Genomic DNA, 57,671 nt, shown 5'->3' on the forward strand with positions numbered 1-57,671 from the left:
CCTCTTGATGGCTACCGCAAAGTTACTGATGTTCTAATCGAAAAATTTTCTGATGTTTGTAACTTATTGATGTTTAATAATTAAAACATTGTCGGAGAATTTTTTTCCGGACACTAGTGGACAGAAAATACTGATGCACCTTGCACTATTGCACTTTCATCTTGCCAGGATACCGTGCAATCTTCTCAAAGTGCAAAAGTGCAGAGTGCAACCACACTAAAATCAGAGGACCATGAGTGAATACAGATTCCATTTACAGAAATACCGTCCTGGAAGCAAGACTACTTGTCCGAGCTGTGGTAAAAGCCGGTGTTTTGTCAGGTATATTGATGAACAAGGCAGCATTAGTTTTCCCGGTAATGTCGGCAAGTGTGATCATGAAAACAGTTGTGGCTACCACTATACACCTAAGGAATACTTCAAGGATAATCCTGATGTATTGGAAATGGATAAGGGAAGCGGCAAGTCACTTCTTTCTGCCCCTTATAAGACGGCAGATAAAACTCCGTCTTGTATTGTCCCTTCGTATATTCCTTCATCTTATGTGTTAAGGAGTCTGTCACATTATTCAATCAACCCCTTATCTCAGTATTTCTGTCATGTATTTGGCGAAAATGAGGCAAGCAGATTGTTTGAAATGTATCGCATAGGGACATCTTCAAAATGGGGAGGCGCAACGGTTTTCTGGCAGACAGATATAAATGGACAGGTAAGAACAGGCAAGGTAATGTGCTATAATGCTGAGACAGGGCATCGGGTTAAAGAGCCTAAGGCTTTTGTCAGCTGGGCGCATTCCGAGTTGAAGTTGCAGGATTTCCATTTGAAGCAATGTCTGTTTGGAGAACATCTTCTGAAAAATTCATCGTCTCCGGTAATGCTGGTGGAAAGTGAAAAGACCGCTGTTGTAATGAGCCATTTTATCCCCGATTATATATGGCTGGCAACAGGTGGAAAGAACGGTTGTTTCAATAGTGAAGCCATGCAGGTCCTCAAAGGCAGGGAGGTTACTCTCATCCCTGATTTAGGAGCAACCGAACAATGGAAAGAAAAGTCTGCTTTGTTGTCTGGAATATGCAAACGGGTTGTTGTGTCCAATGTTTTGGAATGTACATCCGATGAAGAGCAACGCAGCCAAGGATTGGACATTGCAGACTTCTTTCTGTATTCACCATCAAAGAGACAGATACTCCATCAGATGATACAACGTAATCCAGCATTACAATTACTCATTGATGAACTGGATCTGGAACTTATTGAATAGTAAAGGAACTTGTTCCGAGGATTTATAGAAAGTCCTTAACACAATAAGGACTTTTTGCCTGGCGGCAATAAAATCCGGTCATTGTCCCGCAGAGCGGACTGGTACAAGAGCAAGCTCAAATATTAATCATTTATCAAAAGAATACCCTATATGAACACAGATATTAAACAGGCCATGCATGTTGAAGCCGGGAAGTCATTCGGCACAGCAGAGGCGAATGAAAACGAAAGGCATTGGAATGACGACAAGATTGACAGAAAGAATCAGGATCCGACCAATCACTATGACAAAACCCGAATGAAACTGAATTTTGAGATTGGGCCCGATGGGAAAGTTCATCCGTTAGGCTATCAAGAGAAATCGCTTGAAGTACGTTTGCATGAACGGTTGACTGAACTGGGCTGGAAGCCTTTCAAACCGGACAGCAAAATTCAACCAAACTGTTGTGCGAAATTTATCTTTGGAGGCAATCATGACCGTACACTTGAGATGGCATTTGGGACCCAAACCGTAAATCTGGAAAAGGGTGCAGATAACAGTCATCTCCAGCGATGTCCGGAAATCGAACAATGGGCAAAAGATGTCTATGACTGGTGCGCCAAACGGTACGGACAAGAAAACATCATCGGCTTCCAGGTTCATCTTGATGAGAGCAGCCCGCATATCCATGCCTTGATCGTTCCTGTCGGACAACGAGCCAAAAGCGGACGTGAGTGCGTCATGTGGTCGGCTAAGTTTGGCAAGAGCCGTTATGAGTATGGCCATATTCTTCGGGAAATGCACACCTCACTATACGAAGAGGTAGGGAGCAAATACGGACTGGAACGTGGTGACAGTATTGAAGGCCGGAATGTCAGTCATCTTAGTAAACGCGATTATATCCGGAAACTGGCCAAAGATGCTAAACAAGCAGAGAAAGCAGTTAAGGGGCTGCAGACTATGACACGGAGGTTGGAAGCACAGATATTCAGGTCTCAATCTCAACTTGAAGAAATTGAGAAGTCTTTGGCTTCCGGCAAAATCGCTCTTCAGGAATATGAAATTCAAAAGACCAGGATACAAAAACAGATTTCCGAATACCAGTCAAAGCTTGAAGACAAGGCAGGTAAGCTTCAAGAAAAGGAGCAGGAACTGGAGCAGATGACAAAGAATATAGACCGTGTCGGTAGAGTGGCGCAACCTTTCCGCAATCACAAGATAGATTTTGAGCCGCCACGAATCACTGGTAAACCTCCGATATTCGGTGTTGACAAATGGATTGAGGAGCAGAACAGGTCTATCGCCAGCCGATTTGTAAAGATTGTCCGTCAGATTGAAGAACTGTATCGGAAGGATACCGAACAGCAAATACAGGCAGTGCAGAATAATGCGTTGTTGGACTATCGGGAGCTTAAAAGGCTGCAACAGGAGTATGCACGACTGACGGAGCTCAACGATAATCAGACTGAGCAGATACAGACATTTCTTGACCAGCTGGCTGAGCCTTCTTTGCGGGTACGAATCTTTTCTATTGCTGATGCTTTGATTGGCGGGCAGCCTGTCGCTGTTTCATCCGGCGGAGGTGGTGGCAACGCCGACTCAGACCTTCGCTGGGATGGCCGCAGACCAGATGAGGAGGAAGAGGCGTATAGGAGAAGATGCTTACTATGTGCTACCCGAATAGTCAACACCCCATCCAAAAAGTCAATGCACAGATAAGATGAAGGCATCTATTCATTTCGAATAGATGCCTTTGCACTAGGATGTATACGGTATTATCAAATTAATAATCATTAATATTAGGCTGTAAGCCAGCCATAACCCTGTACAGCCATATCAATGAAATGATTCATCAATAAGTTCGTCTTGGAATTGAAGACTTCACGGTCATAGGATTCAGGCAGGTCATTATTGATGTCAATGTGTTGTTTTTTTACTACTTTTGCGGTGAAATTCAACTATCCATAAAATGAACAAAGAATTGATTACAAGTAAGCTCCTGTTCCGGTTATTGGCAGCAGTTCCGGTGTTATTGTCCGGATGCGCGGAATTTGAGGACTATTCATCCTCGAAGAATGACAGTGAGTATGTAGAGATGGTCTTCACGCAAGACAATGAGGGTACGAAAGCTGAGATTGGAGAAGACGGCAGCGGATCTTTCACAGAAGGAGACAAAGTCGGACTTTATATCTATGGAGAGCAGACAAGACAGGTCATACTGACCATGGAGGACGGGCAATGGACTCCGAAACTGCAGAAAAGTGAGCTTGGCTCGGGTACTGTGCGCCTTTCAGCATACTATCCGGCCAGAGAGGATGTCTCGCCTGAGACAAACCTGCACACGCATCGTGTGGACACCGACCAGACCGGTAACGGGTATGAGGACTCTGACTTGTTGTGGAGCCACCTTGACATAGAGCAGGAAGATATTACCGGGGATGTGATAGAGATGCCCTTTATGCACGGTATGCACCGTCTGTCAATCAATATCTCAAGTGACGAAGGCTCTCTTCCTGATGATCTGACTGTCACTGTGAGGAATATTACGGAAGGCTCATTCGACCTCTCGACAGGAGGTATTGACACTCCTTCCGGTACAATGGAGGACATAACGCCCCGCATATTGTCCGAGGGAAAGTATTCGGCGATTCTTTTCCCCGGGGATCTTGGGGAATATGCCGAAGGATGGGTGGAGATTTCCGCAGGTGGAAAGACATCCGTCTACAAGGCACCGGCTACGATCGGAGAAAGCAGTGTGTTGGAGAGCGGGAAGGAGACCGTACTCAACCTGCGTCTCAAATCCGACGGAGATATCGGAACCGACCCTGACCCGGATCCTGATCCTGATCCTGACCCGGATATAGACTACGGCGGCAAGACGTGCTGGGTTTACGGGGTCAAGACCGCCAGCCTGCCCGATTATCCAAAAGACAACGAGTCCGTCCCTGAGTACAGTTTCTTGGTGCCTGAAAACTTCCCCAACGGTATATGGTACAAAGTATCCGGCATTGCGTATCTGAACTGGCAGAGCGACTTTTTATGGTATGACTGCGATAAGGACGATCCGGACGATAGTGGATCCCATCCTGGATACCATGACAGCAATATGTGCTGGGCGGCGGGTGCGTCAAATCTGCTGCATTGGTGGACACGGCTCAATGAACCGTATATCGAGGCGTATGATGCAAGGTACAGTTCAAATCCATGGCCGGCATATCCGCGTCCCTCTTTCGGGTTTTCCGATACTGAAGGCAGTGAAATTTTCGACTTTTTCAGAGACATATCCAGAAACAGAGGGGGTTCGGATGCCGTCGGAATTAACTGGTTTATCTGCGGGACTCCGGGAATATCATCTCCGGATCCTGATATTGATGACAATTATGGAGGATATTTCACGGAAATATTCGACAACATAGATGTTGCGTTCAGACCTGAAGACGCCATGAATAAAGAGAGTTTCAACAGGATTATCAAAGGCGCTCTGGAAAATAAGCAGGGGCTGGGTTTCGAACAGTCTAACCTGAACCAAGGGGTTACGCACGTTATGACAATCTGGGGTGTGGAATTTGATGATGAGGGTTATGTATCCGCCATATATTATGTAGACAATAATGACCATTATAACTTTGAGGTTAATGGAGGTTCCAATAATTACCAGCGCCACCGCCTGATACGCCAGGAGATTAGATACCGGGAAGATGGACCTTGGAAAGTGCTGATGGGAGATTCCAGCATATATCCCATATCCTGTATAACGGTTGTGGATTTGAAACGGGATATCTGGCAGAAAGAATTTCCCGAAGTTGAGATTAATGAAAGTTTTATTCAATAAGTTGAAATAACGATGAACAATACGACGAAATATTACAGTTTAATTATAGCAGTGGTTGTCCTGTTTGCAATGATGACTGTTTCCTGCGAGAAATCCCCTGTGGACAAAGGCACAGATGAGACTGACAGGATGATAGATATCCGGACATCCATCGAGGCCCTGACCAAATCACCCGCACTTGACGGGAACGGAGAGGGAAATTTCTCCAACGGGGATATCTTTACGCTTGTGGTTTCAGGAAGCGGTTTCCCGAATATAGACACAAGCTACACTGTCGGGACGACTGATCTCTCATGGGCGGATCTCAATCTGCCGGAAGATGCCGGGAACGTATATTTCTCAGGCTGCTATCCTGTCCAGGGGAAGGCAGTGGACGGAATATTGACATTTGTCGTCTCCCCAGCGGAAAAAACCGACCTGTTGCTGGCCGAGGCGGTGCAAGTCAGGAAAAACTCAGAAGATGCAGTGAGTCTGGTATTCAAGCATGCTCTGCACAAACTTGTGGTAAAGTATGTGTCCGATGATTTGACGGATGAGCAGCTGTCTGAGATATCCACATCGGTCAAGGCTCTTTCCTCATGCGGCATAGATCTGGCAAAAGGGGCAATACAGAACGGTACGGCCTCCGGACTGTCAGAGGTGGGAACCATGCAGGGCAGTCAGGTATCATGTTTTATAGTTCCTCAGGAAAAAGACAATGTGACGCTTGAAGTAAGTCTCGGTGACATGGTGCGTACACTAAGTGTTCCCGACAATGATCAGGACGGCAGGCCCGTCAGCATGCTTGATGGAGGAAGATGCCTGACAGTTCAAATAAATGTATCCTCCGATAAGATTGAACTAGACGGAGTGCAGATAGAAGGATGGGGGCAGCAGGGCAGTGTTGACGGAGACATCGAGTTATAGTTTGCATTTCGCCTATTTTAACGTACTCGGTTTAATGACTCCCTGTAGACATTGTGTGGGAAATGCCGAAATGTCTGGATACATACCGGCTGAAATAGGAAAATGACGAGAAGTTCATCCCGGCGGCTATCTCCGACAGAGGCAGTTCCTTTTGGCACAGGAGGTTCGCAATCTCATGCAGGGTGAAGCGGTCTATCCAGTAAGTGACCGGTATGCCGCAGGCTTTCCTGCAAATCTCGGAGAGGTAGTGGAGAGTGACACAGAAGCGGGAGGGGAGGTATAGTAGGGGACATCCCGGTGCAGGATGTACTCCCTGTTGTAAAACATTCCGATAAACCGTTGCAGCAGCCTGGCCGCGTGCGTGGATGTCGTACAGATCCAGGATGTGTGCAGTCATAAGGCAACCCAGCGTTTCCTCTCGGAACAGGTGCAGCCTTCAGTCCGTCAGCCTTTCCCGGAGCCGTTCCATCGACATCACGAACTGTTTGGACAGTCCCATCGTGACGGCGTTGTAGTCATCAGATTCGGAGAAACCAGAAGCCAGCGACATATTGGCCAGTATGACGTAGTCGCCCGCTACGATGTTGTAATTGATATTCTGGAAGCGGAAATTCATGCTTTCCCTCGTGCAGAGGATATGGATTACGCTCTGGGGATGCTCCATGACATCGAAGTCCTGATCGAGTCCATGAAGAATATCCAGTCCTTTTCCTGTTGTTCCATACGTTTCCCCTGTTTGCCGATCTGCGGTACGGATGTAGGCAAAAAACCACGAAATGTGAAAATATATCCCCCGATTTTGTAACATTCGGATTACCTATATCCTGTAATTTTGCAACGTGAATTAAGAATCTGCTTAAATTTATTTATAATTAATTACATTAGTGTCCCGTTAAAATGGGACGAGTTAAACAATTAATCAAAAAGCCCCGGAATCAGGGGATCATTTAGATCTTTGACATCATTGAAATTAGTCTTGTCGAACAGGTCACGCAAGTGGGTTTTGTCAGTCAATGATATACTGAGAATTTGCAAAACTTCATAGGTTGAACGTTTCAACTTCATATCATGTTGGACAATAGCCACAAGACAGTACGTGATAATAGCCACACTGATTTGTATGCGAACAGCGTTCTCTGTTGTGCCCCAGAATTTCTTTATCTTGAGATGCTGCTTGAGCCATTTGAAGAACAGCTCGATTAACCATCTTTTCTTATAAAGATTGGCGACATCCAGTGCAGAAAGTTGTTTTGCATTCGCCAAGAAAGTGAACTCACGGTCATCCTCTTCGTCGTAATATCGGACGAGTCTGAATGAGTCAGGATATTTTTTCTCGGAAAGATATCCGGTCAGTTTCACTTCCGCATCTGTCATTATGTTCTTTGGCATTCTTCGCTTCCATTTGACTGTCTTATACTTTAAGTTCGTCTTGGCTCTGACAACAAAGAAAGAGTCTGTAAGATGTATCCTATAGAGTTCTTTAAAGGAGTCATAAGCCCTGTCGAATATATAATAAGCATTTGGTTCATAATGGATTGAAGACATTGCTGTGGAATCGTGCTTTGATGCAGTGGTTACAGTATAGAAGGCAGGAACTTGTGCTTCAATGCCGTATAAGACATGAGCTTTCACCCCTCCTTTCTTGCTTCGGAACTTTGCCCATGGGAATGTTGCAAGACACAACGGAATCGTTGTTGAATCAAACGCATATTTCTTTCCGGAAATGTCAAGGATGTTGGTCGTCCGCTTCTCGCAGGCTTCCTTCATCATATAGAATGCAAAATCTTCGAAGATTCTGTAATCACGGTTCTGGTTCGCTGTCGCAAGAGTTGTCTTGGCTATCGGTTCACGTCCTAAACCAAGATGATATTGCTTGGCCCTATGCGCCTCGAAAGCAACGATTAAGTCTCGCAGGCTCTCACGGTTACTCAGTTGTCCAAACATCATTGCGAGCATCTGATTCCAGCAAGTGAAATGTTTCACATATCTGTTGCCATCATATTTGCGAACATAGTTGTTGAACTGAGTCCTGTTCAGAAAAGCGGTTAATTGAGAGAATACGTATTTGTCTTGGAACATAGCAGCCATTTGTATTAGACTGCAAAGTTGCAAAATCAAGTCCGTTTCATTTCAAAAGACCGTGTAATTGACTATATTTCAATAATTTCAAAGAACTATTTATCCACTTTTACGGGACAGTAGTGATTTAATTACACAACCTAATGCAATTTCAATCTTATGGTTAGAAGAAAATGAAACGAGTAAGTATAAATCTACACATTGAAATCTGTTGATTGTTTTTAGCCTACATCTGAATTCTTTATGTGGCGAATATTTTGAATACCAGAAAAGAATCATTGATGTTTAGCAGAACTAATATCTTCACATGTCGTTGAATTTGCCAAAATCAAAAAGAATTTGGATACTATGGCTTTAATTTTTTGTTTGTCTCGTCATTCCTCCCATCGCCTCAGACCGTCTCAGACGGCGTGGTTTGTTTGCGCAAATTTCATTGATTGCTGCATAATATATTGATAATCAATACAGATAAATTTCTTCAACGAAGAGAAATATTGATTACTTGTCTGAGAGCTTAAAGATTAATCGCCGGCGGGATAAACAATCGCATGATGTTTATCCCGCCGGTGGTTTTATGGGAGAAAGCGAGAAACAGATAATGTGTGCTTTTCTTCCGAGCAATAGGTGGGGAATAAAAATATTTATGTATCTTTACTAGTTGAGAATATTAACACAATCGATGCAAGATATAACCCAATAGTATTTAAATAGTTATAAATAATATCGTCCCCGAGCTTTCCCTTTCGACGTCTGTGGGCTTTGTCCCCAACTTGAAAAGGGCAATCTCGAAAAACCAAACACCTATGAAACACCCTATCACCCTGTACAAGAAGAGACTGACCATCCTCCTCGTGACTCTCTGTGCCCTGTCGTGGAGCTGGGCCGGCGAGATAGACCTGATTCCCAAACCGCTCCGGATAGAACAGAGCGAGGGCCACTTCCGGCTTACCTCCAAAGCGACTATCGGCTACGATACCGCACTCCAGGAACAGGCCGAATACCAGCAACAGCTGCTCGGCCAATCGACCGGATGGGATTTGGCACTGAAGCCCGAAGCCCGCAAAGCGACTATCCGCCTCGAGCTAAAGCCCGGTGAGGTAGGTCACCCCGAAGGGTATCGTCTGGAGGTGACTCCTAAAGGCGTCACCGTGACGGGTGAGGATCAAGGGGGTGTGTTCTACGGCATACAGACCCTGCTGCAGCTCTTCCCTGCCGAGGTTTACAGCGACCGCCGCCAGCACGATATCGAGTGGACGGCCCCGGCTGTGACCATATACGACGCTCCCAACCGGCCGTGGCGGGGCATGATGCTCGACGTGGCCCGCTACTTCTACCACAAGGAGTTTGTGAAAAAGTATATCGACATGATGGCCATGTACAAGTTGAACAAACTGCAACTGCACCTCATCGACGACTCGGGCTGGCGCCTCGAAATCAAGAAGTATCCCCGCCTGACCGACGTTGGGGCCTGGGCCGGGCACGATGCCAGGCGGCTGGGTGGATACTATACCCAAGAGGATATCAAAGAGCTCATTGCCTATGCCCGGGTGCGCAATGTCGAGATTATTCCCGAGATAGAGTTCCCGGCCCACATCCTGTCGGCCATCGTAGCCTATCCGTGGCTCAGCTGCACGGGGTTGCAGCACGAGGTTCCCCTGCAGCATTTCATCAGCAAAGACCTGCTGTGCGTGGGCAAGGAGAGTTCCATCCAGTTCCTGAGCGACATCCTCGACGAGACGGTGGCCCTCTTTCCCAGTGCCTATATCAACATCGGTGGAGACGAGGCCGTCTATACCCGCTGGGAATCGTGCCCTCATTGTCAGGCCGTTGTCAAACGCGAAGGGTTGAAGGATGCCTCTGAACTCCAGGGCTACCTGACCAACGTGGTGGCCGAGATGATGAAAAAGAAGGGTCGCACCGTAGTGGGCTGGGAAGAGATTCTCCTCAGAGGCGAGGTAAAAACTCCCGTGGTAGGTGTATTCTGGCACAACGTAGCCGACACCATCGAGGCTACCCGCACCGGCCACAAAGCCATCCTCACCCCAGCCACGCATATGTACTTCGACTTTCCCGAGAGCCAGACTCCCGGCGAGGTAAAGGCGGCCACCTGGATGCCCCCCATCTCGGTCGAGAAGTGCTACGGAATGGAGATAAACGACTACTCCCCCCAATCGACCGTACTGGGTGTGCAGGGATGTTTCTGGAGCGACCAGTTCATCCACGGCACCACGCTGCAAGAGATCGACTGTCTCGACGAAAACCGTTCGGAGAACTATGCCGAGTACCTCACCTTTCCCCGTTTGCTGGCCCTGTCGGAGGTAGCCTGGGCGCCACAGGCAGCCCGCAACTATCGCGACTTTGCCCAACGGTTGAGTCACCACTTCGCCCGGCTCGACTTCAAGGACTGTCACTACCGGGTACCCGAGCCACATATCGAAAAGATGGCTACAACCCCCGACGGCAAACTGGAGTTCACCCTGTCGCCCACCGTGGACCGCAGCCTCATCCGCTACACCACCGACGGCTCCTACCCCACAACCCACTCGCCCATCTATACCGGCCCGGTAACCGTGGCCGACAAGAGCGACTTCAAGGCCATCACCGTAGTCACCGACACCCACTACTCGCTGCCCATCTACTTTGCCCCCGACTACTCGGCCTACAAGTCGTATGGCGAGTTCACCACCGAGTGGAAACCGCTCGTTGTGCAGACTCAAAAGGCGCCGTGGCGATTTGAGTGTACCGGCAAAATTGCCGGCAATGGCCACTACGCCATCTCGTTCATCCCCACCAAGGGGGCCAATCCGCTGCGACTCGGCAGTCTGAAACTCTACAAACGCGACGAGCTGCTGGCCGAGGTGGCTCAACCCTCCACAACCGATGGACAGGCTACGACCTACCGATTTACCGTCGATACATTTGAGGCCGGCACCCCCTTCTTCGTCGAGGTCGAAGCCTATGGCGAAGGCGGTAACGACACCTCGGGACTGGTATTCATTCTCAAAGAGCAATAACAATCTATCTATCTCCGTATCTCGCACGAAAGACGGTTCGAAGCCGGCCTTTCTGCGAGATATCTTATTTTGCATTAATAAACGCAAACTTAAATATTAACAATAAATTTTTGTGAAATAATTTTAAACTGGCTAATTTTACGAGCTTTTAATTCATATAACCTTTGTCTCTATTCTAATGATTTAGGAAACACAAGAGAAATCTAATAATATAAAAAACTAATACGAGTTCTATGGTATTTCAATTCAGAATGGCAGGGGCATACAGAGTATTGCTTTTGCCGCTTTATTTTCCTCGGGCATAACCGCTTATGCCTCAGAGGGAAGAGTATCAATGCCCGACCCGTCTGCAACCGAAGTCATGCAAGGCAAGATAGCCGTCTCGGGAACCGTCAAAGATGTGAACGGCGAACCGTTGATTGGTGTAAGCGTAGCCGAAAAAGGGACTACCAACGGCATGATCACCGACCTGGACGGCAACTTCAAACTATCGGTATCCAGCCCCGAATCCACCCTTGAATTCAGTTATGTAGGCTACAACCCCGTGAATGTAAAGGTGGGTAACCAAACTGTTTTCTCGATACAAATGAAAGAGAGCGCCCAGGATTTGGACGAGGTCGTAGTCACCGCCCTGGGTATCAAACGAGAGAAAAAGATGCTGGGTTATGCCGTGCAGGACATCAAGGCCGACAAACTGAATACCACCGGCGACCCCTCGGTCATCGGAGCCTTGAGCGGGAAAGTGGCCGGACTCCAGATGAACACCGCCGGGACCGATCTGAGCGGTTCGACCAAAATCACCCTCCGAGGCAACTCTTCACTGACCGATAACAACCAACCCCTGTGGGTTGTCGATGGAGTACCCTTCAGCGACAACAACAGTTCCGATGCCTCGCTCTTCGGCGGTATCGACCGGGGTGGTTCGGCCGTCGATATCAACCCCGAAGACATCGAGTCCATCTCGGTACTGAAAGGCCCAATGCCGCCGCCCTCTACGGCTCCCGTGCCGGTAACGGTGTGATTCTCATCACTACCAAGCGCGGCGTTAAGGAGAAAGGGTTCGGAGTCACCTATTCGGGCAACTTCACCTGGTCGAGCGTAGCCTCTTCGCTGGAGCAACAAACCACCTACGGACAAGGGAAAGGCGGGGTATTCGACCCCAATGTGTTCGAGAGTTTCGGTGCCCCCTTCGACGGGCACACCTACACCGGCTGGCTCGGGCAGGAACTGCAATACAAAGACTATGGCAACAAGTTTGACCAATACTTCAACACCGGTTTCACTCAAAGCCACAACGTAGCCATAGGCAAGGCCGAGGAGAACTACAACTACCGGGCCTCTTTCGGCAGCACCGACAGCAAAGGCCTGTTCGACGGAGAGGAGATCAACAAGATAAACATCGACCTCAAGGCCGGCATGCGCATGAACAAATACCTGAGCATGGACTCGAAAATCTCGTTGAGCCGCACCAAGGCCACCGACCGTCCCCAATACGGTAAAGGAGGCGAGGTTTACCAACTACTCTATATCCCGCGCAACATCCCGTTGAACGACCTGAAAACCTTCCGCAGCGACACCCAACGCCACATATATTATGTAAACCCCACCTTGCAGGAGTTGAACCCCTACTACATCAACTACCAATACAGCAACATGGACGAGCGCTGGCGGGCCTTCGGCTACTATACGGTAAAACTCGATTTCACTCCCTGGCTCTATGCAACGGGTAAATATACCTTCGACTACTACAACACCAGCATCGAAGAGCAAAACCGCACCAACGGCATCGACGGCCAGACCAAAGAGTCGTACAAGTCGATGGAGCAACGCTACTACGAGCACAACATCGAGGGTATGATCATAGGTCACAACACCTTTGCCGAGAAATTCCGCCTGGGCTATTCGCTGGGTGGCAACATCATGTACCAACGCGCCAGCGGCCTGACCGGCTACTCCGAGAACATGGCCAAGGAGGGTATCTGGTACCACAATTCGGCTTTGGGCAAGAACACCGCCGAACAAACCCTGACCGAACGCGAAACCCGCTCGGTATTCGGTACCCTGCAATTTGCCTGGGACGAATGGATTGCCCTCGACCTCACGGCCCGTAACGACTGGTCATCGACCCTGCCCAAGAACAACTGCTCCTACTTCTACCCCTCGGCCAACCTGAGCTGGGTATTCAGCGACATGATGCGCCGCTACGACTGGGGCCTGCCCTCGTGGATTACCTTCGGCAAGTTGCGTCTGTCGGCCGCCCAGGTGGGTAAAGACACCGACCCCTATGTGCTCTACAACTACCTCACCTACACCCAAGGGGTAAACGGTCCCGAGATAAGCTATCCCAAAATCAAGGCCAACCCCGACCTGAAGCCCGAGATTTCGTCGGCCTACGAAGCCGGTCTCGACATGAAGTTCCTCAACAACCGGCTCGGGTTCGACTTCACCTACTACCGCAGCCTCACCAAGAACCAGATCATGACCGTGCCCATGTCGGGCGAATTCTCGGCCAAATACATCAACGCCGGTAAGATTCTCAACGAAGGCGTAGAGTTGATGTTGTACACCACGCCGGTCAAGACCAAAGACTTTGAGTTCAACCTCGATATGAGCCTTGCCCACAACAACACGACCGTAGTCGAGTTGCACGACAATGCCAAATACATCAGCTTCAACTTCAAAGACGAAAACATGCTGGTCGATGTAGGTGCCGAAGAGGGTGGCCGCCTGGGCAACATCTATGCCAACACCTTCTATGCCCGCAACGAAAACGGCGAACTGATTCTGCGTAACGGTATGCCCATGACCAAATCGAACAGCAGTGCCGAGCGCAAATGCATCGGCAACATACAACCCGACCTGCTCATGTCGGTAACCCCGTCGTTCAGCTACAAGGGATTCTTCCTCACGGCCATGTTCGACATGCGCTTCGGCGGCGACATCGTCTCGGTATCCGAGGCCATCGCCACCCGTTACGGTACGGCCAAACGCACCGAATACCGCCCGGCCGAAGGCATCGTGCTCGACGGTATCGACGAAGCTACGGGCCTGAAGAACACCATAGCCGTTCCCGCCGAAGACTACTATCGCTCGATAGGCGGCGACAATGCCCCGGCCGAAGAGTTTGTTTACGATGCCTCGTACATCAAGTTCAAAGAGCTGTCGATCGGCTACTCCTTCCCCTCGAAATGGCTGAAGAAGATACACGTTTCAAACCTGCGTCTGGCCTTTGTAGGGCGCAACCTGTGCTACCTGCTGAAACACACCCCGGGCACCAGCCCCGAGGGCGGATACGACACGACGATGTTCTCACAAGCCATCGATTACACGGCAGTGCCTTACACCAGGACATTCGGTTTTTCTATTAATGTAGGATTTTAATGCGTAGAACAATGAAAAGATTTATAAAGACACTGGGCATATATTCGTTGATTTGCGGAGCCACGGTCACTGCGATACCCTCGTGTACCGACGGATTCACCGATATCAATACCAACCCCTTTGAAACGCCCTACGAACCGGGAACCAGTACGGGCGACAGCATAAATACCACCGACATCAGCATGCCCGATACCATCTCTCAGGAAGAGCTTGCCCGCCTCAAGGAGAATGTATCGACCATCGGGCAGGTATTCAAGAACTTCACCTACCAGGGTCTGGTCGATGACTATCAACGCTCGACCAACCTCACCCACGACATCTATGCCGGGTATTTTGCCAACAACACCAACTTTATCAACAACTCGCCCAACTACGTCTATACCCAGGACTGGTCGGCCCGCCGGTGGGACCACTTCTACAAAGACCGTTCGGCCGAGTACAAGACACTGGTCAATACCTTCTACTATGTCGATCGGGAGGCCTACAAAAATGCCTTCTACATGACCCGCATATACTATGCCTTCCTGGCCTCGACCATGACCGACACCTATGGCGAAATGCCTTTTGGCGTTTACGTGCAGGGTAAGGCAGCCCCCGAGAAATGTCCCTACAACACCCAGGAGGAGGTCTATGACATGATATTCAGAATGCTCACCGAGGCAGCCGACAGCATCCAGCCCGGCCAATGCTCCTTCAAGTTTGCCGACCGGGAAGACAAATGCTACAACGGCGACGAAGCCAAGTGGGTGCGCTTTGCCAACACGCTGCGTCTGCGTCTGGCCCTGCGCATCTCGAACGTAGATCCCGAGCGTGCCCGTAAAGAGGGCGTCGCTGCCTTGAATCACCCCGGCGGACTCATGATGTCGCAAGACGACCGCATGCGCACCGTACCCAACTATGCACCCGTTTCCATGGGTGGCGAGGATGACAGCGGTCTCGAAAACGAAGTGGCCAACTGCGGTTTCCGCTACAGCGACGTAGTCATGTCGCTCGACATGGAGCAGGCCTACAAGAACCTGGGCTCGGCCCTGGATCCCCGATGCCGCATCTGCTGGTATCGTCCCACCCCGAAAAACTTCCTCGAAGTGGGCCGCGAAATGAACACCGACTACAAAGGCTGTGCAATAGGCGACAACAACATCTCGCACGAAACCAACGTATATTCGCCCTTGAAGTGCAACCACCACGAGGGCAAGGTATTGAACGACAACTACTGGTTCGGTTACTGCCGCGAATACCTGTGGCTGGGATATGCCGAGTGCAAGTTCCTGCTGGCCGAAGCCCAGTTGCGTGAGTGGACCTATGCCTACGGTTCGGCCGAAGAGCTGTTCAAAGAGGGTATCCGCGAATCGTTCAACTACTACCACATGGCCGACAGCGCCGACATCTATATCAACCGACTCAACATCTACAACGGCACCCAAGAGAATCCCTTTGCCGGCAGCAACAAGGAGGCCCAGCTCGAACAGATTATCACGCAGAAGTGGCTGGCCGTATTCCCCAACGGCAATGAGGGATGGGCCGAGTTCCGCCGCACCGACTACCCGCGCCTGAACAACCATTTGAGCAACAAAGACCCCAACATAGCCAACGGCAAGTTTATCAAACGCGTGAGCTACTCGACCGACGAATATGCCTACAACATCGAGAATGTACCCGAGGGCGTGAACCAAAGCACCCGGGTATGGTGGGATGTCGAAGATACCAACAACAGCAACGGCGAACGAAACACGCCCAACAACTTCAGGTAATAATCCAATTATATAAATCGATATGAATATCAAAAAAATCGTTGGAGCACTGCTTTGCTCCCTGGCTGTCATCACAGCCTTTGCCCAACAGCCATACGGCGGTTGCTGGCACCCCGACTACATCAAGGACTGGACCCCCGAAAAGGACCCCGATGCCAAGTTCAACCGCAGTACCGTGAAACTGCAACCCCGCATCGCCGACGACAACATCAAGGCCAATCAGTACCAATACACCGAAGGTCAGGTAGCCGTCTGTCTCACCATGAACCCCATGTGTAGCATGACCCCCTCGCAGGGAGCCAACAACTTCATCGGCTACAACCCCACCTATTGGCAATATATGGATATGGTTATCTGGTGGGGCGGCTCGGCCGGCGAAGGTATCATCGTTCCGCCGTCGGCACCCGTGATCGACGCCTGCCACATGAACGGCGTGAAGATTCTGGGCAACGTCTTCTTCCCCCTCAAGCATATAGTGGCGACCCGGCTTGGGTAAAACAGATGTTGACCAAAGAGGGCAACACCTATCCCTATGCCCAGAAAATGTATGAGATTGCCAAATACTACGGCTTCGACGGCTGGTTCATCAACGAAGAGACCTACGCATCGACCGAAAGCGACTGGGTAGAGTGGATTAAATACTTCTACCAATGCGCCGAAGCCGACGGCAACTACGACATGTACATCCAATGGTACGATGCCAATCTGTATGTAAACAACTCGTTGGAAATCTTGAAAGCCAACCCCAACACGTCGTTCTTTGCCAACTACGGCTCGGCCGGCGACATAAGCATCTCGCAAAACCGCAGTCGCATGGATGCTGCCGGCGTCGATATGGATGCCTACTTCGAGAAACTCTACTCGGGTATCGAGCAGGCCCAAGGTGGTCTCACCGGTAATGCCCAGAGTTTCCAGGCCTGTTTCCCCAAGACCGGTCACGCCAGTTCGTTGCAGATTTTCAACCCCGAAGAGCCCATCTGGAAAAAGGTCGTTGAAGGGATTCTCGACACCGAGAACAATTGCGGCACCAGAGCCTACAGCGCCATGAATACGGTATTCTCGAACGAAGCCCGTTACTGGACCAACGCACAGAACAATCCCGCCGACATCACCGACCGCGACAATACCTACCCCAACCCCTGGCCCGGACTGGCCAACGCCATTCAAGAGCGCAGTACTATCCAATCCAAACCGTTCGTTTCTGCCTTCAGTGCCGGCTTGGGTAAATACCGTTTCGTCAACGGTGAAAAACGGGGTACGCAAGACTGGTATCACCGCGGCATGCAAAACATTCTGCCTACCTGGCGCTGGTGGGTCGAGACTACTTCGAGTGACAAACTCACCTTCGCACTGAACTGGGACGACGCCTACAACTTCGGTACAAGCGTGGTGGTTACGGGTACCCTCACAGCCAATGCCGATCACCTCACCCGCCTCTACAAAACCAATATCGCCATCGAAAACGGCGATAAGGTTCAACTCGTCTATAAGACCTCGAGCACCGGAACCATCGAGCTGAAACTGGCCGACAAGACCAATCCCAGCGCCTTCTCTACCTTTGCGCTGAATACCGTATCGACCAGCAATGGCTGGACCGTGGCCGAAGCCGATATCTCGTCGATGGCCGGCAAAACACTGGCTGTCGTTGCCCTCAACTTCCGATCGGGTACCACCATCAGCAACTACACCGCCACACTGGGTCAACTGGGTATTTTGCATGGTTCTTACTCGGCCTCGGCAAAGGTTTCGAACCTGCAGTCTCAGAACTCGCTGCAAGAAGAGATCAGCGACATTCGTTTGGTTTGGGATGCTCCCCAGTCAAACGAGGTCGATCACTACGACATATACCTCACCCGCAACGGTGAAAAAGTCCTCGTAGGCCAAACCCGCGACGAGGGTTTCTATATCCCTAAATTCACCCGCACCACCGGCGAAGAATCGGTAGAGGTGAGCGTAGTCACCGTGATGAAAGATTTGAAAGAGAGCGAAGCCGAGACACTCACCCTCGAGTATCCCGAGATGACCGTTTCGGATGTGTCGATCGTAGCCTCGCCTACCCTGGTAAAAGTGGGCGAAGAGGTTACCCTCACGGCCGTAGCCAACAAATATCCCGACTCCTATGAGTGGGTATTGCCCACAGGTGCCTCCATTGTTTCGCAAGAGGGTAACACCGCCAAGGTAACCTTCTCGCAAGAGGGTTCCTACTCGATTACCGTCAAGGTGACCAACCCCGTGGGTGTAGCTACCGAAACCAATACCGGCCTCATCGAGGTAAACAATACCAAAAATATTTCCAACGTAGCCCTGGGTAAAGATATTGAGGATGTGAGCGGCGAAATTGCCGCTTCGGGCGAGGTTGCTACCAACCTGCTCGACGGCCGCAGCGAGGGCTGCTCGGTTCACCAAAAGTGGTGCGTGGGCGGTGCCAAAGAACACTGGGTAATCATCGACCTCACCCAATCGTTCCAGCTGTACAAGTTCCGCATTGTCGATGCACAGGTAAACGAAGGCGGCACCGACAACCTCAACAGCTACAAGATTCAGTTGAGCAACGACCTCGAACATTGGACCGAGGTAGTCAATACGACCGGGCGCAGCGCTGAGAACTATCACATCGACTGGATTAAACCGACGGTAGCCCGCTACATCAAGTTTATCCCCTACGACAACGACGCTCCTATCACCATCCGCATCTGGGAGTTCGAAGCCTATGGTGCCGAAGGTGCCGCTTCGCTGTCGTCCATCTCGGACCAGACTCTCGAGACCAACTCCTCTATCTCGGTAAAAGCCGGCTACTCACTCGGCGGTGCCGCAAAAGAGGATAACTTTGCCATCTCGTTTGTCTCGGAAAATGAAAGCATCGCCACCGTCTCCGACCTGCAAGTGGCCGAAGACGACACCTACACCTTCACCATCAACAGTGGTAGCGAGGTGGGCAAGACCAACATTACGGCTACCATGATAAACGGCGAGTATCAGAAGAGCGTATCGTTTGCCGTCACCACATTCGACGCCTCGATGACCAACCTCATCTCTCACATGTCGCCTTCGTCGGTACAAGAGGGTACCGACAAACCTGTCGCCAACGACAAAGGCACGCTGGCCAACCTCACCGACGGTAGCCACTCGACAGCCTACCTGCCCGACTTCTATGCCACAGAAGGCCAGTCGGTACGTTTTGTCTATACGTTCGACGCTCCCAAGAGTGTCAGCCGCTTCCAGGCCTACTTCCTGGAACCCGACAATGTCGAAACCGCCCTGCCTACCGAAGTGAAATTTGAAATCTCGGGGAACGGTACCGACTTCGACGTAGTCAACACGGCGGCCTCGGGTTCCGACGTATCGTACAACCTGCCTGAAGCCCGCGATGCCAAGGCGGTAGCCTTTACCATCGGCCTCGGTTTCTGGATGACCACCCCGATTGCCGAACTCGAAGTGTATGGCAAGGATGGAACGGCTATCGACGAAGCCACTGTAAGCCGTGTGCTGGTAGCCCCCAACCCCGTCAACCAGGGCGAAAAGATGGCCGTAGCTGCCGAACGGGCCGAAAGCATCGAAATCTATTCGATGCAGGGTGCTTTGGTGAAAGCCGAACGGGCCGAAGAGACCATCACCTTCGTTACCACCGACGACCTCACCCCGGGCATCTACTTCATGGTTGTCAAGGGTGCCGACTACACCGAGACCGTGAAAGTGATTGTGAAATAACGACCCCCTTCAGGTACTGCTCCTCCATCGAGGCTGCAGTACCTGCTATCATAGAGAGCGCCCCGGAAGTTCCATAGAACTTCCGGGGCGCTCTTCTTATACTTTTTATACTTTACTCTTATGGATTGGAACTCGACTATCAATGCTCAAAAACGAGCTGCACCTTTTTGGCCCCCAGGCGAGCCTGCAACCACTTTTGGAACTGCTCCTGCTCAGTAACCGAGAAGGCCCGCGAATATCGCACGACGGCCAACGTAGTGGTATCGCGCACATCGGTCTCGATGCTGCTGAAGATGGTCTTGGAAATAGCGATATCGGTCACATTGGGGAAGAGCACCTTGATCTCGGGAGCCACCGCAATGCCCACCGAATCGTATTGCTGGTAATGCGAGGTCTCACTCTCCAGCGAGTCGATGACCTGTTGCTGACGGGCTATCTGCTCCTGGTTGTGCAGATAAATATCCTTGAACATCGTGCTGCTGAGCGTGGTCATATCCATCGCATTGGAACCATATCCCTGGCGCACCTCGAGCACAGCTCCCGCCAGACCATACTGCGGCAACCGGGCCTGTGCCACGGCAATGGAGTCTTGAGGCACCTCGGCCCCCACCAGCGACACTTGTATGATACGTTTCCCGTGTTCCATCACAGCATTCTTACTCAACACCTGAGTATTGGGATAATTGAAGTTCTGCGAGACAAAACGCGAAGCGGACACCTCGAAAAGATTCTCCTTCACCATATTATAGGTGAGGTAGATACTCGGGGCCATCGTGAGAATAAGAATCGTATAGACTATGCGCTCGACCTTCTTGCGACGCTCGTCGTTGACAAACTCTTTCTTCGAATACTTCAAGAGTTTCACTCCCAGAGTCGTGGCAAAGGCAATGAATACCGAGTTGATGAAGAAGAGATAGAAAGCACCGAAAAAATAGTAGAGGTTGCCCGTGGCCAACCCGAATCCGGCCGTACACAACGGAGGCATCAACGCCGTGGCTATGGCGACACCGGGCAGCACGTTGCCCTTCTGTTTCGACGACATGGCCACGATGCCGGCCAATCCGCCAAAGAAGGCGATGAGCACATCGTAAATCGTTGGCGAGGTGCGGGCCAGCAACTCGCTGCGGGCTTCGTTCAAGGGCGAAATCCAGAAATAGACCGTCGAGGTAATCACACTGAAGAGGGTGGCTACCGCCAGGTTGCGGAACGACCGCTTGATAAGTTCGTAGTCGTTGATACCCAACCCCAGCCCTATACCCATGATAGGGCCCATCAGAGGCGATATCAACATGGCGCCGATGATGACCGCCGCCGAGTTGGTATTCAACCCCAGCGAGGCAATAAAGATGGCAAATACCAAGATAAGAATAGTCGAGCCCTTAAACTCGACTCCGGCCCGAATAGCCTCTACCGAGGCGGCCTCTTCTTCCCGATCCTGACTCAAGTCAAGATAGTGGGCCCTGAATCGTTTGACCCACTCGACAAAGTTGGAAAATGACATATGATCTATGATTAAAATCGGCCAGCCGTCCCCTCCTCGGCTGAGGAGGATTACGACTTGGACACAAAACGTTTCAATCCCGGAATTTCGCTCAGCGGCAGGTCATGACGGAACAGATAGACCAGGAACACAGCCAGGAGTACCGTGCGGAAAGCCAACCGCAAAACAAGCGACTCGATAGGCACCACCGTGCCAATGACATAAAGCACAGCCGTGAGCAGCGTGTAGCGCAACGCATTGCCCAGCTCATACTTGATGGGATAGACCTTCTGCCCGATGAAAAACGAAGCCAGCATCATGCACAGGTAGCACACAAAGGCGGCCCAGGCACAAGCCATATAGCCATAGCGCGGCACTCCCACAATATTGATTACGGCCGTAATCACAAAGCCAAACAGCGAAAACCAAGCCCCCCACTGGGTGCGGTCGGTGAGTTTGTACCACAACGACAGGTTGAAGAATATCCCGAAGAAGAGCTCGGCCAACATGACGATAGGTACCACCTTCAATCCGGTGCAGTAGGTTGCCGGCATAAAGAAACGCACGATGTCGATATAGAACATCACTCCCAGGAAGATGAACAGCCCGAAAATGATGAAATATTTCATCGCCTCGGAGTAGGACTTCTTGTTCTCGTTACCGGCCTCCTTGTTGCGGGCAAAGATGAACGGCTCGTAGGCAAACCGGAAAGCCTGTGTAAACATCACCATCACAATCGCTATCTTATAGACGGCCCCGTATATACCCAGCTCCGACATGGCATCGGGGCGACTCGCTGCCAGCACTGGATAAAACATTTTATCGAATGTTTGGTTCATAATGCCGGCAATACCCAGGATGAGCAACGGGAAAGAGTACTTGAGCATACGCGACAGCAACTGGCCGTCGAAACGGTAACGCACCCCGAATATCTCGGGGAAGAGCACCAGCAACACCACGCCCGAACTGATGACATTCGACACCAGGATGTATCCTACCAGAAAGTCGGGGTCGAAGAACCACGAAATCCACTCGGGGTGAATCTCATACAACCACGGACACAGCAGGATAAAAAACAGATTGAGCGCTATGTTGAGGAATATAGACAACAACTTGACGGCGGCAAACCGAATGGGCCGACGCTGGTAACGCAGATAGGCAAACGGCAGCGCCGTGAAGGCGTCGATGGCGATAATCAGGGCCATCATCAGCACATAATCCTCATGTCCGGGATAGCCCAGCAGGCGCGACAGCGGCGAGAGAAAGAGCCACACCAGTACGAAAAAGAGGGTCGAGGTGGTAGCCAGCGAGATGAGGCCGGTGGTATAGACCCGCTTGGGGTCCTTCTCCTGCTTGTCGTTGGCAAAGCGGAAGAAGCCCGTCTCCATGCCGTAGGTGAGGATAATCAACAGCAAAGCCATGTAGGCATAAAGGTTGGTCACGATGCCATACTCGGCCGTCGTCTTCAACACATTCACATAGAGGAATACGAAACACCAATTGAGAAACCGCCCCAATATACTGCTCAAACCGTATATCGCGGTATCCTTCGCCAAACTCTTCATGCCGGCCATAAGCGTCTATTTTCTTGATTAAAACAATGTGCCCTGTTCCGAAAAGCGGTGACGGTTCAAGTGGGTATAGGCCAAATCGGTCACCTCGCGTCCCCGGGGCGTACGTTTGATAAATCCCTCCTTAATCAAATAGGGTTCATACACCTCCTCGAGCGTACCGGGATCTTCGCCCAGAGCCGTGGCGATAGTCGTGAGTCCTACCGGCCCCCCCTTGAACTTGTCGATGATGATGGAGAGAATCTTGTTGTCTATTTCGTCGAGACCATACTGGTCGATATTGAGCGACTCCAAGGCATAACGGGCTATCGTCAAATCGATACTCCCCGACCCCTTTACTTGGGCAAAGTCGCGCACACGACGCAACAAGGCATTGCCTATACGGGGTGTTCCACGACTGCGCATGGCAATCTCGGTAGCCGCCTCGCGGGTGCAGGGCACGCCCAGCAGACTCGACGACCGCTCGATAATGTGTGTCAGCACCGAGTGGTCGTAGTATTCGAGGTGGCAGTTTATCCCGAACCGGGCCCGCAACGGACTGGTGAGCAAGCCGCTGCGTGTCGTGGCTCCTACCAGCGTAAAGGGGTTCAGCTCGATTTGTATCGAGCGCGCACTCGGCCCCTTGTCGATCATGATGTCGATGCGGAAGTCTTCCATGGCCGAGTAGAGATACTCCTCTACCACAGGACTCAACCGGTGTATTTCGTCGATAAAGAGCACGTCGTTCTCCTCGAGCGAGGTCAACAGCCCGGCCAAGTCGCCCGGCTTGTCAAGCACCGGTCCCGAAGTGATTTTGAAACCCACCCCCAACTCGTTGGCCACGATGTTGGCCAAGGTGGTCTTACCCAGCCCGGGAGGGCCGTGCAGCAACACATGGTCAAGAGGTTCCTTACGCATGCGAGCGGCCATAACGAATACCCGCAGGTTCTCGATAATCTTGTCTTGCCCGCTGAAATCGTCGAACGACAAGGGACGCAACGCCTTCTCGAATTCCCGTTCGGTATCCGATATCCTTTGTTCCCGTATGTCAAATCGATTATTTTCCACAGACTATTTTACGTTCACCGTAATTCGACAGCAAACTTAGCAATTTATTTTGTGATTACCGTCATTTTACGCCTCTAAACTCTTGCGCCGGCGCTTCAAGGCCTCTTTCCGCTCGATGCGCGTCCAGAATTCCCGGTATGCCACCAACGCCTCTTCGACCGAGACTGCTTCGTCCCAACCGCGCAACCGGGCATACTCGGCCACCACATAGCGCACAACAGCCTCGTCGTGGCAGAACCGGTTGAAGTTGGCCAAACACATCTTGGGGGTCATGCGCACAAACCGCATGCGGTTGAGGTCAAGAATCGAGAAACGAATCTGGTCGCCCTGCTTGTCGAACAAGATATTGCCGGCCGAGTAATCGAGGTGCAACACCCCTTTCTCATGCACATCGGCCGTAAAGGCGGCAAAGGCCTTGAGAATATCTTCGCGTCCGGCCACTCCGCCACTGTCGAACTCGCGCATCATGCGAGGATAAGGGCAGGTTTCCGACACGAAAAAGGAGTGCCACAGCAACCCGCCCCGCTTGATTTCGATATAGGCTACCGGCGTTGGGGTCTCGATGCCCATGTCATGCAACCTGAGGGCATACTCATAGGCCCGCTTGGCCTTGCCGGGGCGAAAAAACGTATAGGCAACCCGGTTGACAAACAGGGGTACTTTGTAACTTTTTACCACATAACTCTGCCCTTCATACGAGAATTTACGCAACTCATTGCGGGCCTTGTAAATGCACTCTCCCAAGGTAGGAAACGAGAGAGGCAGTTCCTGCATAAACTTTTCGAGCCGGCGATATGACGGATTCAATACCAGTTTCATCTTCTTGCTCCCGAATAATTATTTATCTATATCCTAAACGTATCGGGAGAGCCACAGAGACCTACCCGATACAACTGTTACACGTCTGAAGCCTTCTCGCGCAGGCTTTTCACCCGCTCGACAATGACGGCCGGGGCAATCTCGAGACAGGCATAGTCCTTGCGATGGCACGGCTTGTTGCCGAAGATGGAACAGGGACGACAGTCGAGCGACAACTGCACCGCATTTGCCTCGCTCTGGTGCCAGCCCAGAAAACCACAGCAGGGATGCGTGGCTCCCCACACCGAAACCACCGGCACCGCTACCAGTGAGGCCAGATGCATATTGGCCGAGTCCATCGACACCATCACATCGAGATGGCTCATCAGGGCGAGCTCTACGGCAAATCCGTGGCGCTTGTCGGCCAGGGTAATGACATGCGGGTAACGCTCTTGCCACACGGCCAGGATGTCGCGCTCACGCTCACCCGACCCGAAAAGGAAAAGTTTCACATGTCGCTCGGCCGACAACTTGGCCACCACATTCTCCATATGGTCGAGTGGATAGATTTTGCCTTCGTGCTTGGCAAAAGGGGCTATTCCTATCCAATACTCTCCCGGCATCTTGGGGGGAGTGAGGTTGGAGTACAACCCCTCGTCGCCCTTCGCATCGCCATAGAGCGAATGGAAGTCGGGCGTAAACTTGAATCCCAGCGAGGTAAACACTTCGCCATACCGGTCGAACGACGTCCGCAACGGCTTCAACTCGCCATGCTTGTGGCGGGCCGTGAGTCGCTGTTTCTCCTGGCGGCCTTTATCGATAACGGCCACCCGGATACCCCACCACTTGAACAGGATACGCAGGAACTTGGTTCGCAGCACGTCGTGCAAATCGGCCACCGCGTCAATCGACAAGGCCCGCATCTCCTTGGCCAGTTCATAGAGCCCGCCGAGACCTTTGTGACGTCCCTTTACATCGGCCACCACCACTTGCAAATTGCGCGGAGCCTGTATGAAAAGCTGCGAGGCCACCTTTTGGGTGAGCATGACAAACGTGGTGTCGGGGTTGGCCCGGCACACCGAATAGATAACAGGAATGGTCATGGCAACATCGCCCAGGGCCGACAGACGAATCATCAAAACTTTACGATACGACATATTCCGCCCCCTGTCACTTTTTGTACAAAACCGGGTTCAGTGCCGGGTCGTTATACATTTTCATCTGTTTATACACCTTCATGTATTTCTTGCCGGCCTCTATCTCATCCAACAGTTGGTCGATGGCCGTGGACAGGTCGGAGCGTTGCTCAAGCAGGATGCGCAACTTGGCCCTGCACTTCTCCACATGCTCGGGCGAAGCATCCTTGCGCTCAACCTCCTGCTGCATGTGATAAATCTTCACGGCCAGAATCGAGAGGCGGTCGATGGCCCACGCAGGGCTCTCGGTATTGATGGTAGCGTCGCTCTTCACCTCGACACCGGCATATTTTTTCAGGAAATAGTCGTCGATCATCTCGACCAGATCGGTGCGCTCCTGATTCGATTTATCGATTCTCCGTTTGATGGCCAAGGCCTCCCGAGGATCGATATCGGGATTCCGGATAATATCTTCCAAGTGCCACTGAACCACATCGATCCAGTTCTTCAGACACAGATAATACTCTATGCTACCCTCGGCATAAGGATTTTCGAGCGTGGCATCCACGTTATCGAACCGATGGTAATATTGCGTGGTGTTCCAAAAAATGTGATTACAGGTTTCTGCAAAAGTCATAGTTCTCAAAGATTAATAAGCGCATCTATCTCCACTGCCAAACGTTTCCCGATAAGCATAGTGCGCCTTTGTTTCATTTTACAAACATAACAATACTTTTACGAAAAATCGCTATTTCACATATATAAAAATAGTTCTTCGATACAATGCCACAAAAAATTCGTACTTTTGTTTGTATAAAAAGCAGATAGCCATGACAACAATTCCATACATCGTAGCCGATAACAAGATACCCTATTTAAAAGGTGTTCTCGAGCCTTATGCCCGCATCGACTACCTGTCGCCCGATCGAATGGATGCCAACGCTGTACGCGACGCCGACATTCTTTTAATACGTACACGCACCAAATGCAACCGCGACCTGCTCGACCAGAGCCGGTGCCGATATATCGCCACGGCCACCATCGGCTACGACCACATCGACGCCGGTTATTGCCGCGAAAAAGGCATCGAATGGAAAAACTGCCCCGGCTGCAACGCCGCTTCGGTGGGTCAATACATACTCGCCTCGCTGCTGGCCTGGAGCAAAAGTCACCGCAAGCCACTGCACGAATGCACGTTGGGTGTCGTGGGCGTAGGTCATGTAGGCACCATCGTCGCCCGCTATGCCCGCCTGCTGGGCATGCGGGTACTCCTCAACGACCCTCCGCGTGAAGAGGCTGAAGGGCCGGCCGAGTTTACTCCGCTCGCAGAGATTTGCCGCGAAGCCGACATCATCACCTTCCACACTCCGCTCACCCGTGGCGGGAAGTACCCCACATTCCATCTGGCCAGCACCCCCTTCTTCGACGCTCTCGAGAAATCGCCCCTGCTCATCAACACGGCTCGTGGCGAAATCGTAGAGACCGAAGCCCTGAAGAGAGCCTTGAAGCAGAAACAGGTTTCGGCCGTGGTACTCGACTGTTGGGAAAACGAGCCTCACATCGACAGGGATCTGCTCGACCAGGCCTTCATCGCCACCCCCCATATTGCCGGCTATTCGGCCGATGGCAAATCGACCGCAACCCGCATGATTGTCGAAGCCGTAGGCCAGTGGATAGGAGTTCACATTCCCATCCAACACATCACGCCCCCGGCTCCGGCTCAGCCTCTCATCGACTTGACCGGCGTATCTACCCCTTTGCAAAAAGCGATATGGGACACCTACAACCCCTTCGACGACGACCTCAGGCTGCGCAAGTCGCCCGAGACCTTCGAAATGCAGCGCGGGCTCTACCCCCTGCGACGAGAATTCGGTGCCTACCACATCAAAGGAGCCTCGACAACCGACCGCATGGTTTTAGAAAAATTAGGGTTTAACTTCGAGTAAATATACATATTTTAGAAGTGAGCCCTTCAGGAAAAAGAATTGTATTTCGCAACAAAAACCACCTGTTTTAGAGCAGTAAGAGGTAGAAAAATTGCCTATTTTTGCACAAAAATTCGTCATGTGTGCAAAAAATGAGTAATTTATAAGGGAAAATTTTTTTTCTTCGGAGAAAAATATATTCCTTTGCAGTTGCAAAAAATAAGAACGTTAATTTATTTATTAATTAAAATTTAAAAATTATGTCTGACGTAGCATCAACAGTAAAAGAAATTATCGTAGAAAAATTAGGTGTTAAAGAATCAGAGGTAACTCCCGAAGCAAACTTTACCAATGACCTCGGTGCTGACTCTTTGGACACTGTTGAAATGATCATGGAATTCGAAACCAGATTCGATATCAAGATCGCCGACGATCAAGCCGAGAAAATCACGACTGTAGGTGAGGCTATCGCTCACATCGAAAAAGCTATCGCAGAGAAAGAGAATAAATAATTTATGGAGCTTAAAAGAGTTGTAGTAACAGGTCTTGGTGCAATCACTCCGCTGGGAAATGATGTTCCCTCTACATGGGATGCCCTCCTGAAAGGAGTAAGCGGAGCAGGACCTATTACGCTTTTCGACGCATCTGAATTCAAGACTCAATTTGCTTGCGAGGTAAAGAACTTCGACCCGCTGAAATACTTCAGCGCCAAGGAAGTGCGTAAGCTCGACCGCTACACCCAGTTTGCTTTGGCCGCTACACAAGAGAGCATGGCCGACTCAGGTCTCGATCTCGAGAAAGTAAACAAAGACCGTGCCGGAGTCATCTTCTCGGCAGGTATTGGCGGTATCAGCACCTTTGAGCAAGAGGTAGGGAACTATGCCGTTGCCCCCGAAAAAGGGCCTCGCTTCAGCCCCTTCTTCATTCCCAAGATGATTGCCGATATTGCAGCAGGACAAATCTCCATGCTGTATGGATTCCGGGGTCCCAACTTCGGTATTGTATCGGCCTGCGCATCGTCCACCCACGCCCTCATCGACGCCTATAACTATATCCGTCTGGGCAAAGCCGACTTGATCGTATCGGGTGGTGCCGAAGCTGCAATCACGGTCTCGGGAGTAGGTGGATTCAATGCCATGCACGCACTCTCGACCCGTAACGATTCGCCCGAAACGGCATCGCGTCCGTTCAGCGCCTCGCGCGACGGTTTCGTCATGGGTGAAGGTAGCGCCTGCCTTATTCTTGAAGAACTGGAACACGCATTGGCCCGTGGGGCTAAAATCTATGCCGAAGTAGTAGGTGGCGGCATGTCGGCCGACGCTTATCACCTGACGGCTACCCACCCCGAAGGCTTAGGTGCCAAACTCGTGATGCAAAACGCTCTCGACGATGCCCACATGGCTCCCGAAGAGATCGACTACATCAACGTACACGGTACCTCGACTCCTGTTGGTGACAAATCAGAAGCCAAAGCGATTTTGGAAGTATTCGGCGATCACGCCTATGACCTCAACATCAGCTCGACCAAGTCGATGACCGGCCACCTGCTGGGTGCTACCGGTGCACTGGAGGCCCTCATCTGCGTGAAGACCATCGACGAAAGCATCGTTCCCCCCACCATCAATCATGCCGAGGGTGACGACGATCCCGAAATCGACAACAAACTGAACTTCACCTTCAACAAGGCTCAGAAACGCGAAGTCAATGCAGCCCTGTCAAATACCTTTGGTTTTGGTGGACACAATGCAAGTATAATCGTAAAGAAATTCACGAAATAAACAAACGTGCTTAAAACGATTTATAACCGTATAAGGCTCCTTATGTTACGTCATAAGGAGCCTTATGTTCTTTATCATGACCTGTTGGGATTCTGGCCCAACAACATACGCCTCTACGAGATTGCCTTCCTGCACAGCTCCTCGTCGATTTGCGAACAGGGACGGCGCATCAACAACGAGCGCCTCGAGTTCCTGGGCGACGCTATTCTCGACGCCATCGTCGCCGACATACTTTTCCACCGGTTCGACAACCGCAAGGAGGGCTTCCTCACCAACACACGGGCCAAAATCGTTAAACGTGAGTCGCTCAATGCCATTGCCCTGAAAATTGGGATAGACCGTTTCATCACCTATTCGATGCACATCAGTTCCCACAACAGCTACATGTATGGCAATGCCCTCGAAGCCCTCATCGGAGCCATCTATCTCGACAAGGGGTATGACTTCTGCAAACACTTTATCGAAACCCGCATCATCGACTCGCTCATCGACCTCGAGAAGATTTCGAAAGAGGAGAGCAACTTCAAGTCACGCCTTATCGAATGGTGCCAAAAGCACAAAATCGACATCCAGTTTGCGCTGGTCGAGACTCTGGTCGATAAAAACAACAACCCCATATTTCAGTCACAGGCCCTGCTGGGCGGATTGTCGGGTGGCATAGGCATAGGCTATTCCAAGAAAGAGTCGCAACAGAACGCAGCCCATACGGCCATCGAACGCCTCCGCAAAGACAAATCCTTTATGCAACTGGTACTGGCTACCCGCCAAAGCGAAAATCCCGAAATTGTCACAGAAAAAACACAAGACAAACAATAGAATAACGAGGGAATTAGCTATTTTTGCTTCTCATTGAAAACTTGCGACACATGAATCTCACAAAGTTGCTACGCCCGGTGTTCGACAAACGCCTCTCTCAAATAGACCGTTATGCCGACTATGGCGACATCATACAACAAGAAATGCTTATCGACCTGATTCGAAAAGCCCGAAAGACACAATTAGGCTCGACCTATCGGTTCGACGAAATATCTTCCTACAAAAGTTTTACCGAGCGTGTACCCATCAGCAGTTACGAAGAGCTGAAGCCCTATATCGAGCGCACCATGCAGGGCGAACAGAACATCCTGTGGCCCACCCCTATACGTCACTTTGCCAAATCGTCGGGAACGACCAACGACAAAAGCAAGTTCATACCGGTGAGTGCCGAAGCCCTGCGCTATTGCCACTACCAGGGGGGTGCCGACTGTGTGGCTCTATATCTGCGCGAGAACCCCGAGAGCCGCTTCTTCTCGGGCAAAGGCCTCGTGCTGGGCGGAAGCCGGGCCCAGAATCCTTTCGGGAAGGCCTACTGCGGCGACCTCTCGGCCATCCTCATTCAGAACATCAGCCCCCTGGTCAACCTCATCAGAGTCCCCTCAAAAAAGATTGCGCTCATGAGCGAATGGGATGCCAAGCTCGAGGCTATTGCCAACAGTACCATCGGGAGCGACGTGACCAACCTCTCGGGTGTTCCCTCGTGGTTTCTCGTCCTCATCAAACACATCTTGAAGAAAACCGGCCGGCAAGACCTCTCGGAGGTGTGGCCTCACCTCGAGGTATTCTTCCACGGAGGCATCAGTTTTGCCCCCTATCGCGAGCAATATCTCCAGCTTATCTCCAGCCCCCGGATGCACTATGTCGAGACCTACAACGCCTCTGAAGGCTTCTTTGCCGTGCAGAACGACCTCTCTACGCCCGGCATGCTACTGCTCATCGACCTGGGCATCTTCTTCGAGTTCATCCCGTTGGGAGAAGGCAGCGAACGGGCTGTCCCCCTGTGGGAAGTCGAAGCCGGGCGAAACTACGAACTGGTCATCACCTCAAACGGCGGCTTGTGGCGCTATCGCATGGGCGACACCGTGAAGGTGCTCTCGACCCACCCGCTGAAGATATGCGTATCGGGTCGCACCAAACACTACATCAATGCCTTCGGCGAGGAGCTGATGGTCGATAATGCCGAGCAGGCCATTGCCCGCACCTGCGAGCAGACGGGAGCCAGCGTGCTCAACTACACGGCGGCTCCGGTATATATGACCGACCACAACAAGGGGCGACACCAATGGCTCATCGAATTCAGCAACCTGCCTGTTCCCGTCGAGGAGTTTGCCCGACGGCTCGACCAGAACCTGCAAGACCTCAACTCCGACTACGAAGCCAAGCGCTTCAAGAGCATCGCCCTCGAATGTCTCGAGGTCATTCCCGCCAAAGCCGGCATATTCGACGACTGGTTGCGCGACCATAACAAACTGGGCGGCCAACACAAGATTCCCCGCCTCTACAACCAGCGCGACATTATCGAGGAGATACTCCAGTACAACAACCGATAATTGACAGAGAGAGGGCCCCAGATTAGGGTCATCCCCTCTTCATCCCCCAATAAAAGTAACGAGAGCCGCCCTGCATGGCAGAGCGGCTCTCGTTGTCTATATTATCTATCAAGTGTTATCACTTCACCTCCGAGCCGGGAGCAATCTCGTCGGCCGCCGGGGTGATGACAATCAACCGACCGTCGGCATCCTCGGCCGAGAGTATCATGCCTTGCGACTCGATACCCTTGAGTTTGCGAGGTTCGAGGTTGGCCACGAAGCATACGTTCTTACCCACCAGCTCCTCGGGTTTGTAGTGCTTGGCTATACCCGACACGATGGTGCGACCGCCCAGACCGTCGTCGATGCGGAACTGCAACAGCTTGTCGGCCTTGGGCACCTTCTGGCACTCGAGCACTTTACCCACGCGGATGTCGAGTTTGGCAAAGTCGTCGAAAGGCACATTCTCGCGCACCGGCGCAGCCTTGTGATTCTTCAGCTCGTTGGCCTTCTTGGTCTCCAGCAGTTTGTTTACCTGAGCCTCGATTACGCTGTCGTCGATCTTCTCGAAGAGCAGCTCAGGTTTACCCAGCTCGGCTCCGGCCGGCAGGATATCGGTGCGGCCCAGCATGTTCCAGTCGCAGTGGTGCATGTGGAGCATACCGCGCAACTTCTCGGCCGAGAAGGGAAGGAAGGGCTCAAAGGCAATCGCCAGGTTGGCCGTAATCTGGAGAGCCAGATTCAAGATAGTAGCCACCCGGGGCATGTCGGTCTTGGCCAACTTCCAAGGCTCGGTATCGGCCAGATACTTGTTACCGATACGGGCCAGGTTCATGGCCTCCTTGAGGGCATCGCGGAAACGATAGTGATCGAGATAGTTCTCGACCGACGCCTTCACGTCGGCAAACTCTTTCAAGGTTTCGCGGTCGTAGTCGGTCAACTCGCCGGCCTCGGGCACCTTGCCCTCGAAATATTTGTGGGTGAGCACCAGGGCACGGTTCACAAAGTTGCCCAAGATAGCCACCAGCTCGTTGTTGTTGCGGGCCTGGAAGTCTTTCCAGGTGAAATCGTTGTCTTTGGTCTCGGGAGCATTGGCCGTGAGCACATAGCGCAACACATCCTGCTTGCCGGGGAAATCCTCGAGATACTCGTGCAGCCACACAGCCCAGTTGCGCGAGGTCGAAATCTTGTCACCCTCGAGGTTGAGGAACTCGTTGGCCGGCACATTGTCGGGCAAGATATAGCTACCCTCGGCCTTCAGCATGGCGGGGAATACGATGCAGTGGAACACGATATTATCCTTACCGATAAAGTGAACCATCTTTGTCTCGGGGTCTTTCCAGTAGAGTTCCCACTTGTCGGGGAGCAGCTCCTTGGTATTCGAGATATAACCGATGGGAGCATCGAACCACACATAGAGCACCTTGCCCTCGGCCCCTTCGACCGGTACCGGCACACCCCAATCGAGGTCGCGGCTCACGGCACGGGGTTGCAGGCCCATATCGAGCCACGATTTGCACTGCCCATACACATTGGGTTTCCACTCCTTGTGTTCGTCGAGAATCCAGTGACGCAAGAAAGGCTCCCACTTGTCGAGGGGCAGATACCAGTGTTTCGTCTCGCGCAGCACCGGTTTGTTGCCCGTGATGGCCGACTTGGGATTGATCAGGTCGGTTGCGTTCAACGAAGTACCGCAAGCCTCGCACTGGTCGCCATAGGCATGCTCGTTGCCACAGTGCGGACAGGTACCGGTAATATAGCGGTCGGCGAGGAACTGATTGGCCTCCTCGTCGTAATATTGCATCGAGGTCTTCTCGATAAATTCGCCCTTGTCGTATAGTTTGCGGAAGAAATCAGAAGCCATCTTCGTGTGAATGGCCGAGGTCGTGCGCGAATAGATATCGAATGATATCCCAAACTCCTCGAACGATTTCTTAATAATGTTGTGGTAGCGGTCCACGATATCCTGCGGAGTCACCCCCTCGGCTTTGGCCTTGATGGTGATGGGCACACCATGCTCATCGCTACCGCCTATCATAATCACATCCTCGCCCTTTAAGCGCAGATATCGCGTGTAGATATCTGCCGGTACATACACACCTGCCAAGTGGCCTATATGCACAGGACCGTTGGCATAAGGCAATGCGGTCGTAACCAGCGTACGTTTGAATTTCTTCTCCATTTTTCCTTAATTTCTATCCAGTTAAATACAACCTTGGGGATATTGTCCCCACCGATTTCCGCACGCCCGGCATCCCGTGCAGCGAGCGGTTTTCGACATTTTGTACAAAGATACGTAAAGGTGAGCGTAGAGGCAAACAGAAAACAAAGTTTTCACGTTTGACTATACCGAACCGACTCCTTTCTTCTGGAAAGATAGTGAAAGGTGAGCGTAGAGACAAACGGAAAACAAAGTTTTCAACGTTTGAGACATTCTACCTCCATAAAGAGAGCGAAAAGGAGTGCAGAAGCAATATTCGTCTGAACCTTCTCATCCAGCCGAATCCAAAAATAAAGCAGCAGCCTCATCGCGAGGCCGCTGCTTCCATCCATCATGTAACACCTTTACGGTGCACTCTTATGTTCAATACACTCAAAACAATCAGTTGTTCTGCAACAGATATACGACCGACGAGTAAGCCCCCAGTCTGACGGAAATTCCCTCTTCTTCCACTTTGGAAGAGACACTGCCCGAGGTGGCTATGGCCTTCTCGATTTTGTCGGTAAGAGGCAATCCGATAATGGCACTGCCAAAGTTATGCACGACCAGTATGCGCTGGTCGCCCTTCGTCATATACCAGGCGGCAACCGTAGGGTACTGCGAGTTCTCTTCGTTATAGACTTCGTGCCGCGACATCGTACCCGAGGCCAAAGCCGGATAGGTTTGCCGCACATGTGCAAAGGCGAGATAGGTGTTCAGGAGCGAACCCGCGTCGGTTTGCTGCTCGCTCACGGGCTTCACCTGCGAAGCTACCGAGGGATCGATCTTGGTCGTGTAGCTCGTGGTGTAGTTATCGCCCCAGAGCATGGGACTGCGCACATACTCGTCGCCATTCGCCTTGGTGCCATAGATACCCAGCTCTTCGCCATAATAGATATAGGGCGACCCCGGAGCCGTGAGCAGCACGGCTGCCGCCAGGCGGCACTTGTTGGCCGAACGGTTCAGTTTCGAGGCAGCCCGATCCTCATCGTGATTGCTCAGCTTGGTGGCCCGGATATAGTCGGGACGATACGAGGCATACTCTTTCTGATACGAGAGCAGGTCTTTGACCAGGTAACAGCCCTGGTTGTTGTTGATGGCCCACTCTACCCGATACCAGAACGAGAACTCAAACAAAGCGGGCAGTCCCTGATAATAGGGTGCTACCTCGTTGTGTTCCGAGAGCACCTCGCCCACCATGTAGAAGTCGTCGGTGTGGCCCTGCTGTTTGTAATAGCTGTTCATATCGTCGTAGAAGAGTCGCAGGAAACGGGGGTTCTCGTCGGAGGTGGCATTGTGATAGATGTGCTTCACGGCATCGAGACGGAATCCCTCTACCCCACGGTCGATCCAACCTTTGGCCGCACTGCTGATGGCCTGATAGGCCGGCGACTCGGCTGCCTGATCGACGGGGCCATAGTTCAAATCGGCAAACCAGTCGGTACTGAAAGCCGAATGGAAATACCACATCTCCATACCCTCCAGTAAAATATTCTGGGCATTCTCGCCCTGTTTCAGGGCAAAGGGTTCGCCCAGCCGGGCCTGGTCACCCAGCCGGGCGGCTCCATATTTGTAGTTGCCCCACAGCGTGTTGCTGGTGCGAATGAGGAATCCCCACGACGAAGCGAAATCGACCGTCAACTCATAGATGCCGTTCCCCTTGTCGTAGAACTTTTTGCAAACGGCATCGCCATAATACAGATACTTGTCACTACCAGTCGAGGACGAGGTGTTGTCGGCATCGACATCGGCCTGGGTAGCCTGGGTCACCGTGACCGTGGGTTGCGAGGGCGAACTCCAATCGAGGGTAAAGGTGTAGTATCCACCAGCCTCGGTAGGAACGGCAAACCACTCGCCCGATTTATAACCGGCAGCCCCCTCGCTTGCAATCATGGGCACCCGTCCGGCCTGAATATCGGCCGCCGGATCTTGCGAAAAGCTGTAATAGTCGCGATACGGACTGTCGAGCGACGAGGTGGCCTGGGTGAACCAGGGGTGATTGCGGCCGGTATGGTTCATCACGTAGTCGAGATAGATACTTATACCCCGCGCCCGAGCCTCGCTCACCAATCGATCGAAATCGTCGAGAGTACCGTATTGCGGATTTACCGCGGTATAGTCGGTCACGTCATAGCCGTGGTACGACATGGCGGGATGTATGGGCGACAACCAGATGGCAGTGATGCCCAGTTGCTTCAGGTAATCGAGTTTGGCGGTAATACCGTTGAAGTCGCCCGTGCCGTCACCGTCACTGTCGGCAAACGAATAGACAAGTAACTGGTAGGTGATATCGGCTCGCCGAGTCCCGTCCCACGCATCGGGCGAAGCAACCACGTCGCTCCATTGCCCCGACTGCCCAGAGTCGGGCGAACTGCCATGGACATCGTCGTCGCTACATGCGGCCAACGCAAGCAACAAGCCATATAACAAGAGAAATGGAAATAAAAATCTTTTCATGGTGAATGGTCGATAGTCGATTGTTGTGACACTCCCTGCCACACGGGCAGGTGGTGAGTCGTGTAAAATATAGGGAGAGAGACCGGCCTCCACCCGGGGACAAGCCGGTCTCTCTGCTGCTTCAGATTTATTTATCGTGACAGGTTATACTCATTGGGCCGTGAGCGTGCAATACATCAGCGTGCTGCCGGTGCGTTGCAAGTACATCTCTACGAGATAGTTACCCGCATCGGTTACAGCTATGTTACCCCCTTTGAATACGAGATCGTCCAAAGAGCCGCCCAAGTCGATACCCGAATCCCAAGAGCCGTTGGCCCGGAACTTCATCTCACCGGCCGTGAGGGCGACCGTACAGCTCCAGCAACCCTTCTCGGCGTCGTAGGTCATGGGCGTTTCGCTATCCCATCCGCCGGGAGTAGCGGCTCCAATGAGGCCCCAACTCTCGATGAGCGTAGCCGTGAGACGTTGCGTCATCACGTCGGCCTCGATGTAGTAGAAGCCCGGATTGGCCATGTTGATGTTGATGTTGCCGCTGGCAGGAGCAAGCCCCTCACTATACTCGGTGAAGTGCGTGCTGTTGTACTCGCCACCGTCCCAGTTACGAGCCAGGGTGAACTTGAACTCACCGTCCAGACGGCTGAAACCGGTATAGACACCGTTCATCTCGAGCGACCGCAAGGCCGGAGCCGTAGCGGGATCCCACGACGTGGGAGTCTGGTGGTTACCGGGTACATAGATAAACTCTTCGGTGGGGAAGGCCGTGCTTACAATCTTGGCCACATAGGGATGCTTGCTCACGTCGAGAGTCACGTTATACTCATCGGTAGGTCTGTCGAAGACGATATTGGGAGTTCCGTCGGAGAAGCTGCCCTCGCCATCGATGGCATAGCCCCAGTTGTTGTTGGCACGATACTTATACTCGCCGCTCTCGGTCAAGGTCGTTTTCAGGGTGAAGGTGTTGGAGGCGGCATCGTAGGCCATGGGCGTCTCAGCATCCCAGCCACCGGGGGTAGCATTACCGATCATACCCATACTCTCGATCTTCACCAGGATAAAGTTCTTGAACTTGATATTGGCACATACACGATACAAACCGGGTTCTACGCCTATGGCGCTACCACCCTCGGTCAAGGCCCCACTGGCTACCAGGTTGCCGTTGGCATCGTTGGCAAACTGGGCATCGCCGCCATATTCTACCTGGGCATCACCATCCTCGAAGGTGAAGGTAGCTGCCTCGGCAAAGTTGACGAAGCACTCGAAGAGTCCCTTTTGTGCCGTACTTTGAGGTATCTGCTTGTCGGTGCCTTTCAACGTGATGAAGGCGGGGAAGTTGGCCTTGTAGGTAGTTACCTGCATGGTGACAGGAGCCGAGGGCAACCCCTCTTCGCACGAGGGCGAATAGGCTTTCACGGTAAAGGTAACTTCGCTGGCGGCACCCTCGACAGCCCCGGCACTCACGATGAGTTCGTTCCACTCGTCAACCGTAAGCGTGCAAGAGGTCTCGGTCAGGCCGGTAGCAGCGACAACGGGCTCACTCCCACCGCAACTTACCAACACGTCGTAGGTGATGGCCTCGTTGTAGTTCAGCCGGGCCGGCTCCCAGGTGAGCAACGTGAGCTCGCTGGTGAGATTGTTGATATCCAGCGTGAGTTCGCTCTCGGCCGGAGTAGCCACGGCCGAAATAAAGTTGCCATAGGAATAGACGGTCATCATCAGTTCGGCCGATTTGTAAACAGCCTCGGCATCGGCGGCCTCGACATAGAAGTTAAGGTCGAAGGTCGAGTTCTCGGGAATGGCGGTAATGCCTTCCAGTAAGGTGCGGAAATCGGTCTTACTCATCGTGAGGGTAAGAGCCGAGGTGCTCCCGCCTACCTGCACGGGCTCTTCCTGCCCATACTTCACGAAGAGCGAATAGGTCACATCGCCCTTCAGGAAACGGGCAGCGGTCCAGGCCCACCGAATAGGTTCGTCCATGGTGTTTTGGGTCATCAGGATACTCCCGTTGTTTTGCAACGAGGGAGCCACAGGAGCCGTCGAGAAGGTATCTTCCGGGTCGTCCTGACACCCCGTGGCGGCCATCAGGGTGATGGCTGCTATGGCTATGTATTTCAGATATTTTATCATGACTGTAATCGATTAAAGGTTATCGGGTTTATTGTTTTTGAAATTCCAGTACATAGGGGGTGCGGTTGGCATGAAGCACGACCACGAAGGTTCCGCTTTCGGGCACCTGAATATTATTGCCGCCGGCGCTCAGAATCAGTCCGCCAGGCACATCGGTACTGGTCGAGCCGTCGCTGCCCCAGTTGGTAGTCCAGGCACCATCGGCACGCACCTTCAACTCCTTGCCGCCTTCCAGTTCGAGGGGAGCGGTCTTCCAGGTATTGTCGGTCCAGTCATAAACCAGAGGTGCATCGGCACCATCGGCCCAACCCGAGAAGTCGCCGGCCAATCCCAAGGTCTTACCCACAGGAGCCTGCGTGATAGACATGGCCACGGTATTTACCGACAAGGTATAGATATTGGTCTCGGTAATGGGCAGGTTGAGGTTGTTGTCGTTGTTCTCTACGTTGGTCCAGTTGGACTGCAAAGCGCTGTAACCCCAGTTGGCATCGGACCACGACTGGGCCACCGTCACCTTGAAATAGGAGTTTTCGCCATCGGTAGGCGTGTAATCCGAAGGTATCGAGAGGTCGATCATACACTCGTAGGTATTGGTACCGCCACCGGTCTCCCAGAACTGGGCAGCCTGATCGATGGTCCACTTGTTGAACTCGCCGCACAGATACAGCCACTTGAGCGGGGCTGCATAGGTCTGTACCGAGAAGGGGTTGGAGAGAGGCGACTTCACCACCTCGGCATAAGCGGCACTGGCAATCTGGGCCGATACATAGGCGGTCACGCCATTGGCCTTATCGTTTTTCGTTACGCCCAGGCTATTGATCACCACGCCATTCAGGTCGCCTTTTTTCACGGCCAGCGAGGTGCCGTTGGTCGTTCCCAGCAGTCCCTCTTTATCGCCCAAAGTAAGATAGACCGAATAGAATATCTGCACCGGCTGTCCGAAGTTGGCCGGAGTCCACGAGAAGATGACATTCTCGTCGTCGGAGTTGTCGGCATTGACAACCACGTTGCCGCAATCGCTCATGACGGGCGCTACAAAGTCGGCAGGCGCATTGAGTTGCGGAGTATCTATCTCCGTTTCGCAGCCGGCCAGCAGGGCTACCGCTGCGAATAATGCTATATTTTTGAATAGTTTCATAATCGTTTCTTATTGAGGATTGTGAATATTGAGGTGATGATTAGTAACCCGGATTCTGCGTGAGGTTGGAGTTCTCGGCCACGTCGTTGTCGAGCAACGGGAATATGGTGCGATAGGCCGGAATCTCTACGGCTCCGGTAGGTACGCCGCCCTTGTAGGGCCAGGGGAAGCTCATGGAGGTGAAGTAACCGTAGCGAATGAGGTCGGTACGACGGTGACCCTCCATCATCAACTCACAGGCACGCTCTTTCAGGATGAAGTCGAGGTCGATCGATGCGGGAGTAGAAAGCCCGGCACGGTCGCGCAACTGCTTGATATAACCGAGGGCTTTGGCATCGGTGGTGACACCGTTGTCCAGGCGGGCTTGTGCCTCGGCGTAGATGAGGTACATCTCGGCCAGACGAATCACGGGGAAGTCGGCCGACGAGAAGTTGTTGTCGAGGTGGAGCTGGTTTTGAGAATCCATGCTGTTGAACTTCCAGCAACGCCAGCCGGTCTCGGCCACCTTCAGGTCGAACTCTTTCTCACAACCCGTGTTGCAGAAGAAGGCGCGCTTGTCGCTGCCCTCGCGGTCGTAACCGATGCCGGTACCGCCCCACGATACATTCTTCATCTCGAAGTTGGCCTCTACATATTCGTTGGGGATGTGGTATCCGTTCCAACGCTCGGGCGACATGAAGGTGTTGTCGCCGAAGCCCAGCTCCTTGGCAATGGCCTGACTGGCTGCATCGTGCACGTTACCGCTCACCAGGTGGGTGGTTCCACCCCAGCTCTGCATCAGGTTGCTGTCGTAACCGATGGCAAAAATCATCTCTTTTTGAGCGTCGGGATTCTCGCCGTTATCCTGCAGGAAGAGGTGGGCATAGTTCGAACACAAGCCGTATCCCATGCCAATCACCTTCTCGGCTGCCGTGCGGGCATCTTCCCAGCGGGGTGTGCCGGTATAGACCTCGGCATTGAGGTAGAGGCGGGCCAGCAGAGCCTGTGCACTGCCTTTCGTGGCACGCGGATAGGGAACCTCGCCTACATTGGGCATGGCGCTGTTGGGGTCGGCCAGCGCTTTCAGCTCACTCTCGATCCAGGCAAACAGCGCCGGACGTCCTATCTGCGTCGGCAGCGAACCGCCACCGATGTTCTCTTCGGTAGCAAAGGGCGGGTTGCCATACAGATCCATCAACACGAAATAGGCATAGGCACGCAGGAAACGGGCCTCGGCAATCAGTCCGGGCAGACCGTCCATCTCGCGGCCCGTGGCACGGGTGAGGAACTCGTTGGCACGGGTAACCGTGATGAGACCACGGGTGTAGGTAGCCACCAGGGCGGCATTACCGCCGGCTGTCCACGAAGCCGTTTGGGTCTCGGTAATATAGCTGTCGCCCCAGATACATTTCATGGCGTCGGTACTCATCTCGTTCAGCACCACAATCTGGCGGATAAACTCGCTCTGTCCGGCATCATCGACATTGATATCGGCCTTTCCCGGGTCATTCTGGCTCGACAGCGAGAAGGAGCCGTAGATGTAGGCCAGTCCCCGTTGAAAGTCCTGTATGTTTTGATAGGCCGTTTCGCCCGTCTTGTCTGTCTCGTTCAGAGGTACGGTATCCAAATCGCCGAGACAGGAGGTCATCGAGAGCGCCGTAGCTGCGATGGCCAGTGTATAATATATCAGTTTTTTCATAATGCTGTGTCTTAGGGTAGTTAGAAGTTAATGTTGAGTCGCAAGGTGTAGAGACGAGGACGGGGAATGAGGTTTTGGTCCACACCGTCGAGTTCGCCGCTACCGTTGACCGTGAGTTCGGGATCGAGGCCGCTGTACTTGGTGATGACAAATACATTTTGTACCGAAGCACCGATGCGGATTTTACCCTTCCAGTTCTTAATCTTGTCGAAGGTGTAGCCTACGTTGATGTCGTCCATGCGGAAGAACGAGGCATCCTCGAGGAACATGTCGGAGAAGTGCTGGAACTCGGTGAGACTTTCGGTCCAACCGGTCTTCTGGCAAATGGGCATGAGGTTGTCGATATAGCCCTTGGTGTAGTCGTCCTTGTAACCGCTGGAGTTATCTTTGGCCACCTTGTTGAGGGCATAGCCGCCCAGTGAGCCGTGGGCATTGAAGCCGAAGTCCCAATTCTTGTAAACGATTTGCGTGCTGATACCGAAATAGAAATAAGGCATGATGCTCTTGCCGGTTACATAGCGGTCGTCCTGCGTGATTTGACCGTCGCCATTGCGATCGACCAGAGCGTTTTCTATGGGATTGCCGTTGGAATCATATACCTGTTGGAACAGGTGATAGGTATAGGGAGCATAACCTACCCGGTAGAGCGACGAGTATCCGCTGGTACCGCTCAGGTTGGAACCGACGCGTACACCCAGATAGTCTTCGGTAGGCACGTTGCTCAGCTTGGTGATTTTGGTATCTTGCCAGGTACCGTTCAGGTTGATGTCCCAGTGCAGGTCTTTGGTCTCGATGGGAACAAAGTTCAAGCTTACCTCCACACCTTTGTTTTCCATATCGCCCACATTGGTGATGACCGTGTTGGAGAAGTTGGAACCGAGCGGCGTGGTGATGTCGTTGAGCAGGTCGTAGGTGTGACGCAAATAGGCATCTACGCTACCGCTGATGCGGCCGTTCAGGAACCCGAAATCGACACCCACGTTATAGGTTTCGGTGGTTTCCCACTTGATATTCTTGTTATAAGCCATGGGCGAGATGGTGTAGGCATAGCCGTCAACGCCGTCGCCCAAACCGGGGAACCCGGGAATCATCATGTTGGGGCTGGTCGAGATGACATACCGCGGCTGATAGGCATAACAGTTGTCCATACCGATATCTTGCTGACCGGTGCGACCCCATCCCAACCGAATCTTCAAGTTGGAGAGCGGTGTCTGGTGATCCTTGATGAAGTCTTCTTCCACGATATTCCAGGCAAAGGCGGCCGAGGGGAAGAGACCCCAGCGGTTCTCCTTGGAGAAACGCGAAGAGGCATCGTCGCGCAGAGAGAAGGTGAACAGGTATTTCGAATCGATCGAGTAGTTTACACGGCCGAAGAACGAAAGCAGGTAATACTCCCGACGGTCCGAGGGGCTGTCGAGGTAAACCTCGTCGCGGTTGGCGTTATAGTACGAGATGTTGTCGTACTTCACATAGTTGTGTTGCCAGGAGTAACCGGCCATCACGTCGAGATGGTGGATACCGAACTGCTTGTTGTAGTTGGCATACAGCTCGAGCAGCGTATTGGAGTTGGTGTTGGCATACTCTTCGTAGAGGTCGCGACCCGACATGTTGTTGCGAGCCGAGGTTACCGACCCGAGAGCGGCATATTTGTAGCCGTCGGTACGGGCCACATCGTAACCCAGGTTCAAGTTCAGGCGCAGGTCTTCGAGGCCGTGAATCTTGTAGTCCAGTTGCAAGTTACCCAACGAACGCCACGAGTCGTTGCGGTTGGTATAGTCGTAGAGTTGCGACAGGGGGTTGATGCCGTAGTTGGTACTTACCTGACCGCCCACGCTCCAGTTCCAATAGCCGTTGAAGAGATCTTTGTTGATGCTGCCGTCGGCATTGCGGAAGTAGGGTTCCTGCGTCGGGGTAAAGGAGATGGCGCTGCCCACGGCTCCCGAGTTGGGATAGTTGGCCTTGTTGTAGATACCCTTGGCATTGATGTTCACGCTCAGGTGATCGTCGAAGAATTTGGGGGTCATGCTTATCGAGAGGTTGGCACGCTGGTTGTCGCCCACCTTCAACGTAGCCTCATCGTAGGTATAGCCCATGCTCACCCGGTAGGGGAACTTGCCTTTCACATTGCCATAGACACTCAAGTTCTGGTCGGTCGTGAAGGCCGTGCGATAGATGAGGTCTTGCCAGTTGGTGTTGGCCGTACCCATCAACGATTCTACCGTAGCCAGGCGGCTGGTACCGGCATAGGTACTGCGCATGTAGTCGCGATATTGGTCGCCAGTCATCACATCGAGCGTAGAGCTGTTCTGTTTCAAACTGTAACTGGAGTTGTAGCTCACCTGCACATTCTTGCCGGTGCCCTTCTTGGTGGTGATGATAATCACACCGTTCGAAGCTCGCGAACCGTAGATGGCAGTGGCCGAAGCATCCTTCAATACCGTATAGGTGTCGATATCGTTGGGGTTGACCGATGCCAGCGGGTTGGCCATGCCGGCACCACCTTCGGCGGTAACAGGCACTCCGTCGATTACAATCAAGGGGTCGTTCTTGGCCTTCAACGAAGCGGCGCCACGAATACGAATCGTTGCACTACCGGTGGGGTCGCCTGCAGCAGGAGTAACCAACAGGCCCGGCACCTTGCCTTGCAACATCTGGTCGGGCGAGGTAACCACACCGCGGTTAATATCCTCGGCCTTGATGGCGGTAATCGAACCGGTGAGGTCGGTCTTTTTTGCCGTACCGTAACCAATCACTACCACCTCGTCCAACAACTCTTCGTTGTCTTGCAAAACAAATTTCATCAATTCGCTGGCGGGTTGTTCCTGAGGTTGATAGCCAATGTACGAAACGGTGATGATGTCGCCCTTATTGGCCTTGAGCGTAAAGTTTCCGTCGATATTGGTACTTGTTCCGTTGCCAGTCCCCTTCACCAGGACGTTGGCTCCGATAATAGCCATACCCGTGTTGTCCAATACAACACCTTTCACTGTCATGCTCTGTGCAAAAGCATGTGCAGGTAGCAAGAAACCTACTATACACCATAATAGGATTTTGCTCGCAATTTTCAGAATTTTTCTTTTCATGTTATTAGCTTAAAGTATAAAGGTTCTTATATATTATTATAATCACGAATATAAACTCCTTCGAAGAACACCTTTTAGTCGCTTATATTCAGCGATTTAACAAAGCTTCATATTCTTGAATTGTAGCAAGCATAAAAGAAGTCGGCTCTCGAGGGGGAGAGGAACCCCGACTCCTTTCACGCATCGAGATAATTACTTAACCTCCTTAATCGAGATGGCGTATCCGCCACCCACGGCTGCCGTAAGTTTGAGTTTGCTCTTGCTGGTTACCTTCTTATGAGTAATGGTATAGGCTTGAGGATTGGTCTCCCAGTGGGCATCCTTGGCATCGGCATAGATGGTGGCTTCATACTTTTTGCCCGGTGTGAGGAAGTCGAGCACAAGCTCCGACTTATGTCCGTTGTAGCCAGCCGTACAGCCTACATACCAGTCGTCGGTACCTTTGGCCCGGCGGGCGATGGTGATGTATTCACCCGGTTCGGCCTCCAGATATCGGCTCTCGTCCCAGTCGATAGCCACATCCTTGATGAATTGGAAGGCATCGGGGAAGCGCTGGTAGTTCTCGGGAATGTCGGCCGCCATCTGCAACGGGCTGTACATGGTCACATAGAGGGCCAACTGGCGGGCCAGCGTGGTGCGGGCACGCGAGGTATTGGAGGGGGTCATCTTGCTGCAATCGGTCTCGAAGATACCCGGGGTGTAATCCATCGGGCCGCCGATGAGACGGGTAAAGGGCAAGATGGTGGTGTGGTTCACGTGGTTTCCGCCGAATGCTTCGTACTCGGTACCCCGGGCCGACTCGTTGGCGATGAGGTTGGGATAGGTGCGGCACAACCCGGTGGGACGCACGGCTTCGTGGGCATTGACCATGATCTTATAGTCGGCGGCCTTGTTTACGGCATAGAGGTAGTGGTTGACCATCCATTGTCCATAGTGGTGCTCGCCGCGGGGAATAATGTCGCCTACATACCCGCTCTTGACGGCATTGTAACCGTTATCGACCATGAAACGATAGGCATTTTCCATGTGACGCTCGTAGTTGCGTACCGACGAGGAGGTCTCGTGGTGCATGATCATCTTCACCCCTTTCTCGGCGGCATAACGATGAATCTCCTGCACGTCGAAATCGGGATAGGGAGTGACGAAATCGAATACATAATCTTTGCTGTTTCCAAACCAGTCTTCCCAACCGATGTTCCAGCCTTCGACCAGCACGGCGTCAAAACCGTTGGCAGCGGCAAAGTCGATGTAGCGTTTCACATTCTCGGTATTGGCCGAGTGGGTACCGTTGGGCTTGGTTTGGGTATAATCGGTCTCGCCCAGGTGCACGCTATACAGGTCGTTGGTATAGGCCCAGGTACCTTTGCCGGTAATCATATCCCACCAGATACCGATGTATTTTGTAGGTTTAATCCAAGAGGTATCGGTGTATTTGCAAGGTTCGTTCAGGTTGAGAGTGATGCGCGAGGCGAGAATGTCGCGGGCATCGTCGCTCACGATAATCGTGCGCCAGGGCGACTGGCAAGGAGTCTGCATGTAACCTTTGTCGCCTTGGGCATCGGGGGTGAGCCACGACTCAAACACCAGGTTCTTGTCGTCGAGGTTCAGGTGCATGCAGGCGTAGTCGATGAGCGCGGCTTCGTGCAGGTTGATATAGAGTCCATCGTCGGTCTTCATCATCAAAGCCGTCTGTACGCCGGTAGGCGAGAAGGGAGTTTGCGACGAGTTGGGCGTAATGGCTTGCTTCATCAGGCCCCGAATCTCCGACAGACGCGAGGTGGTGTAGTCGTACTCCTGAGTATCGTAATCGCCCGGAATCCAGAAAGCGGTATGGTCACCGGCCATGGCAAACTGGGAGTGCTCTTCCTTGATGACAAAATAGTTGAGCTCTTTCTGCTGCGGGAACTCGTAGCGGAAACCCAGCCCGTCGTCGAACAGACGGAAACGGATGACAATCTGACGCTTGTTCTGAGCCTGGTCGAGGGTCACGGCCAGCTCGTTGTAGTGGTTGCGTATCTGGCTCTCTTCGCCCCAAACCGGGCTCCACGTCTCGTCGAAACTCGACGTTTGCGTGTGGGCTATCGTAAACCCGTTCATCAGGTTGGCTTTGGCTTCCAACCCTTCGATTTTTTTCGGGCCAGACAATTGAAAGTCGGTTTGCGCATTAGGGTCCTCCTGCTTGAGTTCCAACCCCAGCGTACTGGTCTTGATTACCGGCTTTCCCTTATAATATAGATCGTAAGCAGGTGCCCCGTTTGTAGTGAGGCTGAAGTTCATCACCAGATTGCCGTCTGGCGAAACCAACTGTTGGGCATCCGACAGGACAGGTATGCATGCCATTGCCCCGGCCAAGATGAGATGTTTCATGCTATTCATGGTTCGTTTTTTGGTTAACTTGTTTATGTGTTCGAGTGTGTTTTCAAAATTAGCAGATAAAGATTCCTCTCTATTCGGGTAGAATAAATTTATAAACGCTTTATCTCTTCAAACATCTTATATTCAAACAATTGAATCTGTACCCCTGACAAAAATTATAAACAATTTAGAAGCAGAGCAACAGCGATTCGCGAGGCTCGAGCGAGAGTTTCTCGGAGAGTTCGACCGTGCGCCCGCTCAAGAAATCGGTAGCCGTGGGGGCTGGCAATACCTCGCGATAGGGAGTCAAGCTTATCTCTTGCGGCTGATCCGACCCGTTCATGATCACGACCGCCGACCGCTCCCCATACTTCCGCTCATATACATATACATTATTCATAATCGAGAAGTGGGTCAGGCTTCCTTTCCCTATTACCTCGTTGTTCTTTCTCCAGTTCAACAGCTTGCGAGTGTAATCGAAGGCCTCGTTCTGCAAGTCGGAACGCCCTTCGGAGGTGAAGCAGTCGCTTGGATCGCCCGGCCAGCCACCCGGGAAATCGCGCCGCAGCATGCCGTCGCCCTCACTCTTGTCGGCCGCCATCACGATTTCGGTCCCATAATACAGTTGGGGGATGCCTCGTGTGGTGAGCAGGAAGAGCAACGCTTGCTTGTAGCGGGTGAGATTGGCCGTATCCTCCTCCTTTTTATAAAAGCGCGAGGTGTCGTGATTGTCGAGGAAGATGAGCAGACTCATGGGATTGGGATAGACCAGGTCTTGCGTGAGGTAGTCGTACAACCGATAGAGGCCTCCGCCCCAGTCGGTAGTCTCCTCGTCAAAGGCTTTGTTCATCAGGTCGGTGAGGGGGAAATCCATGACCGTGGGCAGATTGGAGTTGCGAGGCGCTGCCAGCCGGCTGTCTTTCTGCCAGAACGAAACCAGCACATTGCTGTTGAGCCACGTCTCGCCCACGATGTTGAAGTGAGGATATTCGTCGAGCACCTCGCGACACCATTGCGACATGAAGTCAAAATCGGCATAGGGATGAGTGTCCTGGCGGATGCCGTTGATGTGGGCATACTCGATCCACCAAATGCTACTCTGAATCAGGTAGCGGGCCACATGGCGGTTGCGGTGGTTCAAGTCGGGCATCACCTGGGTAAACCAACCGTCGGTAGCCAGCTGTCGTTCGTATTGGCTGGCATGAATATCTTGCACGCTGGCCGTCTTGAACGAAGTCTGGGTGTAGTGCGACTTGAAGTTGAACCAGTCGGTCGATGGCTTATCCTTGAACAGGTAGTTTTCGCTGCCGCAGTGGTTGAAGATCATATCCATCACCACCTTCAGCCCCTTTTGGTGGGCCTGCTCGGTCAACGCCTTGAACTCCTCGTTGCTGCCCAGCCGGCGATCTACCTGATAGTAGTCGGTGATGGCATATCCGTGATACGAACCATCGGGCATATCGTTTTCCTGGATGGGATTGAGCCAGATAGTGGTCACCCCCAAATCGGCAAGATAGTCGAGGTGATTGGCCACCCCCTTCAAATCGCCGCCGTGACGGGCATACTGTCCGTTGCGATCGACCTTATTCTCCAACATGCCAGGCACCACGTCGTTGTCGGGATTGCCATTGGCAAAGCGATCGGGCATAATCAGGTAAAGCACATCGGCAGCGGTAAAGCCTTGTATATCGTCGCCCTTTTGGCTGCGGGCTTTCAGCTCATAGGGAACCGTCACACTCTTTCTCCCCTTCTTCAATACGATATCGAAAGTCTGCGGGGCTGCCTCGGAGAGGTCCACATACAAAAGCAGATAGTTGGGATTGGATTGTTTTACGATCTCTTTCAGCTCTACATCCCCACTCGACAGGGTCACATCATAGTCGGCAATACGATCGCCATACAACAAAATCTGTAACTCTGGATTTTTCATACCTGCCCACCAGAAGGTAGGGGCCACTTTCTTCACTATCGGGGTCGAGGCAAACACATGAGCCGGCCAAATCAAGAAGCTGAACATGATAAAAAACAATAGGCTGAACCGTTTCATAATATTAGAAAATTGGTTAATACAAATATAAAAAAATTGTGAACGTGGCCAGGGGATTAGAATATTTTTATAAACGATGCAACGGTCTATTCATTTGCAATATAATGATTTACACTTTTTAACGCGTTCGAAAATATAAACCGTTTCAACACCCGTTTCCTTCTTTTCCCGACCTGTTTGCCCCACCTTCGGGGATGAGTGTCACCACAAACTCCCCGGGATATTCCCCCACCCGTTTCTACTCGCTCTCCAAACCTTGAGAAAGACGAAAATTATCCCCCTCATTTTTATTTTTCAGTGCAAGATTTTATTATATATTTGCATTTAGGATTAAAAACTGTTTATGCGTAAAATTGCATTTATTCTATGGATGCTTATTCTTTGCCCAGCGATTGGGGCAGAGGGTACAGAAACACAACAGGTACTGGAACGACTGGATGCCGTGATTGCCCAGAAAAAGGACTACCAATCTCATAAAGAGGCTCAAATCGAAGAATTGAAACAGATGTTGCGAAAAGCCTCATCGGCATCGGAGAAGTACCGACTCTGCAACTCTCTCTTTTATGAATATCTGCATTATCAGGCCGACTCGGCCACACACTACCTCAACTTGAAAGAGGAGATAAACCCCGCCACCATATTCCCCGACAGCAAGGCCGAACACACGATATGCCGGGCCGAAGTGATGAGCGTAATGGGCATGTACAACGATGCTCTGCTCGAACTGGAGACCATAAATCCCGGTCGCCTGGGCGAAGAGACCCGCCTCAAATACTACTATGCCTGCCGCTCGTGTTATGGCTGGCTGGCCGACAACATCGTCGACCCCCAGGTGAAACAGAAGTACCTCGAGAAGACCGACCTCTATCGCGACTCCATTGCCCAATTCCCGCTCAACGAGACCGACCGCACCATTCTGATGGCCGAGCGACTGATTCTGAAGGGCAACCCCGACGAGGCCATACCGATGCTCGACAAGCAACTGTCCACGGTTCAAGACATGCAATACCTGTCGTATCTCAACTATACCATGTACGAAGCCTATCGGGCCAAAGGCAACGTGGAGAAACAGATCTACTACCTGGCACATACCGCCATTTGCGACCTGGAACGGGTGGTGCGCGAATATGCCTCGCTGCAAAAACTGGCCTGGCTCATGTATGAACAGGGCGATATCGACCGGGCCTACTGCTACCTGAACTGCTCGATGGAGGATGCCGTGAGTTGCAATGCCCGCCTGCGATTCCTGGAGGTGACCGAGTTCTACCCCATCATCGATAGGGCCTATCGCGAGAAAGACGAGCACGAACAGTCGGTCGTTCGCGGCATGTTACTGGGAATAAGTATCCTGTCGCTGCTGCTAATCGTAGCCGTTTTCTATCTGTACCATTGGATGAAGAAACTGTCGGCCATGCGAAAAAGCCTGTACGAGGCCAACTGCGAACTGAAAAATTCGAACGAGACGCTCGCTCAAATCGGAAAAATTAAAGAGGTATATATTGCCCGCTACCTGGACCGCTGCGTGGGCTATCTCGAGAAGCTGGAGCAATACCGCCGTTCGCTGGAGAAGATGGCCATGACTTCCAAGGTCGATGAACTCTTCAAGACCATACGTTCCGACCAGTTCCTGCGCAGCGAGCGCGAGGCCTTTTATCGCGAATTCGACAAATCGTTTCTCGACCTCTTCCCCAATTTCATCGAAGACTTCAACAAACTGCTGGTCAAAGAGGGTCGCATCTACCCCAAACCGGGCGAACTGCTCAACACCGAGTTGCGCATCTTTGCCCTCATACGGCTGGGCGTAACCGATGCCAACCGCATCGCCCATTTCTTGAGCTACTCGCTGGCTACCGTATATAACTATCGTAGCAAGATACGCAACAAGGCGGCTGGCGATAAAGATAAATTTGAGCAGGAGGTAATGAATCTGTAACCCCTCATCCCGGTCGGGAGCGACACGGCCGGTTCCACACACAACGATTCTACTCGCGACCCGTCAGCCGGGCGACGGCAAAGCGCACGGCAAACCACAGGTGGCGCAGGAAGGTGGGCACCGTGCCGTAGTAGCGGCACATGATCGTGTAGCGCTCGCGAAGCGAAGCCTTGCGATTGGCGGTAGTGACCCCTTCGTTGAGGTAGTCGATGAGGGTCTCGTGCGTGTTGGTAATCGTGCGGGCCACCTGTATGCAACGGATACACCAGTCGTAGTCGGCCGAGAAACGATACTGCAAGTCATATTCGGGCGCAATCGACCGACGCACCACAAAAGCCTGGTGGCACACCAGCATACCCATGCGAAAACTCTTGACCGTCAACACCTCGGGTGCCTGCAACCGACGCATGGCCACAAAGCGGCGCCGGTCATCGACGAGAGCCGTCTCGCCATAGACGATATCGGGGTCGTTTTTTTCGATGGAATGGGCGATTTTCTGCAACGTGTCGGGGCTGTGCAACGCATCGCCCGCATTCAGGAAGATAAGATAGCGACCCTTGGCTCGACGCAAACCCTTGTTCATGGCATCGTACAACCCCCGGTCGGGCTCGCTCACCACCGAAGTGACTGCCCGCGAAGCCCGGGCAAGGGCTACCGTGCCGTCGGTCGAAGCCCCATCGGCTATCAGATACTCATAGTCGGTAAAGGTTTGCCGTTCTACACTCTGCAACGTAGCGGGCAGCGTAGCCGCCGCGTTGAATGTAATCGTAATAATCGAGAAAAGCGGACTTTCCATGGCTCCTTACTTGATTAACAATTCGCTATACAACTGTTGATATTGCCGGGCAACCGTCTTCTCGGAGTAACGCGACAATGCCTCACTCCGCAGCCGTTCCCGTGGAATGTTCCCCCCCGATTCCAAAGCCCGGGCAATACCCTCGGCCAGGCTCTCGGCCGTGTGCTCGGGCACCAAATAGCCGGTCTCGCCGTGACGGATAATATCGGCCTGTCCGCTGTTCCCGAATGAGACCGGCATGCAGCCGCACGCCTGTGCCTCGGCCAACGTCTGCCCAAAGGTTTCGTAACTCGAAGCCGATACCGCCACATCGGCCGCCGAATAGAGCAGAGACATCTGCCGGGGGTTGTCAACCCAGCCGGCATCGGTATAACTGGTCGGTATCAGAGGATAGACCTCCTGCGGATTCTTTACCCGCCCGAAAAATACCAGGTGTATGCGATCTCGGTACTCCTGCCGCTCGAGCAGTAACCGCAGGGCCTCCATGAGCAGGGGGAACCCTTTTATGGGGTCGTCAACCCGAACGGCTCCGAAGAGGACGATGCGCTTATCGCGGGGCAGCGACAACCGCCTGCGACTCTCGTCGCGGTCGAGCAACTCGAATTGCGAGAGCGACAAGGTGTTGGGTATCACCTCGACACGTTTCCCAGCGAGCAGAGCACTCGCCCGGGCTTGCCGGGCCATCCAGTGACTCACGGCTACCCAGGTGACATCGGCCGGACGGAAGACCTCCATCTTCCGGCGGAAAACCCGGGCCGCCAGGTCGTGCTGCGAAGGATAACGCAAAAAACCACAATCGTGACAGGCACTTTTGAACCGATTGCAACCATGGGCATGATGACAAATCGAGGTGCACTCCCACATGTCATGCATGGTCCACACCACGGGTTTCCCCGAGCGGAATATGCGGTCGAGACTTTTCAACGAAAGGAGACCCTGATTTACCCAATGCAGATGGACAATGTCGGCCTCGCGGAAAGCATCCGTAGCGGTAATGTCGAAACCGGTAGAAGCCGTGGAAACCTTAAAGAGATTCTTTCGGCTAAAACCGTTGTTGACCCAAATTATGAGCCTCTCGAACAGAAACGAGAGGCGGCCTTTCCAATGCGGAACTACGGCAAAGGTGCGACTGTCGTCGCCATACTTGTCGAGCACCAGCATCGTGACCTCGACTCCCGCACGCGACAAAGCATCGCCCAGGCGGCGGGCGGCTATTGCGGCTCCCCCGTTACGGTCGGTGGTATTTACAATCAATACATTCATTGCATCACTCCTCCTGTTGTTTTATGCCCCAAAGTCACCCTTCAACGTGCGCTTGACCCGTCGCCAGGCTTTTGCCCAAAACGATTGCGTGCGCCCGTAGTAACGCTCCCAGGCTTTTCGGGCTTGGAGATTCTCGACGACCGGGGTAATCTTGTAAACCTTCAAAGGCGCCATATACAACTCCGAGTCATACAGATTCCCGCCACCGCAATTGGTGCCGCTACCGTCGAACCCGATGTTGCGGACCAGCGATCGCCCCACATTCAACGACAGGATATCGTTCAAGAAGAGCGAAGCATTCCAGCGAATGGCCCACGAATTGTTCTTCCCCTCGACCTGCCGGCGCAACATGCGGGTAAAGCGATATTTCCCGTTGAAATCGAAGGTGCGGCTCAACCGTTTGTCCTGCTCAAGAGCCCGCAACAAGGCGGCCCCATCGGGGTTGAAATAGCGCCAGGCACGCCGCCAGGTACCCCACCCCCAACTACCGGTAAACTTGATGAGGAAAATATCGGGCAACGAACGGTCGTGAGTAAAATCACAAGCCTGTATGTGGCCTACCCGCGGCTCGTCGCGATAAAGCTCGAGAGCGTCGTTCATGAAACGCAGGAAATAGGGAGCAACCACCAGGTCGTCTTCCAGCACAATCACCCGGTCGTACTGCTCCAGCAAGGTCGATACTCCGTCGATGACATTGGCGGCCAACCCCCGATTCTCGGGACGCTCCACCACCGTCACCCGTCGGAATTTCCACGGGCGGGCAATCACCTGCCGCACGGCTGCCACCGACGACTCACTGCCCGGCTTGGCCCCGTCGGCAAAGATATAGAGTTCGCTCTCGGCCGCCAACTCGTTCCGCTCCAAATACTCCAGGCAGGTGCAGGTGTGATCGGGCCGGTTATAGACAAACAATACAATGGGAGCACAGGTATTCATATCAATCTCATTTTTTTACCAGTTCGACTACCCGATGAGCAAAATGGTTCCAGCTGTTCTCTTCCAGGAACTCGCGATACCCCTCCCACGAGACAGGAGAGTCTTTGTATCGGGTTACAATTTCCTCGATATCCTTGTAATCCCGGAACGTATATACATTCAACCGTTTCTCTTGCGCATAGTCTCTGAATGAGCCCGTATCGGGACCTATCACCTTGGCCCCGAAAGATAGTGAGTCCATCAATGTGCCAGAACTCAATATGCTCTCTGGATTATAGGGAATCAAGACAAAAGCCGACTGTTCGATATAGCGGGCCAACTCCTCAAACGATAGTGCCCGGTTGATAAACGTAACCGTATCGGTCAGTTCGCTCGCAATTTCCTCGGCCAACGATTGAGACGAACAAGCCCCGGCAATACAAATTTTCAGTTCTTTACAAGGATTGTTTTTCAAATAGTGGATATATTCCATCACCCCTTTGTACCGGGAAATCTGCCCCCAAATGAGCAGATCATATACCTCCGGTTCCGTCGGTCGAGATTTGGGCAACCGGTTTTTTGTGGGATGATGCAGGAAACAGGTTTTCTCCCCAGCCCGCCGGTCATACCGCTTGGCCAAGTCGATTCCCTCCCGGGCATGTGTCAAAATCACATCGGAATGACGCGCGATAAAACGGGTCAAAAACCTTTTCTGCTTTGCATGTCCCTGCCGGTGAGGCTCCTTATTATGCAATACCCAAATGATTTTCCGCCCGCATATTTTCACCCCAAGCACCAGCAAGATGGCAACCACGGTTTGTATCGCTCCATATTTATAATCGGGAACATTTTCATACCAGTTAAACACAAACACATCACCCCAGTGCCTCATCGACAACAGGCTGAAAAGCGGATTTTTGTGCGGCGGATTAACGACCGTTGCTTCGCCCGTCTGCTCCAGAGAAGCGACAAAGTCCTGGATATAAGGGTTGGACTTTTGACCAGGCAGAACCCTCATCCGGGGAAAGACTGTAAATCGTATCTTGCGGTTATCACCTGTAACCATGAGCATCAAGATTATTGAATTGTATATTACAAAATTACCTCACACCTTCTCATGCCTCCCCTCCTTTCTGCAAACGAGCTTTGAGCATCGCCATCATCTCTTGCCACATCTCCAGTTTCAGCGCATAGGCACTACCCAGGTAGAGGATGGCATACACAACCGGCACCACGCACAGCCGCCACACGTTGCCCGGCAACAGCCAGTAAACTCCAGCCGAGACAATGGCCGAGGTCAGGGCCAGCAACAGATAGGGCAGTATGTCTTTGAAGTATTCGACATAACCGTAACCGATGAATCGCCGGGCAAAGAATATCGAGGCCACGAGCGACAGCACCGAATAGGAGACCCACCACCCGATGAGGTACATGATGCCCGTCGAATAAAACAGGGCGATGCCGATGAACAAATAGGCCTTCTTGCCAATCTCGAGCTGCAGGTTCAACCGCGAATAGCCCAGACTGTTGAAGAGGTCGTAGAAAAGAATGATAAAGGGCGAACAGATGCCCGACAGACACAGCAACCGGAAGTAAGGCACCGAGGGCAACCATTGCTCCTTGAGTACCAAAAGGATGAACGGATACGACACCACCACCATCAACAGCATGATGGGGAAGATGAAGAAGGAGATGGCCCGCACATTCTTTCGGCAGATGCGTTTGAGCCGCTGCAAATCGTCCTGCACGGTCGAGAAGACGGGGAATGCCACCGACCGGAATATATTACCGATGAGAGCCGATGCAATATCCTGATACTTATCGGCCTGTGTATAATAACCCGTCTGGGTCATGCCATAGAATTTACCGATGATAATGGGATATATCTTATTAAATACGTTGTTGATAATCCCCGAGATTACCAGGTTGGAACTGTACCCGAAAAACTCGCGCAACGACGCCATGCGAAATATCCATTGCGGCCTCCAGTCGTTGAACAGCCAGAAAAAGAGAGCCCGCAACACGGCCAGGCCCAACGTCTGGGTCACCAGCGACCACACCTCCATTCCACAATAGGCCATCACCACCGCTGCTACCGAGGCCAACCCCAAAGCCCACAGGTTGACCCGTGCACTCACCGAGAGCTTGAAATGCTTGAAAAGCAACGTCTGCTGGATGAGCGAGAGGGCATTCATCGGAATCACCAGGAAGAGTACCCGACAGATGAGTGTAAGGTCGGGCACATTGAAAAAATCGGCAATCAGCGGAGCCGCCGCATAGAGTAACCCGTAGAGCAGACAACTGATGGCGATATTGAGATAGAACACCGTGCTGTAGTCGGCCTGTGTGGCCTCCTTCTTGCGGATAAGCGCCGATGAAAAACCGCTGTCGATCAAGATACCCGAGAGCGCAATGAAGATGGTGAGTACCCCCACCTTCCCGTAGTCGGTAGGCGAAAGCTGGCGGGCCAGAATAATGCCGGCCACCAGATAGAACAGCTGCTGCCCCACCTTGTCGGCACTGCTCCACACGAGCGCCTTTGTCGTCTTTTTCTTCAAACTCTCTTCCATGTATCCAATGGCAGTCGATAACCTTCTGCCCTACAAAGATAGGAAAAGTCGAATGTAGAAAAACAAGCTTGCTTGATTTTTATACTGAGACGCATCCTATTTTATCCAGAGATAGTAAAAGGTGAGTGCAGTAGAATTTCCACAACAAAAAGTACACACATCCCTTCACTTTTCGTAATTTCGCGCCCGAAATCGAGAGTGTGAAACAATTTTAAAGGCTGTTTTCAGTTATTATAAATATCCGGGCTTTCGATATTCCTCTCGAAAAAGAGTCTGGGAAAGAGCGTATGCAGATTGTAAGAATCGTTGTTGTTGCCCTGTGCTGCCTGGTCTTTGCCACTGCAAAGGCCCAGATCGACACGCAGTTCAGCCAGTATTGGGCACTCCCCGGCTATTACAATCCGGCCGCTGCCGGCAGTACCGACAAACTGAACATACTCACCTCTACCCGGCAACAGTGGATAGGCATGCCAGGGGCTCCACAAACCTATTTCGTCACCGGCGACATGCCCTTTAAGTTTCTGAAACAGAATCACGGTGTAGGGCTGGTCGTCACCTCCGAGACCGAGGGTCTCTACTCCCATCTCATCGTGGGAGCGCAGTATGCTTTCAAACTGAAGTTGTGGAGCGGAGTCCTGAGTATGGGAGTACAGCTGGGCATGCTCGACGAGCGATTCGACGGAACCCAGGTGAGCATCCCCACAAGCGACTACCACCAGGCAACCGACGATGGCATACCCACTACCGAACTGCAAGGCATGACCTTCGACATGTCGTTTGGCGTGTGGTACACCCACCCCTGGTTCTACGCCGGCCTGTCGGTCTCGCACCTCAACGAGCCACACCTCACTTTTGAGGATAAATACGAAACCTATATCGGCCGATCCTATTATTTTATCGCCGGGAGCAATATTCCCATTAAAAACACGTTATATGAATTGCAGCCCTCCATGATGGTCAAGAGCAACCTCAACATCACACAATACGAGTTGTCATTCCGCGTGAAATACAACAAATTGTTTTGGGGAGGCCTCTCCTACCGCTGGAAAGATGCCTGCATATTTATGATAGGCGCCGAGTATAAAAACTTCATCGCGGGATATGCCTACGACTACCCGGTA

At 52.3% G+C, this 57,671-nt stretch carries 38 protein-coding genes and 1 pseudogene (1 of these 39 running past the window's edge); 17 read left to right on the forward strand and 22 right to left on the reverse strand.

Translation table 11 applies throughout. The features are described from left to right. The first annotated feature begins 232 nt into the window (after positions 1-232). From B5G10_RS04990 to B5G10_RS05005, 4 genes are all read left to right on the forward strand, one after another. On the forward strand, positions 233-1,261 hold the full coding sequence (locus B5G10_RS04990) for a DUF6371 domain-containing protein (RefSeq protein WP_087423647.1): 1,029 nt from the start codon (positions 233-235) through the stop codon (positions 1,259-1,261). A 150-nt stretch (positions 1,262-1,411) separates the two neighbouring features. Then, on the forward strand, positions 1,412-2,959 hold the full coding sequence (gene mobV / locus B5G10_RS04995; RefSeq protein ID WP_087423648.1) for a MobV family relaxase: 1,548 nt from the start codon (positions 1,412-1,414) through the stop codon (positions 2,957-2,959). Positions 2,960-3,209: 250 nt separating this feature from the next. Then, positions 3,210-5,072, forward strand: coding sequence for an IdeS/Mac family cysteine endopeptidase (locus B5G10_RS05000; protein ID WP_087423649.1), 1,863 nt, complete (start codon positions 3,210-3,212; stop codon positions 5,070-5,072). Positions 5,073-5,084: 12 nt separating this feature from the next. Continuing rightward, the gene (locus tag B5G10_RS05005) at positions 5,085-5,978 is read left to right on the forward strand and encodes a fimbrillin family protein (protein WP_087423650.1); all 894 of its coding nucleotides are present in this window, start codon (positions 5,085-5,087) and stop codon (positions 5,976-5,978) included. A gap of 31 nt (positions 5,979-6,009) precedes the next feature. Here B5G10_RS05005 and B5G10_RS12810 read toward each other — a convergent pair whose 3' ends face one another. The 3 genes from B5G10_RS12810 to B5G10_RS05015 form a co-directional block, all read right to left on the reverse strand. Next, positions 6,010-6,375 (reverse strand): helix-turn-helix domain-containing protein, encoded by a 366-nt coding sequence (locus tag B5G10_RS12810; protein ID WP_241147712.1) that lies wholly within the window; start codon positions 6,373-6,375, stop codon positions 6,010-6,012. Positions 6,376-6,414: 39 nt separating this feature from the next. After that, a complete protein-coding gene (locus B5G10_RS12815) occupies positions 6,415-6,786 on the reverse strand; it encodes a hypothetical protein (RefSeq protein ID WP_239467572.1) in 372 nt (123 codons plus the stop codon). Positions 6,787-6,893: 107 nt separating this feature from the next. Next, complete coding sequence (locus B5G10_RS05015; RefSeq protein ID WP_087423761.1) at positions 6,894-8,057, reverse strand: IS4 family transposase; 1,164 nt, start codon at positions 8,055-8,057, stop codon at positions 6,894-6,896. Between the two features lie 803 nt (positions 8,058-8,860). On the opposite strand from B5G10_RS05015, the gene B5G10_RS05020 reads away from it, so the two are divergent. The 6 genes and pseudogenes from B5G10_RS05020 (at position 8,861) to B5G10_RS12940 (ending at position 19,911) form a co-directional block, all read left to right on the forward strand. After that, positions 8,861-11,071, forward strand: coding sequence for a family 20 glycosylhydrolase (locus tag B5G10_RS05020; RefSeq protein ID WP_087423651.1), 2,211 nt, complete (start codon positions 8,861-8,863; stop codon positions 11,069-11,071). 334 nt (positions 11,072-11,405) lie between these two features. Next, positions 11,406-12,092 (forward strand): carboxypeptidase-like regulatory domain-containing protein, encoded by a 687-nt coding sequence (locus tag B5G10_RS12820; protein WP_241147713.1) that lies wholly within the window; start codon positions 11,406-11,408, stop codon positions 12,090-12,092. Then, positions 12,089-14,452, forward strand: coding sequence for a SusC/RagA family TonB-linked outer membrane protein (locus B5G10_RS05025; protein ID WP_241147714.1), 2,364 nt, complete (start codon positions 12,089-12,091; stop codon positions 14,450-14,452). The genes B5G10_RS12820 and B5G10_RS05025 overlap by 4 nt, the downstream gene beginning before the upstream one ends. Before the next feature lie 11 nt (positions 14,453-14,463). After that, positions 14,464-16,203 carry a SusD/RagB family nutrient-binding outer membrane lipoprotein gene (locus tag B5G10_RS05030; RefSeq protein WP_087423652.1) on the forward strand — a complete coding sequence of 580 codons (1,740 nt, stop codon included), beginning with the start codon at positions 14,464-14,466 and terminating at the stop codon, positions 16,201-16,203. 346 nt (positions 16,204-16,549) lie between these two features. Further along, a pseudogene (locus B5G10_RS12935) lies at positions 16,550-17,370 on the forward strand (hypothetical protein); the annotation flags it as partial. Between the two features lie 852 nt (positions 17,371-18,222). Beyond that, positions 18,223-19,911, forward strand: a complete 1,689-nt coding sequence (locus B5G10_RS12940; protein WP_343285886.1) for a discoidin domain-containing protein — start codon at positions 18,223-18,225, stop codon at positions 19,909-19,911. A 139-nt stretch (positions 19,912-20,050) separates the two neighbouring features. Here B5G10_RS12940 and B5G10_RS05045 read toward each other — a convergent pair whose 3' ends face one another. The 6 genes from B5G10_RS05045 to B5G10_RS05070 all read right to left on the reverse strand — a co-directional run bounded on the left by B5G10_RS05045 (position 20,051) and on the right by B5G10_RS05070 (position 26,580). Further along, positions 20,051-21,412 (reverse strand): TIGR00341 family protein, encoded by a 1,362-nt coding sequence (locus B5G10_RS05045; protein WP_087423655.1) that lies wholly within the window; start codon positions 21,410-21,412, stop codon positions 20,051-20,053. 50 nt (positions 21,413-21,462) lie between these two features. Further along, positions 21,463-22,965 carry a polysaccharide biosynthesis C-terminal domain-containing protein gene (locus B5G10_RS05050; RefSeq protein WP_087423656.1) on the reverse strand — a complete coding sequence of 501 codons (1,503 nt, stop codon included), beginning with the start codon at positions 22,963-22,965 and terminating at the stop codon, positions 21,463-21,465. Positions 22,966-22,983: 18 nt separating this feature from the next. After that, positions 22,984-24,009 (reverse strand): Holliday junction branch migration DNA helicase RuvB, encoded by a 1,026-nt coding sequence (gene ruvB / locus B5G10_RS05055; protein WP_087423657.1) that lies wholly within the window; start codon positions 24,007-24,009, stop codon positions 22,984-22,986. 66 nt (positions 24,010-24,075) lie between these two features. After that, a complete protein-coding gene (locus B5G10_RS05060) occupies positions 24,076-24,828 on the reverse strand; it encodes a lipopolysaccharide kinase InaA family protein (protein ID WP_087423658.1) in 753 nt (250 codons plus the stop codon). Between the two features lie 77 nt (positions 24,829-24,905). After that, positions 24,906-25,964, reverse strand: coding sequence for a glycosyltransferase family 9 protein (locus tag B5G10_RS05065; RefSeq protein WP_087423659.1), 1,059 nt, complete (start codon positions 25,962-25,964; stop codon positions 24,906-24,908). A 13-nt stretch (positions 25,965-25,977) separates the two neighbouring features. Then, positions 25,978-26,580, reverse strand: a complete 603-nt coding sequence (locus B5G10_RS05070) for a DUF4254 domain-containing protein (RefSeq protein ID WP_087423660.1) — start codon at positions 26,578-26,580, stop codon at positions 25,978-25,980. A gap of 193 nt (positions 26,581-26,773) precedes the next feature. Here B5G10_RS05070 and pdxB point away from each other — a divergent pair, with 193 nt between their 5' ends. The 5 genes from pdxB to B5G10_RS05095 all read left to right on the forward strand — a co-directional run bounded on the left by pdxB (position 26,774) and on the right by B5G10_RS05095 (position 32,012). Further along, the gene (pdxB, locus tag B5G10_RS05075) at positions 26,774-27,889 is read left to right on the forward strand and encodes a 4-phosphoerythronate dehydrogenase PdxB (RefSeq protein WP_087423762.1); all 1,116 of its coding nucleotides are present in this window, start codon (positions 26,774-26,776) and stop codon (positions 27,887-27,889) included. A gap of 239 nt (positions 27,890-28,128) precedes the next feature. Then, a complete protein-coding gene (locus tag B5G10_RS05080) occupies positions 28,129-28,380 on the forward strand; it encodes an acyl carrier protein (protein ID WP_087423661.1) in 252 nt (83 codons plus the stop codon). Between the two features lie 3 nt (positions 28,381-28,383). Then, a complete protein-coding gene (gene fabF / locus B5G10_RS05085; RefSeq protein WP_087423662.1) occupies positions 28,384-29,646 on the forward strand; it encodes a beta-ketoacyl-ACP synthase II in 1,263 nt (420 codons plus the stop codon). A 42-nt stretch (positions 29,647-29,688) separates the two neighbouring features. Further along, positions 29,689-30,462, forward strand: coding sequence for a ribonuclease III (gene rnc / locus B5G10_RS05090; protein ID WP_087423663.1), 774 nt, complete (start codon positions 29,689-29,691; stop codon positions 30,460-30,462). 50 nt (positions 30,463-30,512) lie between these two features. Next, positions 30,513-32,012, forward strand: coding sequence for a GH3 auxin-responsive promoter family protein (locus B5G10_RS05095; RefSeq protein ID WP_087423664.1), 1,500 nt, complete (start codon positions 30,513-30,515; stop codon positions 32,010-32,012). Between the two features lie 118 nt (positions 32,013-32,130). Here the strand turns inward: B5G10_RS05095 and metG are convergent, their stop codons facing one another. The 8 genes from metG to B5G10_RS05135 all read right to left on the reverse strand — a co-directional run bounded on the left by metG (position 32,131) and on the right by B5G10_RS05135 (position 49,043). Continuing rightward, positions 32,131-34,173: a methionine--tRNA ligase gene (gene metG / locus B5G10_RS05100; protein WP_087423665.1), complete on the reverse strand. Its 2,043-nt coding sequence runs from the start codon at positions 34,171-34,173 to the stop codon at positions 32,131-32,133. A gap of 420 nt (positions 34,174-34,593) precedes the next feature. Then, the gene (locus tag B5G10_RS05105; RefSeq protein WP_087423666.1) at positions 34,594-36,648 is read right to left on the reverse strand and encodes an alpha-amylase family glycosyl hydrolase; all 2,055 of its coding nucleotides are present in this window, start codon (positions 36,646-36,648) and stop codon (positions 34,594-34,596) included. Positions 36,649-36,798: 150 nt separating this feature from the next. Next, positions 36,799-38,772 (reverse strand): SusF/SusE family outer membrane protein, encoded by a 1,974-nt coding sequence (locus B5G10_RS05110; protein WP_087423667.1) that lies wholly within the window; start codon positions 38,770-38,772, stop codon positions 36,799-36,801. Positions 38,773-38,800: 28 nt separating this feature from the next. Continuing rightward, positions 38,801-39,910: a SusE domain-containing protein gene (locus B5G10_RS05115; protein WP_087423668.1), complete on the reverse strand. Its 1,110-nt coding sequence runs from the start codon at positions 39,908-39,910 to the stop codon at positions 38,801-38,803. A 40-nt stretch (positions 39,911-39,950) separates the two neighbouring features. Next, a complete protein-coding gene (locus B5G10_RS05120; RefSeq protein ID WP_087423669.1) occupies positions 39,951-41,588 on the reverse strand; it encodes a RagB/SusD family nutrient uptake outer membrane protein in 1,638 nt (545 codons plus the stop codon). 20 nt (positions 41,589-41,608) lie between these two features. Beyond that, complete coding sequence (locus B5G10_RS05125; RefSeq protein ID WP_343285885.1) at positions 41,609-44,581, reverse strand: TonB-dependent receptor; 2,973 nt, start codon at positions 44,579-44,581, stop codon at positions 41,609-41,611. Between the two features lie 282 nt (positions 44,582-44,863). After that, positions 44,864-47,038: a glycoside hydrolase family 97 protein gene (locus B5G10_RS05130; RefSeq protein WP_087423671.1), complete on the reverse strand. Its 2,175-nt coding sequence runs from the start codon at positions 47,036-47,038 to the stop codon at positions 44,864-44,866. Positions 47,039-47,213: 175 nt separating this feature from the next. After that, on the reverse strand, positions 47,214-49,043 hold the full coding sequence (locus B5G10_RS05135) for a glycoside hydrolase family 13 protein (protein WP_241147722.1): 1,830 nt from the start codon (positions 49,041-49,043) through the stop codon (positions 47,214-47,216). A 373-nt stretch (positions 49,044-49,416) separates the two neighbouring features. Here B5G10_RS05135 and B5G10_RS05140 point away from each other — a divergent pair, with 373 nt between their 5' ends. Continuing rightward, positions 49,417-51,006: a DUF6377 domain-containing protein gene (locus tag B5G10_RS05140; protein WP_087423673.1), complete on the forward strand. Its 1,590-nt coding sequence runs from the start codon at positions 49,417-49,419 to the stop codon at positions 51,004-51,006. A 49-nt stretch (positions 51,007-51,055) separates the two neighbouring features. Here the strand turns inward: B5G10_RS05140 and B5G10_RS05145 are convergent, their stop codons facing one another. From B5G10_RS05145 to B5G10_RS05165, 5 genes are read right to left on the reverse strand one after another with little or no spacing between them, the layout of a single operon-like run. Then, the gene (locus B5G10_RS05145) at positions 51,056-51,802 is read right to left on the reverse strand and encodes a glycosyltransferase family 2 protein (RefSeq protein ID WP_087423674.1); all 747 of its coding nucleotides are present in this window, start codon (positions 51,800-51,802) and stop codon (positions 51,056-51,058) included. 6 nt (positions 51,803-51,808) lie between these two features. Continuing rightward, positions 51,809-53,065, reverse strand: coding sequence for a glycosyltransferase (locus B5G10_RS05150; protein WP_087423675.1), 1,257 nt, complete (start codon positions 53,063-53,065; stop codon positions 51,809-51,811). Positions 53,066-53,086: 21 nt separating this feature from the next. Further along, complete coding sequence (locus tag B5G10_RS05155) at positions 53,087-54,001, reverse strand: glycosyltransferase (RefSeq protein ID WP_087423676.1); 915 nt, start codon at positions 53,999-54,001, stop codon at positions 53,087-53,089. A 7-nt stretch (positions 54,002-54,008) separates the two neighbouring features. Further along, the gene (locus B5G10_RS05160; RefSeq protein ID WP_241147715.1) at positions 54,009-55,046 is read right to left on the reverse strand and encodes an exopolysaccharide biosynthesis protein; all 1,038 of its coding nucleotides are present in this window, start codon (positions 55,044-55,046) and stop codon (positions 54,009-54,011) included. 49 nt (positions 55,047-55,095) lie between these two features. After that, positions 55,096-56,550, reverse strand: coding sequence for a lipopolysaccharide biosynthesis protein (locus B5G10_RS05165; protein ID WP_087423677.1), 1,455 nt, complete (start codon positions 56,548-56,550; stop codon positions 55,096-55,098). Between the two features lie 287 nt (positions 56,551-56,837). Here B5G10_RS05165 and B5G10_RS05170 point away from each other — a divergent pair, with 287 nt between their 5' ends. Beyond that, positions 56,838-57,671, forward strand: the 5' portion of a protein-coding gene (locus B5G10_RS05170) for a type IX secretion system membrane protein PorP/SprF (RefSeq protein ID WP_241147716.1). Its footprint extends 114 nt past the window's final position; only the first 834 of its 948 coding nucleotides appear in the window; it begins with the start codon at positions 56,838-56,840; the stop codon falls past the right edge of the window.

Source organism: Barnesiella sp. An55 (genome assembly GCF_002161555.1).
GTDB classification, from domain to species: Bacteria; Bacteroidota; Bacteroidia; order Bacteroidales; family Barnesiellaceae; genus Barnesiella; species Barnesiella merdipullorum.

Bases quoted from the DNA above. Each gene is read 5' to 3' on its own strand.
- metG (WP_087423665.1), bottom strand. From the start codon at position 34,173: ATGGAGAAGAAATTCAAACGTACGCTGGTTACGACCGCATTGCCTTAT.
- B5G10_RS12940 (WP_343285886.1), top strand. From the start codon at position 18,223: ATGACCGTTTCGGATGTGTCGATCGTAGCCTCGCCTACCCTGGTAAAA.
- rnc (WP_087423663.1), top strand. From the start codon at position 29,689: ATGTTACGTCATAAGGAGCCTTATGTTCTTTATCATGACCTGTTGGGA.
- B5G10_RS05155 (WP_087423676.1), bottom strand. From the start codon at position 54,001: ATGAATACCTGTGCTCCCATTGTATTGTTTGTCTATAACCGGCCCGAT.
- B5G10_RS12815 (WP_239467572.1), bottom strand. From the start codon at position 6,786: ATGTTACAAAATCGGGGGATATATTTTCACATTTCGTGGTTTTTTGCC.
- B5G10_RS05020 (WP_087423651.1), top strand. From the start codon at position 8,861: ATGAAACACCCTATCACCCTGTACAAGAAGAGACTGACCATCCTCCTC.
- mobV (WP_087423648.1), top strand. From the start codon at position 1,412: ATGAACACAGATATTAAACAGGCCATGCATGTTGAAGCCGGGAAGTCA.
- B5G10_RS05115 (WP_087423668.1), bottom strand. From the start codon at position 39,910: ATGAAACTATTCAAAAATATAGCATTATTCGCAGCGGTAGCCCTGCTG.
- B5G10_RS05050 (WP_087423656.1), bottom strand. From the start codon at position 22,965: ATGGCCGGCATGAAGAGTTTGGCGAAGGATACCGCGATATACGGTTTG.
- B5G10_RS05080 (WP_087423661.1), top strand. From the start codon at position 28,129: ATGTCTGACGTAGCATCAACAGTAAAAGAAATTATCGTAGAAAAATTA.
- B5G10_RS05065 (WP_087423659.1), bottom strand. From the start codon at position 25,964: ATGTCGTATCGTAAAGTTTTGATGATTCGTCTGTCGGCCCTGGGCGAT.
- B5G10_RS05145 (WP_087423674.1), bottom strand. From the start codon at position 51,802: ATGGAAAGTCCGCTTTTCTCGATTATTACGATTACATTCAACGCGGCG.
- B5G10_RS05095 (WP_087423664.1), top strand. From the start codon at position 30,513: ATGAATCTCACAAAGTTGCTACGCCCGGTGTTCGACAAACGCCTCTCT.
- B5G10_RS05000 (WP_087423649.1), top strand. From the start codon at position 3,210: ATGAACAAAGAATTGATTACAAGTAAGCTCCTGTTCCGGTTATTGGCA.
- pdxB (WP_087423762.1), top strand. From the start codon at position 26,774: ATGACAACAATTCCATACATCGTAGCCGATAACAAGATACCCTATTTA.
- B5G10_RS05165 (WP_087423677.1), bottom strand. From the start codon at position 56,550: ATGGAAGAGAGTTTGAAGAAAAAGACGACAAAGGCGCTCGTGTGGAGC.
- B5G10_RS05015 (WP_087423761.1), bottom strand. From the start codon at position 8,057: ATGTTCCAAGACAAATACGTATTCTCTCAATTAACCGCTTTTCTGAAC.
- B5G10_RS05060 (WP_087423658.1), bottom strand. From the start codon at position 24,828: ATGAAACTGGTATTGAATCCGTCATATCGCCGGCTCGAAAAGTTTATG.
- fabF (WP_087423662.1), top strand. From the start codon at position 28,384: ATGGAGCTTAAAAGAGTTGTAGTAACAGGTCTTGGTGCAATCACTCCG.
- B5G10_RS05160 (WP_241147715.1), bottom strand. From the start codon at position 55,046: ATGGTTACAGGTGATAACCGCAAGATACGATTTACAGTCTTTCCCCGG.
- B5G10_RS05130 (WP_087423671.1), bottom strand. From the start codon at position 47,038: ATGAAACATCTCATCTTGGCCGGGGCAATGGCATGCATACCTGTCCTG.
- B5G10_RS12820 (WP_241147713.1), top strand. From the start codon at position 11,406: ATGCCCGACCCGTCTGCAACCGAAGTCATGCAAGGCAAGATAGCCGTC.
- B5G10_RS05135 (WP_241147722.1), bottom strand. From the start codon at position 49,043: ATGTTCAGCTTCTTGATTTGGCCGGCTCATGTGTTTGCCTCGACCCCG.
- B5G10_RS05005 (WP_087423650.1), top strand. From the start codon at position 5,085: ATGAACAATACGACGAAATATTACAGTTTAATTATAGCAGTGGTTGTC.
- B5G10_RS05070 (WP_087423660.1), bottom strand. From the start codon at position 26,580: ATGACTTTTGCAGAAACCTGTAATCACATTTTTTGGAACACCACGCAA.
- B5G10_RS05120 (WP_087423669.1), bottom strand. From the start codon at position 41,588: ATGAAAAAACTGATATATTATACACTGGCCATCGCAGCTACGGCGCTC.
- B5G10_RS12810 (WP_241147712.1), bottom strand. From the start codon at position 6,375: ATGACTGCACACATCCTGGATCTGTACGACATCCACGCACGCGGCCAG.
- B5G10_RS05110 (WP_087423667.1), bottom strand. From the start codon at position 38,772: ATGATAAAATATCTGAAATACATAGCCATAGCAGCCATCACCCTGATG.
- B5G10_RS05105 (WP_087423666.1), bottom strand. From the start codon at position 36,648: ATGAAAAGATTTTTATTTCCATTTCTCTTGTTATATGGCTTGTTGCTT.
- B5G10_RS05125 (WP_343285885.1), bottom strand. From the start codon at position 44,581: ATGACAGTGAAAGGTGTTGTATTGGACAACACGGGTATGGCTATTATC.
- B5G10_RS05045 (WP_087423655.1), bottom strand. From the start codon at position 21,412: ATGTCATTTTCCAACTTTGTCGAGTGGGTCAAACGATTCAGGGCCCAC.
- B5G10_RS05150 (WP_087423675.1), bottom strand. From the start codon at position 53,065: ATGAATGTATTGATTGTAAATACCACCGACCGTAACGGGGGAGCCGCA.
- B5G10_RS05140 (WP_087423673.1), top strand. From the start codon at position 49,417: ATGCGTAAAATTGCATTTATTCTATGGATGCTTATTCTTTGCCCAGCG.
- B5G10_RS04990 (WP_087423647.1), top strand. From the start codon at position 233: ATGAGTGAATACAGATTCCATTTACAGAAATACCGTCCTGGAAGCAAG.
- B5G10_RS05030 (WP_087423652.1), top strand. From the start codon at position 14,464: ATGAAAAGATTTATAAAGACACTGGGCATATATTCGTTGATTTGCGGA.